Source organism: Paraburkholderia sp. EG304, assembly GCF_046543485.1.
GTDB lineage: Bacteria > Pseudomonadota > Gammaproteobacteria > Burkholderiales > Burkholderiaceae > Paraburkholderia > Paraburkholderia youngii.
The window spans coordinates 56,357-107,960 of the sequence record NZ_JBKGUA010000027.1 but is presented as its reverse complement, the minus strand read 5'-3'; the positions used below and the strand labels follow the sequence as shown (position 1 = coordinate 107,960).

At 63.1% G+C, this 51,604-nt stretch carries 51 protein-coding genes and 1 pseudogene; 28 read left to right on the top strand and 24 right to left on the bottom strand.

Going from position 1 to position 51,604, the window contains the following annotated elements; all coding sequences use genetic code 11:
* Positions 1-154: 154 nt before the first annotated feature.
* Positions 155-1,075: pseudogene (locus tag ACLFKU_RS27490) on the top strand (YbfB/YjiJ family MFS transporter); the annotation flags it as partial.
* A gap of 23 nt (positions 1,076-1,098) precedes the next feature.
* On the opposite strand, the gene ACLFKU_RS27485 reads toward ACLFKU_RS27490, so the two are convergent.
* From ACLFKU_RS27485 to ACLFKU_RS27470, 4 genes are read right to left on the bottom strand one after another with little or no spacing between them, the layout of a single operon-like run.
* The gene (locus tag ACLFKU_RS27485; RefSeq protein WP_368583012.1) at positions 1,099-1,473 is read right to left on the bottom strand and encodes a GtrA family protein; all 375 of its coding nucleotides are present in this window, start codon (positions 1,471-1,473) and stop codon (positions 1,099-1,101) included.
* Positions 1,470-2,219 (bottom strand): class I SAM-dependent methyltransferase, encoded by a 750-nt coding sequence (locus ACLFKU_RS27480; RefSeq protein ID WP_368583010.1) that lies wholly within the window; start codon positions 2,217-2,219, stop codon positions 1,470-1,472. The genes ACLFKU_RS27485 and ACLFKU_RS27480 overlap by 4 nt, the downstream gene beginning before the upstream one ends.
* 16 nt (positions 2,220-2,235) lie before the next feature.
* On the bottom strand, positions 2,236-3,297 hold the full coding sequence (locus ACLFKU_RS27475; RefSeq protein WP_410851168.1) for a glycosyltransferase family 2 protein: 1,062 nt from the start codon (positions 3,295-3,297) through the stop codon (positions 2,236-2,238).
* A gap of 13 nt (positions 3,298-3,310) precedes the next feature.
* Entirely contained in the window at positions 3,311-4,597 is a 1,287-nt protein-coding gene (locus ACLFKU_RS27470) for a glycosyltransferase family 87 protein (RefSeq protein WP_410851167.1), read from the bottom strand.
* A gap of 671 nt (positions 4,598-5,268) precedes the next feature.
* On the opposite strand from ACLFKU_RS27470, the gene ACLFKU_RS27465 reads away from it, so the two are divergent.
* From ACLFKU_RS27465 to ACLFKU_RS27415, 11 genes are all read left to right on the top strand, one after another.
* Entirely contained in the window at positions 5,269-5,481 is a 213-nt protein-coding gene (locus ACLFKU_RS27465; protein ID WP_410851166.1) for a hypothetical protein, read from the top strand.
* Between the two features lie 100 nt (positions 5,482-5,581).
* Entirely contained in the window at positions 5,582-5,752 is a 171-nt protein-coding gene (locus ACLFKU_RS27460; RefSeq protein ID WP_013092552.1) for a Flp family type IVb pilin, read from the top strand.
* 67 nt (positions 5,753-5,819) lie between these two features.
* Positions 5,820-5,990, top strand: coding sequence for a Flp family type IVb pilin (locus ACLFKU_RS27455; protein ID WP_368583004.1), 171 nt, complete (start codon positions 5,820-5,822; stop codon positions 5,988-5,990).
* Between the two features lie 30 nt (positions 5,991-6,020).
* Entirely contained in the window at positions 6,021-6,563 is a 543-nt protein-coding gene (locus tag ACLFKU_RS27450; protein ID WP_410851165.1) for a prepilin peptidase, read from the top strand.
* 36 nt (positions 6,564-6,599) lie between these two features.
* Positions 6,600-7,430 (top strand): Flp pilus assembly protein CpaB, encoded by an 831-nt coding sequence (cpaB, locus tag ACLFKU_RS27445; RefSeq protein WP_410851164.1) that lies wholly within the window; start codon positions 6,600-6,602, stop codon positions 7,428-7,430.
* Positions 7,431-7,530: 100 nt separating this feature from the next.
* Positions 7,531-9,438, top strand: a complete 1,908-nt coding sequence (locus ACLFKU_RS27440) for a type II and III secretion system protein family protein (protein ID WP_410851163.1) — start codon at positions 7,531-7,533, stop codon at positions 9,436-9,438.
* Between the two features lie 21 nt (positions 9,439-9,459).
* The gene (locus ACLFKU_RS27435) at positions 9,460-9,774 is read left to right on the top strand and encodes a hypothetical protein (protein WP_368582998.1); all 315 of its coding nucleotides are present in this window, start codon (positions 9,460-9,462) and stop codon (positions 9,772-9,774) included.
* 21 nt (positions 9,775-9,795) lie between these two features.
* Positions 9,796-11,007 carry a CpaE family protein gene (locus tag ACLFKU_RS27430; protein ID WP_410851162.1) on the top strand — a complete coding sequence of 404 codons (1,212 nt, stop codon included), beginning with the start codon at positions 9,796-9,798 and terminating at the stop codon, positions 11,005-11,007.
* A 36-nt stretch (positions 11,008-11,043) separates the two neighbouring features.
* On the top strand, positions 11,044-12,405 hold the full coding sequence (locus ACLFKU_RS27425) for a CpaF family protein (RefSeq protein WP_368582996.1): 1,362 nt from the start codon (positions 11,044-11,046) through the stop codon (positions 12,403-12,405).
* 52 nt (positions 12,406-12,457) lie between these two features.
* Positions 12,458-13,435, top strand: coding sequence for a type II secretion system F family protein (locus tag ACLFKU_RS27420; RefSeq protein WP_368582994.1), 978 nt, complete (start codon positions 12,458-12,460; stop codon positions 13,433-13,435).
* 28 nt (positions 13,436-13,463) lie between these two features.
* A complete protein-coding gene (locus ACLFKU_RS27415) occupies positions 13,464-14,432 on the top strand; it encodes a type II secretion system F family protein (protein WP_368582993.1) in 969 nt (322 codons plus the stop codon).
* A 10-nt stretch (positions 14,433-14,442) separates the two neighbouring features.
* Here ACLFKU_RS27415 and ACLFKU_RS27410 read toward each other — a convergent pair whose 3' ends face one another.
* From ACLFKU_RS27410 to ACLFKU_RS27385, 6 genes are all read right to left on the bottom strand, one after another.
* Positions 14,443-15,084 carry a trimeric intracellular cation channel family protein gene (locus ACLFKU_RS27410; RefSeq protein ID WP_368582991.1) on the bottom strand — a complete coding sequence of 214 codons (642 nt, stop codon included), beginning with the start codon at positions 15,082-15,084 and terminating at the stop codon, positions 14,443-14,445.
* The gene (locus ACLFKU_RS27405) at positions 15,081-15,278 is read right to left on the bottom strand and encodes a hypothetical protein (protein ID WP_410851161.1); all 198 of its coding nucleotides are present in this window, start codon (positions 15,276-15,278) and stop codon (positions 15,081-15,083) included. Before ACLFKU_RS27405 ends, ACLFKU_RS27410 begins: the two co-directional genes overlap by 4 nt.
* A 58-nt stretch (positions 15,279-15,336) precedes the next feature.
* Positions 15,337-15,792, bottom strand: a complete 456-nt coding sequence (locus ACLFKU_RS27400; protein ID WP_410851160.1) for a MarR family winged helix-turn-helix transcriptional regulator — start codon at positions 15,790-15,792, stop codon at positions 15,337-15,339.
* A 97-nt stretch (positions 15,793-15,889) separates the two neighbouring features.
* A complete protein-coding gene (locus tag ACLFKU_RS27395) occupies positions 15,890-16,417 on the bottom strand; it encodes a GNAT family N-acetyltransferase (protein ID WP_410851159.1) in 528 nt (175 codons plus the stop codon).
* Positions 16,414-17,001 carry a helix-turn-helix domain-containing protein gene (locus ACLFKU_RS27390; protein ID WP_410851158.1) on the bottom strand — a complete coding sequence of 196 codons (588 nt, stop codon included), beginning with the start codon at positions 16,999-17,001 and terminating at the stop codon, positions 16,414-16,416. The genes ACLFKU_RS27395 and ACLFKU_RS27390 overlap by 4 nt, the downstream gene beginning before the upstream one ends.
* 82 nt (positions 17,002-17,083) lie before the next feature.
* Entirely contained in the window at positions 17,084-18,262 is a 1,179-nt protein-coding gene (locus ACLFKU_RS27385) for a M23 family metallopeptidase (RefSeq protein WP_410851157.1), read from the bottom strand.
* Between the two features lie 616 nt (positions 18,263-18,878).
* Between ACLFKU_RS27385 and ACLFKU_RS27380 the strand changes: the two genes are divergently transcribed.
* Positions 18,879-21,095, top strand: a complete 2,217-nt coding sequence (locus ACLFKU_RS27380; protein WP_368582981.1) for a beta-glucosidase family protein — start codon at positions 18,879-18,881, stop codon at positions 21,093-21,095.
* A gap of 60 nt (positions 21,096-21,155) precedes the next feature.
* On the opposite strand, the gene ACLFKU_RS27375 is transcribed toward ACLFKU_RS27380, so the two are convergent.
* The 4 genes from ACLFKU_RS27375 to ACLFKU_RS27360 form a co-directional block, all read right to left on the bottom strand.
* A complete protein-coding gene (locus ACLFKU_RS27375) occupies positions 21,156-22,478 on the bottom strand; it encodes an amidohydrolase family protein (RefSeq protein WP_410851156.1) in 1,323 nt (440 codons plus the stop codon).
* Between the two features lie 367 nt (positions 22,479-22,845).
* Positions 22,846-23,235, bottom strand: coding sequence for a hypothetical protein (locus tag ACLFKU_RS27370; protein ID WP_368582978.1), 390 nt, complete (start codon positions 23,233-23,235; stop codon positions 22,846-22,848).
* 291 nt (positions 23,236-23,526) lie between these two features.
* A complete protein-coding gene (locus ACLFKU_RS27365; protein WP_368582977.1) occupies positions 23,527-24,066 on the bottom strand; it encodes a thioredoxin family protein in 540 nt (179 codons plus the stop codon).
* Position 24,067: 1 nt separating this feature from the next.
* Positions 24,068-24,784 (bottom strand): cytochrome c biogenesis CcdA family protein, encoded by a 717-nt coding sequence (locus ACLFKU_RS27360; protein WP_368582976.1) that lies wholly within the window; start codon positions 24,782-24,784, stop codon positions 24,068-24,070.
* Between the two features lie 365 nt (positions 24,785-25,149).
* Here ACLFKU_RS27360 and ACLFKU_RS27355 point away from each other — a divergent pair, with 365 nt between their 5' ends.
* The 4 genes from ACLFKU_RS27355 to ACLFKU_RS27340 all read left to right on the top strand — a co-directional run bounded on the left by ACLFKU_RS27355 (position 25,150) and on the right by ACLFKU_RS27340 (position 28,185).
* On the top strand, positions 25,150-26,193 hold the full coding sequence (locus ACLFKU_RS27355) for an alpha/beta fold hydrolase (RefSeq protein ID WP_368582973.1): 1,044 nt from the start codon (positions 25,150-25,152) through the stop codon (positions 26,191-26,193).
* Between the two features lie 380 nt (positions 26,194-26,573).
* Positions 26,574-26,921, top strand: a complete 348-nt coding sequence (locus ACLFKU_RS27350; protein ID WP_410851155.1) for a DUF4148 domain-containing protein — start codon at positions 26,574-26,576, stop codon at positions 26,919-26,921.
* A gap of 40 nt (positions 26,922-26,961) precedes the next feature.
* Positions 26,962-27,309, top strand: a complete 348-nt coding sequence (locus tag ACLFKU_RS27345) for a DUF4148 domain-containing protein (RefSeq protein WP_368582970.1) — start codon at positions 26,962-26,964, stop codon at positions 27,307-27,309.
* Between the two features lie 87 nt (positions 27,310-27,396).
* Positions 27,397-28,185 carry an alpha/beta fold hydrolase gene (locus tag ACLFKU_RS27340; protein WP_410851154.1) on the top strand — a complete coding sequence of 263 codons (789 nt, stop codon included), beginning with the start codon at positions 27,397-27,399 and terminating at the stop codon, positions 28,183-28,185.
* A 21-nt stretch (positions 28,186-28,206) separates the two neighbouring features.
* On the opposite strand, the gene ACLFKU_RS27335 is transcribed toward ACLFKU_RS27340, so the two are convergent.
* Positions 28,207-28,680: an Lrp/AsnC family transcriptional regulator gene (locus ACLFKU_RS27335; RefSeq protein ID WP_013092527.1), complete on the bottom strand. Its 474-nt coding sequence runs from the start codon at positions 28,678-28,680 to the stop codon at positions 28,207-28,209.
* A 336-nt stretch (positions 28,681-29,016) separates the two neighbouring features.
* Here ACLFKU_RS27335 and ACLFKU_RS27330 point away from each other — a divergent pair, with 336 nt between their 5' ends.
* Positions 29,017-29,646, top strand: a complete 630-nt coding sequence (locus tag ACLFKU_RS27330) for a LysE family translocator (protein WP_410851153.1) — start codon at positions 29,017-29,019, stop codon at positions 29,644-29,646.
* Positions 29,647-29,884: 238 nt separating this feature from the next.
* Here the strand turns inward: ACLFKU_RS27330 and ACLFKU_RS27325 are convergent, their stop codons facing one another.
* From ACLFKU_RS27325 to ACLFKU_RS27300, 6 genes are all read right to left on the bottom strand, one after another.
* A complete protein-coding gene (locus ACLFKU_RS27325) occupies positions 29,885-30,685 on the bottom strand; it encodes an SDR family oxidoreductase (RefSeq protein ID WP_410851152.1) in 801 nt (266 codons plus the stop codon).
* A gap of 105 nt (positions 30,686-30,790) precedes the next feature.
* Complete coding sequence (locus tag ACLFKU_RS27320) at positions 30,791-30,946, bottom strand: DUF3309 family protein (protein ID WP_013092523.1); 156 nt, start codon at positions 30,944-30,946, stop codon at positions 30,791-30,793.
* A 227-nt stretch (positions 30,947-31,173) separates the two neighbouring features.
* Complete coding sequence (locus tag ACLFKU_RS27315; protein WP_410851151.1) at positions 31,174-31,383, bottom strand: hypothetical protein; 210 nt, start codon at positions 31,381-31,383, stop codon at positions 31,174-31,176.
* Positions 31,384-31,727: 344 nt separating this feature from the next.
* A complete protein-coding gene (locus ACLFKU_RS27310; protein ID WP_368582965.1) occupies positions 31,728-31,946 on the bottom strand; it encodes a hypothetical protein in 219 nt (72 codons plus the stop codon).
* Between the two features lie 195 nt (positions 31,947-32,141).
* Positions 32,142-32,441, bottom strand: coding sequence for a hypothetical protein (locus ACLFKU_RS27305; protein WP_410851150.1), 300 nt, complete (start codon positions 32,439-32,441; stop codon positions 32,142-32,144).
* 88 nt (positions 32,442-32,529) lie between these two features.
* The gene (locus ACLFKU_RS27300; RefSeq protein ID WP_368582962.1) at positions 32,530-32,799 is read right to left on the bottom strand and encodes a hypothetical protein; all 270 of its coding nucleotides are present in this window, start codon (positions 32,797-32,799) and stop codon (positions 32,530-32,532) included.
* A gap of 433 nt (positions 32,800-33,232) precedes the next feature.
* Here ACLFKU_RS27300 and ACLFKU_RS27295 point away from each other — a divergent pair, with 433 nt between their 5' ends.
* A complete protein-coding gene (locus tag ACLFKU_RS27295) occupies positions 33,233-35,392 on the top strand; it encodes a protein kinase domain-containing protein (protein ID WP_410851149.1) in 2,160 nt (719 codons plus the stop codon).
* A 28-nt stretch (positions 35,393-35,420) separates the two neighbouring features.
* On the opposite strand, the gene ACLFKU_RS27290 is transcribed toward ACLFKU_RS27295, so the two are convergent.
* Positions 35,421-37,451 carry an SUMF1/EgtB/PvdO family nonheme iron enzyme gene (locus ACLFKU_RS27290; RefSeq protein WP_410851148.1) on the bottom strand — a complete coding sequence of 677 codons (2,031 nt, stop codon included), beginning with the start codon at positions 37,449-37,451 and terminating at the stop codon, positions 35,421-35,423.
* A gap of 422 nt (positions 37,452-37,873) precedes the next feature.
* On the opposite strand from ACLFKU_RS27290, the gene ACLFKU_RS27285 reads away from it, so the two are divergent.
* The 9 genes from ACLFKU_RS27285 (at position 37,874) to ACLFKU_RS27245 (ending at position 50,467) form a co-directional block, all read left to right on the top strand.
* The gene (locus ACLFKU_RS27285; RefSeq protein WP_368583210.1) at positions 37,874-38,266 is read left to right on the top strand and encodes a DUF4399 domain-containing protein; all 393 of its coding nucleotides are present in this window, start codon (positions 37,874-37,876) and stop codon (positions 38,264-38,266) included.
* A 46-nt stretch (positions 38,267-38,312) separates the two neighbouring features.
* Complete coding sequence (locus ACLFKU_RS27280; RefSeq protein WP_410851147.1) at positions 38,313-38,750, top strand: DUF4399 domain-containing protein; 438 nt, start codon at positions 38,313-38,315, stop codon at positions 38,748-38,750.
* A 250-nt stretch (positions 38,751-39,000) separates the two neighbouring features.
* On the top strand, positions 39,001-39,285 hold the full coding sequence (locus ACLFKU_RS27275; protein WP_176106806.1) for a hypothetical protein: 285 nt from the start codon (positions 39,001-39,003) through the stop codon (positions 39,283-39,285).
* Between the two features lie 315 nt (positions 39,286-39,600).
* Complete coding sequence (locus tag ACLFKU_RS27270) at positions 39,601-41,013, top strand: efflux transporter outer membrane subunit (RefSeq protein WP_410851169.1); 1,413 nt, start codon at positions 39,601-39,603, stop codon at positions 41,011-41,013.
* 240 nt (positions 41,014-41,253) lie between these two features.
* Complete coding sequence (locus ACLFKU_RS27265) at positions 41,254-43,866, top strand: FHA domain-containing protein (RefSeq protein ID WP_410851146.1); 2,613 nt, start codon at positions 41,254-41,256, stop codon at positions 43,864-43,866.
* Positions 43,844-45,217 (top strand): HlyD family efflux transporter periplasmic adaptor subunit, encoded by a 1,374-nt coding sequence (locus tag ACLFKU_RS27260; protein ID WP_368582955.1) that lies wholly within the window; start codon positions 43,844-43,846, stop codon positions 45,215-45,217. Before ACLFKU_RS27265 ends, ACLFKU_RS27260 begins: the two co-directional genes overlap by 23 nt.
* A 37-nt stretch (positions 45,218-45,254) precedes the next feature.
* The gene (locus tag ACLFKU_RS27255; RefSeq protein ID WP_368582954.1) at positions 45,255-46,007 is read left to right on the top strand and encodes a peptidylprolyl isomerase; all 753 of its coding nucleotides are present in this window, start codon (positions 45,255-45,257) and stop codon (positions 46,005-46,007) included.
* Positions 46,008-46,046: 39 nt separating this feature from the next.
* Positions 46,047-49,115, top strand: coding sequence for a peptidase domain-containing ABC transporter (locus ACLFKU_RS27250; protein ID WP_410851145.1), 3,069 nt, complete (start codon positions 46,047-46,049; stop codon positions 49,113-49,115).
* Positions 49,112-50,467, top strand: coding sequence for a sigma-54 interaction domain-containing protein (locus tag ACLFKU_RS27245; protein WP_368582951.1), 1,356 nt, complete (start codon positions 49,112-49,114; stop codon positions 50,465-50,467). Before ACLFKU_RS27250 ends, ACLFKU_RS27245 begins: the two co-directional genes overlap by 4 nt.
* A 56-nt stretch (positions 50,468-50,523) precedes the next feature.
* On the opposite strand, the gene ACLFKU_RS27240 is transcribed toward ACLFKU_RS27245, so the two are convergent.
* Positions 50,524-51,294: a PP2C family protein-serine/threonine phosphatase gene (locus ACLFKU_RS27240; protein ID WP_368582949.1), complete on the bottom strand. Its 771-nt coding sequence runs from the start codon at positions 51,292-51,294 to the stop codon at positions 50,524-50,526.
* A gap of 5 nt (positions 51,295-51,299) precedes the next feature.
* On the bottom strand, positions 51,300-51,587 hold the full coding sequence (locus ACLFKU_RS27235; RefSeq protein ID WP_013092508.1) for a hypothetical protein: 288 nt from the start codon (positions 51,585-51,587) through the stop codon (positions 51,300-51,302).
* Positions 51,588-51,604 lie beyond the last annotated feature (17 nt).

Below are 51,604 nucleotides of genomic sequence, written 5' to 3'. Positions count from 1 at the left end.
ACGGGATTGTCTTCTGCAATAAAGTCATCGAGACATTCCGGCAGCAGCGTTGCCTGATTGCGGTCTGCACCTTCGACAAATCGCCCCATCTTCCCCTCTCGCGCCAACAGGTTGATTTAGTCTAGGCTATCAAGCACGTTTTTACACGGCCTCGGCCGGCAGCGGCCTCACCGCCAGCACGGATGTGCTTCTGACACTGCGTGTGATCACCGGTGCGAGCAGCGCGGCGATTTTCATCGGCGGCGGCGTGCTGGCGGCGCGGCTCGCGTCGGCGCGCCCGCGCGACGCGGGGCTCGTGCTCGGTCTGTATTACGGGGGCACCGGCTGGGGGATCGTCGCGTCGTCGGTGCTGGTGCCCGTGACGATCCTTGACGCCGCCCACGGCTGGCAGTTCGCGTGGTTCGCGCTGGCGGCAGCCTGCGCGCTGTTCGCCGCGGTCGCGATCGGCGCGTCGCGCAGAATCGAGCGCGCGCATACGAGCGCGGCGGCTGCCGCGCATGCAGCCGGCGCCACTTCCGCGCCGGGTTGGCCGCACTACGCGGCCGCGCTCGCGGGCTATGGACTGTTCGGCGTCGGCTATATCGGCTACATGACTTTCATCGTCGCGCTGTTGCGCAACGCCGGCATGAGCGCGGCGGTCGTCACCGGCTTTTATCTGCTGCTCGGCGCGGCGACCGTGGTGTCGGCGCGAATCTGGTCGACACTGCTCGATCGCATGCGCGGCGGCCAGGCGCTCGCCGTGCTCAACGCGCTGCTAGCGATCGCGACGCTGCTGCCCGCGATCTTCACGCAGCCGTGGGTCGCGTTCGTTTCGGGCACGCTATTCGGCGCGACGTTCCTGTCGGCGGTCGCATCGACGACCGCGTTCGTGCGCCACAATCTGCCCGCGAGCCACTGGGCGAAGGGCATCAGCGCCTTCACGATCGTGTTCGCGTTCGGGCAGATCGTCGGACCGGTCGTGATCGGCTGGGTGTCGGATGGCGCCGGGCTCGCGCGCGGGCTCGTGTATTCGGCGCTGCTGCTGGCGGGCGGCGCGGTGCTCGCGGCGTGTCAGAAGGCGTTGCGCACGGCGTGAGCCGCGTTACGTGTGCTTCGTATTCAGCGATACGTCCAGCACCGATGCGCGATGAACGTGAGCGGCGGCACCACGCACACGACGAGCGCGATACCGAGCGCGGGCGGGCCGCCCGCGAGCTGCGTCAGGCGCGCTACGAGCGCGGTCAACGTCAGGCCGCCCAGCGATACGAGCACGAACCGCCCAGCGTTCACCAACGCGGGCAGCGCCGAAAAACTCCAGAACGTGTTCAACAGATACGAAGCCGCCGTCGCCCACGTGAACGCGATCGCGTTGGCCCACGGCGGCGACATGCCGGCGTCCGCTATCAGCGTCAGCGCAATGCACACATGCAGGCCGGTCGCGATGACGCCGCTCGCGCCAAAGCGCATCAGCTTGACTCGATCGACCGGCATCATCGTGACGCTCCGTCGCGCTTGCGCAGGACCGCGAACAGCGATACGCCATAAGGCAGCGGCGCATGCGCGAGCCAGTGGCGCTCGGCGCTGAAAATGCGGTACAGCGCCGCGTTGAGCGGCCACGGAGGAATCGCGTCGCCGCTCGAATGCTGGCGATGCAGCAGCCGATCAGCCCAACGCGCGAGCACCGCGACCGGATACAGCAGCGTGTTGAAATAGCTGATGCGTTCGACTTCGTAGCCGGCTGCGGCCGCACAGCGCATCAGCGAAGCGCGGCTATAGCGGCGGTAATGGTGCAGGAAAACATCGTGCGCGCTCCACAGATGTTGTCCGGCCGGCACCGTCACGACGATGCGGCCACCCGGCGTCAGCAGATCGCGCATGCCGGCGAGCGAGCCGGCGTCGTCGGCGATATGTTCGAGGCAGTCGAAGAAGCAGATCAGGTCGAAGCGTTCGCCGTTGAATGGCACGTCGTCGGGGCAGTGGCCCGCGCGGATGTCGAACTGCTTGCCGGTCTTGCGCGCGCTCAGCGCCCGAGCAGTCGGGTCCATCTCGAGGCCGCTGACGGTGCCGAAGCCGGCCAGCATGTCGAGGTTGCCGCCGGTGCCGGAGCCTACTTCGAGCACCCGTGCGCGGCGCGGTAACGCGAGCCGTTCGAGCAGCGTGCGCAGCACGTCGCGCCGCGCGCGAAACCACCAGTGTCCAGCTTCGGTCTCGGCCATTTCGAGGTAGGCATCGGGAGACATGATCAACTCCTCGGCTTCAGTGACCGACTACGCGAAACCGTGGCGCGGCACGCCTGCGTGTCGGTTCGACGCGCCCCACATGCGCTGCGCGCGCATCCTGGCGCACGCCCGGCAACATGCTGACCTTGCTCTTCGCCTGATAGCGACGCCGCACCAGATAAACGGGCCGTTCCTTCGACTCGTAGTAAATGCGGCCGACGTATTCACCGATCACGCCGATGCCGATCAGCTCGATGCCGCCCATGAACAGCATCACCGAGATCGTCGACGCGTAACCGGGCACCGGATTGCCCGACCACAGCGTGCGGCCGATGACGAACCCGCCGAAGACGAACGCGAGCGTCGCGATGGACAGTCCGATATAAGTCCAGCTGCGCAACGGCACCGTGCTGAAGCTCGTGATGCCTTCGAGCGCGAAGTTCCACAGCCGCCAGCCGGAGAACTTCGAGTGACCGGCGCTGCGCGGCTCGCGTTCGTATTCGACGATCACGGTGCGGTAGCCGACCCACGCGAACAGGCCCTTCATGAAGCGTCGGCGCTCCGGCAGACTGCGCAGTGCGTTGACCACCTGACGATCGATCAGCCGGAAGTCGCCGACATTCTCCGGCAGCTTCACTTCGGACAGTGCGTTGTGCACGCGATAGTAGAGCGCGGCTGCCGTGCGTTTGGCGAACGTATCGCACAGGCGGTTCGTGCGTTTGGCCGCGACTACTTCGGCGCCCGCGCGCCAATGCTCGACCATCACCGGGATCAGGCTCGGCGGGTCCTGCAGGTCCGCGTCGATCGGAATCACCGCATCGCCGAACGCTTCGTCGATGCCGGCGGTCAACGCCGCTTCCTTGCCGAAGTTGCGTGTCAGGTCGATCACCCGAATGCGACGGTCGCGGCTGCTCTGCGCGATCAGCCGATCGAGCGTCGCGTCGCTGCTGCCGTCGTTGATGCAGACGATCTCGAAGCGCGTGCCGTCGATCGATTCGAGCACCGGCACGACTGCCGCGAAGAAGCGTTCCACCGCGTCCTGCTCGTTATAGAACGGCACGACGAGTGAGATCAGTGGCGTGGTTGTATGAGTTGGCATGACGCTTCCCCGTTTATCGAATGATTCGAGCCGCGTGCGAATAGGCGAGGGCGGCGCGCTCGTCGCGTTCTTCGTCCGTTGCGCGCACGCGGCGCATGACGAGCAGCAGCACCAGCAGCAGAACGATCGGGCCGATCTGCGGCAACTCGGTCGTGCGGTTGAAGAGTTCATAGGCCGGCAGCAGCCACGCAAGCGCAATCACGCTCTGCTCGCCGCGCAGCCAGCCTCTGTCGAGCCCGAGCGCGGTCAGGCAGGCCGTCGCGATGCCGAGCCACGCCAGTTCGTAGTGCCACACGTACGGGTTAGTCAGCAACGTGGCGACGACGAGGCTCGCCGCGCGCAGCCGCGTGTCGCGCGTGTTGCGCCACACGTGCCATGTGGCTGCCGCGGCGATCAGCCCAACGCAGGCGTGGACCGCAAAGGCCGCGACGATCGGCGCGCCGCCCTCGCGCAGCACAGCGAACACGGTCGGCGACGCGAGCCAGTAGCCGCGGCATTGTTCGAGCAGCGTCTCGCGGGCAATGCCGGTGTTGATGAAGAAGAGCCGCACCGATTGCACGCCGCAGACCAGCACGCTGATCACGCCGAGCAGCGCCGCGCTGAACGCGGCGGCCGCCAGCGTGCGCCATGCGCGCGCGGCGATCAGCACAAGCGGAAACAGCACGGCCATCTGCGGCTTGATCGCGAGCAGGCCGAGGCACAACCCCGCGCGTAGCGGATGGCGACGCAGCCAATGCAGCGTGAGCGCCGCGATGCCCGCGGTCAGCAGCGAGTTCTGACCGAACAAGGCTGGCACGAACACGCACGGCGAGGCCGCGACGACGAACCATGCGAAGCGCGATCCCCTGAAGCTGTCGGCAAGGCCCGACACTCGCAGCGTGCCCGCGCTGAGCAGCGCAATGCCGCCGCCGACGAACACGAAGTACATGACGAGCCGCGGCAATAGCGCGAGCGGCGAGATCAGCACGAGGAAGGTCGGCGGGTAGAGCCAGGGCATCACGCTGTCTTGCTTGACGGTCGTGAATAGCGCGCGCTGCAGCTTGTCGAACAACGCATGGTCGTAGACCTGCATCGCCGAACCGTGCAGCAGTCCATACGAGGCCGACCAGAAAATCGAAAAGTCCTCACCTGGACGCGTGAGGCGCTGGTCGGTGAAGCCGTGGCTCGCATAGGCCCACAACCCGATGATCACCACATACAGCGCGCACATTCCGCTGCAGTAGAAGACGATGCGCTCGTGCGTGAGCCAGCCGTGAATCTCGCTGTCGCCGCTGCGCATGCGTAGCTGTGATGCGTACATGATCCCCGCCCCCGTGTGATCCGGATCAGGTCTGTCGACCCTCCGTTCGTTCTGTTTATTGATTCCGTTTTGTATGTGTCTGCGCGTGACATCGAATCAAAACCCGTGTCGTTGCGCTGAACCGGTCAGCTCATTGTTGGCGGAAATTTATGCGACTTTCAAGCTCGCGTTTTCCTGGCCGCGAGTCACGCCCTGCCGATTCACCCAAATAACGGGCCAAACGGTCAGCGTTGTGTGCGCCAACGCACCAAGCCGTCTCATCGATGAGACGCTTTGGACCGGCGCGCCATTCGGGAAGGCCGATTTCTCAGCGATATTCCGTTTTTACCGGCTCAGGGAAAGTCCTGGACAAAAAATGCCGAGCCTTGTCCAACGGGGCTTTACGCGTTCCGCGAAGTGTTCGGCGGCCTATGCGAAACGTCGCGGATTCGGACATTCCGGACGCGAATCGGGCGCGAGGCTCGAGGCCAGTCGGCTCGAACCCCTGTCGTTACGCTGTTTTCGCAAAGCTGGTCCCGTCCTTGCAATGGGGAGTGCGCGGAAGTCGACGACACGATGCTGCGGACCTGACAGACAGCACACCATGGCGCGAGAGAGAGCCAACGTCGACTGACCAGCGGGTGCTGACCTCGAGCCGGCGCCAAGAAAAAATCACGAAAGACGGGGGATGTATGCACAACAAGTTCACGCGACTGCGCGGCGGTAACAAGCTCATGAGCGGCGCACATCGTGCGGCCATGCTGCGTCAGCCGCACTCGGCCGCAATGCTGCGGCTTGCCCGGCAGCTGCCGCTTCACTTCCCCCGTTTCCTCCAGTTCGTGTCGCCCAGCGTTACGCCCATGCGGATCAAACACCGCGCGACGCTGACCGGGCGGCGAAACTAGCTCGCAGTTTTCCGCAGTTCCCAGCAGTGCCCGTAGTGCCACCGCCCACGCCAATCCTGGTAACGGGTTTCAATCGTTAGTCCTCCACAGGAGTCGAATCATGAAGAACATCATCGCTACCGCAGCCCGTTTCGTTCGTGACGAAGACGGCGTGACCGCCATCGAATATGGGCTGCTCGCCGGCCTGATCGCGCTGTTGATCATCGGCGGCGTGACCCTGCTCGGCCAGCATCTGCAGACGATTTTCAACAACCTCGCGGACTCGGTCTGAGTCATCTTGCCGACGGACGAACCTCACGATTCGTCCGTCACTTTCCAACTGAATACGGGGGGCTGTCATGAAGAAGCTGATTGCGCGCGCGCTGCGTTTCGCTCACGACGAAGACGGCGTGACCGCCATCGAATACGGTCTGCTCGCCGGCCTGATTGCACTGCTGATCATCGGCGGTGTGACCACGCTCGGCACCAACCTCAGCGCGATCTTCAACAATCTCGCCGACTCGATCTGACGCGGCTCGATCATCCATCACGAGGTCGTCATGACGCTGCCACTTCTGCCGCCACATCCTGTACCGCTGTGCGTGATCGTGCTGGCGATCGTGGCAGCGAGCACGGATCTCACCGCGAGGCGCATTCCCAATCGCCTGATCGTACTCGGGCTCGCCGTCGCGCTTGCCGTGCAGATGTCGATTCACGGGCCGCTCGCCGGCGCGCTCGACTGGCTGAGCGGCGCCGCGTGCGGCTTCGCTTTGCTGTTGCCGTTCTATCTGCTGCGCGGCATGGCCGCCGGCGATGTGAAGCTGCTGATGACGATCGGCGCATGGGTCGGACCCGCGCTGACCTGGCGGATCGCGCTCGCCACTTTTCTGATCGGCGGACTCTGGTCGCTGCTGATCGTGCTGTGCCGCGGCAGATTCGCGCGCTTGCTCGCGAATCTGCGGCAACTGATCGGCGGGTTCGTCGTCGCGCCGCTCAGACAACCGAGCCTGATCGATGCGCGCTCTGGATCGGTCGGGTCGATTCCCTACGGCGTTGCGATCGCGGCCGGCACCCTCGGAATGCTGTTCGCGGCCGCGCTGTAGCCGGACGTTTCCACTGAACGATGCGGGAGTGTTGCCATGAAAAACAGTCGGGCTTTAGTGATGCTGACGATCGCCGTGCTGGCGGGCCTCGCGGCCGTGAGTTTCGCGTCGCGCTGGTTGCTGCAGACCTCGTCGGCCGCGGTGACATCGGTCGCGGTGGCGTCGTCGGACATCAGTCTCGGCCAGCCGCTGAACCAGAACCTGATTCACATGGTCAGCTGGCCGACTTCGAGCGTGCCGCCCGGTGCGTTCGCCGACGGCAAGGCGCTCGAAGGGCGCGTGCTGCTGACGAGTCTCGCGCCCGGCGAGCCGGTGCTCGAATCGAAGCTCGCGCCGCAGGGCACCAAGGGCGGCCTGTCCGCGGTGATCGGCGAAGGCCATCGCGCGATCACGGTGCGGGTGAACGACGTGGTCGGCGTCGCGGGCTTCGCGCTGCCGGGCAACTACGTCGACGTGATCGTCAACACGCAGCAGGCGAACAAGACCGACGCGGCGCAAAGCATCTCGAAGATCGTGCTCGAAAAGATCCTCGTGCTCGCGGTCGCGCAGCAGGTGAGCCGCGACGACACCGCGCCGAAAGTGGTCAACGCGGTGACGCTCGAAGTGACGCCCGAGCAGGCCGAGAAGCTCGACCTCGCACGCAGCGTCGGCACGCTGTCGCTGGTGCTGCGCAACCAGGTCGACAAGCAGACCCCGAGCACCGGCGGCGCGACCAAGCTGACCTTGCTCGACGTGCCGGTGCCCGCTTCGGCGCCCGCCGCACCCGAAGTGCGTCCGGTGCGCACCCACTATGCGGCACGTCCGGCGCCCAGGCGCGATTGCGTCGGCGTGCTGTCGGGAGTGACGGGCAGCGTCGAATGTTTCTAGCGCGGTCGCGGCGCGCCGGTTTTTGACTGACGCCGCGATCTGAATCAGAAGGCAATCAAAAGACGTCTCGGTTCACCTATCGAGCGACGGGGGCAGCAACATGAAAACACAACAACGGTTCTCATCCGGTGGCGGCAAGCATTGCCACTCGCTCGGCGGCACGGTGCTAGCCGCCGCGTTATGCGCCGGGTTAACGGCTGCGCACGACAGCGCCGCTCAAACGATGGCCGCCGCGCAAATGCCGCCGGGCTGGGGCGCGCAGGCCGCGCCGCTGCCGGTCGGCCGGGGCGCCGTGCCGATGCTGGTGAGCAACCCGCCGATGCCGACCGGCGCGGCGAGCGGCCGGATGGTCGCCCCAGCGCAGCTGACCGGGCCGAACTGCACCGGCGAGATTCGCGACGAATCGAGCGTGTCGGTCGCGGTCGGCAAGTCGATCCTGGTTCCGCTCGTCGAGCCCGCGCGCAACCGCACGCTCGGCAATCCGGTCGTCGCGCAGGCGACGCTCGTGTCGCAGCGCACGCTGTACGTGGTCGGCATGAGCGTCGGCACCACGAACATGATCGTGCAGGGCCGCAGCGGCGCATGTCAGATCATCGACGTGAGCGTTGGCGTCGATGCCGACGGGCTGCAACGCACACTCGCGCAACTGCTGCCGAACGAGCGCGGCATCCGCGTGTCGAGCGCGGCCGGCAACCTCGTGCTCGCGGGCCGCGTATCGAGCGGGCAGGCCGCGCAGCAGGCGATGAGCATCGCCGGCGCTTACGCGGGTGCGCAACCGACACAGCAAGACCAGTCGAGCACCGCGAGCTTCGGTAACGGCGGTTCGATCTCGCAGCAGAGCTCGAGCGTTAGCAAGGGCTCGGAAGTCATCAACATGATGTCGGTCGATTCGCCGCAACAGGTGATGCTCGAAGTGAAGGTCGCCGAGGTGTCGAAGACGCTGCTCAATCAGTTGGGTGCAGCGGTCAACATCCAGGGCGGCTTCGGTTCGTGGACCGGCGCGCTGGTGAGCAGCCTGCTCGCCGGCGTCAGCAGCGGTATCGCGGTGAGCAAGGCGAACAACAGGCCGTTCAACATCGCCGTCGACGCACAGAAGAGCGACAGCCTCGGCAAGATTCTCGCGGAGCCGAACCTCGTCACGCTGAGCGGCCAGGAGGCGTCGTTTCTCGCGGGCGGCCGGGTCTTCATTCCGGTGCCGCAAAGCAACGGCACGGGCGGCTCGACGATCACGCTGCAGGAAGAAGAGTTCGGCGTCGGCCTCAAATTCACGCCGACCGTGCTCGCCGGCAGCCGCGTGAATCTGAAGGTCGCGCCGGAAGTGTCGGAACTGTCGCCGACCGGCGTCACCGTCCAGGCGACCGGCACGAGCAGCAGCGCGATCCTGCCGCTGATCACGACGCGGCGCGCGTCGACGACGGTGCAGATGAACGACGGCGAGAGCTTCGCGATCGGCGGGCTGATTCAGAACAACATCACCGGCGCGTTGAAGGCGCTGCCCGGTATCGGCGAAGTGCCGGTACTCGGCGCGCTGTTTCGCAGCACGTCGTTCCAGCAGGATCGCACGGAGCTGATCTTCATCGTCACCGTGCATCTGGTGAAGCCGCTGCCGCCGGGCGACTATCCGCTGCCGACCGATAGCTTCACCGGCGTGTCCGACGGCACCGTCTACGCGACCGGCAACATGGAAGGCCGCCGGCCCGCCGCACTGCCGAACGCGCCGCAGATGCCCGCGCAACCGCAACCGCAACCGCAACCGCAACCCGCGGCGCCCGCACCGGTTCCGACGCCGGCACCGACCGAAGGCTCGGCCGCCCCCGCCGCGCTGCTCCCGCGCGACACCCAGGCGGACCGGCCGGCACCGTCGGCGGCGAGGCCACCGGCCGACAAGACGGCAACTACGCCAACGTCGGCAACGCAAGTGCAAACCAGCGCCGAACCCGCGCTCGCCAAAGCCGACGCCACGAGCCCAGGCAACCCGACGCTCAAGACCACCCGGCTCAACCCGTAACGCGCCGCGAAGGAGACTCTCATGAAACTCGAACATCTTCTGATCACGCGCCGCGCGGCGTCGCTGCTGACGGTGTGCACCACGCTGGTCGGCTCGTTGAGCGGCTGCATGTCGAGCTCGCCGATCTGGGACGCGCACGTCGGCGACGCCGTGCGCACCGTAACGCAGATGCAGATCATCGATCCGCATGCGGGCGAGCACACGCCGTCGACACCGGGAGTCGACGGCAGGGCCGCGGTCGCCGCGCAGCAGCAGTACGACAAGTCGTTCCAGACGCCGGCCACGACGTTCAATCCGTTCGTGATCGGGATCGGCAGCAACGGCGGCAGTCAGTGATGGCGGACGCGGGGGAACATCATGATCAACATCCTGGCTCTCTCTGAAGACGGTGCACGGCTCGCTCAGATCGCGCATCTGAGCGGCGAAGCCGGCGACTACCGGATCACGCGCGCGATGGGCACGCCGTCGCTGCTCGGCGAACGCGGCAATACGCTCGATGCGTTCGACGTGCTGATCGTCGACGCCGCGTCGCTGAAGGACGCGGAGCTAGCGGTGGTGGAGCGGCTGCATCGCGAGCATGGGCGGCTCACCTGCATCCTGCTGATCCCCGACGCGTCGCCGCAGACGCTGATCGCCGCGATGCGCGCGGGCTTTCGCGACGTGCTGAACTGGCCGCTCGATTCGCGCCAGTTCGCCGACGCGTTGCAGCGCGCACAGGCGCAGAGCCTGCAAGGCGGCACGCGCGACACGCGGATTCTGTCGTTCGTGTCGTGCAAGGGCGGCGCGGGCACCAGCTTTATCGCCGCGAACGTCGCACATGCGATCGCGAGTCTGCCGCAGAAAAAACGCGTGCTGCTGATCGATCTGAACCAGCAGTTCGCGGATGCCGCGTTCCTCGTCTCCGACCAGACGCCGCCGTCGACGTTGCCGCAAATCTGCGCGCAGATCGAGCGCATGGATGCCGCGTTCTTCGACACGAGCGTCGTGCACGTGAGCGACAGCTTCCATATCCTCGCCGGCGCGGGCGATCCGGTGAAGGCGGCCGAGGTCAAGGAAGACCGTCTCGAGTGGCTGCTCGGTGTCGCCGCGCCGCATTACGACTTCGTGCTGTTCGATCTCGGCCAGACGCTGAATCGGCTGTCGATGCTCGCGCTGGATCGCAGCGACCAGATTCATCTGGTGCTGCAGGCGAACATGCCGCACGTGCGCGCCGGCCGCCGGCTGCAGGAGATTCTGTGCTCGCTCGGCTACGCGCAGGAGCAGATGCGGCTGATCCTGAACCGCTATACGCGGCACGGCGAGCGGCCGCGCGCCGCGCTCGAATCCGTGCTCGGCATGAGCGCGTATCAGGTGATTCCCGAGGATGCCGATACGGTGACCGATGCGATGAACCAGGGACTGCCGGTGTCGAAGACCGCGCGCGGCAGCGGGGTTGCGCGCAGCCTGCAGGCGCTCGCCGAAAACATCGCGGCGCGCGCGAACAAACCGGGGCGCTCGCGCGCGAAAGGTGAGTCGCTATTCGGGCGGCTGCTCGGCCGCCAGCCGCCGCCGAAACTCGAAACGCTTTAACGCTCCATCGCCACACGATCAGAACAGGGGAACGTCATGTCGCTTCGTGAGCAGATTTCCGCGCAACGCGTGCAGCCGCTGGGCGAACGCCAGGACCCGGCGGCCGCCGGCATGTTGCGCGGCGCATACCAGAAACTGAAACGCGAGATTCATCAGGCGGTGCTCGAACGCGTCGAGCTCGAACGGCTGTCGAGGTTGCCGCCCGAGCAGGTCCGCCAGGAGATCGCGACGCTGATCGGCCGCATTCTCGAAGACCAGAAGGCGCCCGCCAACGATCTCGAACGCCGGCAACTCGTCGGCGACGTGCACGACGAAATGTTCGGCTTCGGTCCGCTCGAAGTGCTGCTGCGCGACCCGACCGTGTCCGACATTCTGGTGAACACGCATCGTCATACCTACGTCGAGCGCCGTGGCCGGCTGGAGGCGACCGATGTGACCTTCTACGACGACGCGCATCTGATGAAGGTCATCGAGAAGATCGTCTCCGGCGTCGGCCGCCATATCGACGAATCGAGCCCGATGGTCGACGCACGCCTGCCGGACGGCTCGCGCGTGAATGCAATCATCCGGCCCTGCGCGATCGACGGTCCGTTGCTGTCGATTCGCCGTTTCGCCGCGAATCCGTTGCAGGTTGCCGACCTGATCGAATTGCAGAGCCTCACGCCGCCGATGGCTGAGGTGCTCGACGCACTGGCGCGCGCGAAGGTGAACATCCTCGTGTCGGGCGGCACGGGCAGCGGCAAGACCACGCTGCTGAACGTGCTGTCGGGATTCATTCCGGGCGACGAGCGCATCGTCACGATCGAGGACGCCGCCGAGCTGCAGCTGCGCCAGCAGCACGTGCTGCGGCTGGAGACGCGTTCGCCGAACATCGAGGGACGCGGCGAGATCACGCAGCGCACGCTGGTGCGCAACGCGCTGCGGATGCGCCCCGACCGCATCATTCTCGGCGAGGTGCGCGGCGCCGAAGCGCTCGACATGCTGAACGCGATGAACACCGGCCACGAAGGCTCGCTGTCGACTATCCACGCGAACACACCGCGCGATGCGCTGACGCGCCTCGAAAACATGATGACGCTCGGCGGCCTGTCGCTGCCGACACGCACGATGCGCCAGCAGATTTCGTCGGCGATTTCCGTGGTCGTGCAAGCCACGCGTCTGACCGACGGACGCCGCAAGATCGTCAGCATTTCGGAGCTGACCGGCATGGAGGGCGACATGATCAACATGCAGGAGATTTTCGTGTTCCGCCGCTCCGGCGTCGATACGAAGGGCAACGTGCGCGGCCATTTCTGTGCGACCGGCGTGCGGCCGAAATTCGCCGAGCGCTTGCAGGCATTCGGCGTGGCGCCGTCGGAGCAGATCTACGATCCGGCGCGGCGCTTCGAAACGACATGACGTGCACGGGCAACGCGCACAGACCCCTTGCCCGGTGTTTCAGGAGACTTGCATGAGCCCGATTTTCTACGCGTCGATCATTCTGCTGTTCGCGGCCGTGGTGCTCGCGACGGGTGGCGTCTACGAGTATTGGAACAGCCGGCACGGGCCGGTCGCGCGCCGCGTCGATTCGCGGATTCGCGCGGTATCGGCCGGCGGTCCGATGAGCCGGCAGCGTCTGTCGATTCTGAAGACGCGCACGATGGCCGAGTCCGCGGTGCTCGCGCGGCTGCTGCTGCGTATTCCGCGCGTGCATGCGCTCGATCTGTTTCTGCAGCAGTCGGGGCTGTCCTGGTCGGTCGGTCGTTTCTTCGGCACCTGCGCGGTGTTGCCGCCTTTCGTGCTGATCGTGGGTGCGAGCCTCAGGGTGCCGTGGATCTTCACGGCTGCCGCCGCCGCTCTATGTGCGTTGCTGCCGATCGTCTACGTACAGCGGCGCCGCCACCGGCGCATTCGTCAGCTCGAACGGCAACTGCCGGACGTTTGCGACATGCTGTCGCGAGCATTGCGCTCGGGCCATGCGTTCACCGGCGCGATCGATATGGTCGGCGCCGAGTTCGCCGAGCCGATGAGCGGCGAGTTCCGCATCGTGTTCGACGAGATCAACTACGGCGTGTCGATCAGCGAGGCGCTGACGAATCTCGCGACACGGGTGCCGATTCGCGATCTGCGTTACTTCGTGATCGCCGTCGTGATCCAGCGCGAGACGGGCGGCAATCTCGCCGAAGTGCTCGACGGCATCACCGCGCTGATCCGCGACCGCTTCAAGCTGTTCGACAAGGTTCGCGTGCTTTCCGCCGAAGGCAGGATGTCCGCGTGGGTGCTCGGCCTGCTGCCGTTCGGCGTCGGCGGCGCGATGATGGCGATCAATCCGGGGTTCCTGAACGTGCTGTGGCGGGACCCGGCGGGCGTCAGGATGATCGCGGTGGCGAGCATCGCCATGCTGTTCGGCATTCTGTGGATGCGGCACATCGTGAAGATCCGCGTTTGAGCGGGCTCGAGGTCATCGGAGAAGGACCATGCAAACACTGAACATCACGCAGATTCTGTTGCTCGCCGGCGTCTTCGCGATCGTTTTCGCGGCCGTGTTCGGCGCGATGCATCTGAGCACGCCGCGCGACATGAGCCGCCGCATCGAGCAGGCGGGCGGTGCGAATGCGGTGCCCGCGCCGGAGCAACTCGACGCCGCCGCGCAGACGCCGTGGTACGAAAAGCTCGTCGAGATCTCGCAGCCGATCTCGAAGCTGTCGGTGCCGAAGGACGGCTGGGAGCAATCCGCGCTGCGCGTGCAGTTGATGAACGCCGGCTGGCGCTCGGCCAACGCCGTGCCGGTCTATCTGGCCGCGAAGACCGCACTCGCGCTGACGTTGCCGCTGCTGGCGATGCTCGCGCTGTACGGCTCGTCGTTCGCGAGCTCGCTGCTCGAACGCGCGATGGTGCTCGTCGTGCTGGCCGCGTTCGGCTACTACCTGCCGAACGTCGTGCTGTCGCGCCGCACCGCAGCGCGCCAGCGCAGCCTCGTCGAGGACTTTCCCGATGCGCTCGATCTGCTGACCGTGTGTGTGGAAGCGGGGCTGGGCCTCGATGCGTCGCTGATGAAAGTCGGCGAGGAAATCCGCCTGCGCAGCGCAGTGGTCGCGAGCGAGCTCGAACTGATGCTGCTAGAAATGCGCTCGGGTTTCTCGAAGGAAAAGGCACTGCGCAATTTTTCGCTGCGCACCGGCGTGGAAGACATCGACTCGTTCAGCGCGATGCTGATCCAGGCCGAGCGCTTCGGCACCAGCATCGGCGCGTCGCTGCGCGTGCTGTCCGATACGCTGCGCACGCGCCGCCGGATGCGCGCCGAGGAGCGAGCCGCGAAGATTGCGCTGAAGCTGCTGTTTCCGTTGATGTTCTGTATATTTCCGGCGCTGCTCGTCGTGCTGATGGGGCCCGCGATGATTCATATCTATCGCGATCTGCTGCCGAGCATGGCGGGCGGCGCATGAGCAGAGCCTGTTATGAGTTGTCGCGCGTCTCGGCGCGTCTGCCCTGGAAGACCGGGAGCCGCCAGCCGTAGCGCAGCGACGCGAGCCGCACCATCACGCAAGCCAAGGTCGCGAACCACGGCGTCCACCAGTCCGTCCAGCCCGCATACGCAAAGCCGACCTGCACCGCCGCGCCGAACAGCGCGGCAGACGCATAGATCTCGCGCTCGAGAATCGCGGGCACGCGCGAGAGCACGACGTCGCGCATCACACCGCCGCCCACCGCGCTGACGACGCCGAGCAGAATCGCGAGCTCGGCATTGTGGCCATACGTGAGCGCTTTCTGCGCGCCCGACACCGCGAACAGACCGAGCCCGATCGCATCGAAGAACAGCACCGGCTGACGCAGCCGGCGCACCTGCGGATACGCGAGAATCGTCACCGCGGACGCGGCGAGCGCGGTGGCCAGATACCGCCAGTTCGACAGCCCCGCCGGCGGGATTGCGCCGATGCACACGTCACGCACGATGCCGCCGCCGCACGCGACCATGAAGGCGATCACGACAATGCCGAACAGGTCGAGCCGCCGTTGACGCGCGGCGACCGCGCCGCTGATCGCGAATACGAAGGTCCCGATCAGATCGAGAATGGTATAGACGGCGTGTGAATTCACTGATTGGTTTCGTGTTGGTCGAGCGAGACACCGGCCCCGCACAGCATGGCTTCGAGACCCGTACGCAAGGTCGGGTCGAGCGCCGGTGCGAATTTCGGCGAGTGATAGCTTGGGATTTCGTTGAGAGTTTTCACTGCGGACGCGTGGCGCCGTGCACCGATCGCGCTCGACATCGTTCCGATCAGCTTCGACATGGAGGGCTCCTTGTTGGCATGAACGCCAGGGAAGGCGCGGCGAAAGGCGGACCGTCGGTCAGGATCTCGCGGGCGGCGCGCTTGCGGACTCGCTTTCGAGCAGGCTATGCGAAAGCTTGCTGAGCAGACGTTCGAGCGTTTTACGTTCGTTCGCGCTGAGCGCCTTCGCGAGTTCGACTTCGAGCTCGGTGCCTACCGCTTCGGATGCCTGCGCAACTTCGAGGCCGTGATCGGTGGCGCGTAATGCGATGCTTCGACGGTCTGATGCATGCATGTTGCGAGTGATCAGGCCGCGTGTTTCAAGTTCGGCGAGGACTTTGGACAGCAGCGTTTTTTCGATCAGCGCGCGTTGCGAAACGGCCTTAGGCGTGATGTCGGGTTCCGCACAGACGAGGCGCAGCACGCGCAGGGCACGCACGTCGAGATCCCAGCGCTCGCGATAGACGATGTTCGCGCGGTTGATCAGCAGCGCGCTGGTCAGATCGAGCCTGAAAGTCAGGAAGTCCGAGTACAAGAATTTGCTCCGCCGTCGGCCGTCATGCGCAGTGCAGGCATTATAGGCAAGTAGTTGAAATTTTCAAATACTTGCGCGGAACGGACTGCATGCGCAGTCAAAGCTGTTTGCAATAGAACGTGGTGGCGCAGAACGCGCCGTCGGGCATCAGCGCGTAGTTCGGCACGCTGCCGACGCGTTGCCAGCCGGCGCGCTGATAGAGTCGCTCGGCATCGCCGCCGGTTACGGTGTCGAGCACGAGAACCGATTTTTTTTCGTCCCGCGCGACGCGATCGAGTTCGCTCATCAGAGCGTGCGCGACGCCGCGGCGGCGTGCTTTTCTGTGCACGAGCATCTTCGCGACGTCGGCGCGATGCGGCTGATTTTCGGGTTGCGCGGTGATCAATTGCACGGTGCCGACGATGCTGCCGTCCCGGTCTTCAGCGATCAACAATGCGCGTTCTCCGCGCGCGACGCCCTCCGCGACGTTGCGCCAGAACACGAGCGCGGTGTTGCGCGAGATCGGCAGCATGAAGCTGACCGACGCTCCTCCTTCCACGCAGTCGATCAGCACGTCGGCGAGCGCTTCGACGCAGGCGGCCGCTTCTTTTGGGCCGACGCGCCGTATGGTCACGTTATCGCTCATCCGTTTCTCCGATCGTTGATTGGCGTTGTGCTCAGCGCGACGAGATAGCGCGCGCGTTTGCGAGTGGGGTTACGGAACACGATCGGGCTGTCGAGCCGCATCGCAAGGCAGTCGCCTGTCTTGAGCCGCCAACTGGTGTCGCCGATCGTGATTTCCATCGACCCGTCGAGCATCCACACCTGTTGATGGATGTCCGCGTCGCGCGCGCCGGTTTCGTAACTGACCCGCTGACCCGCGGGGAAGTTGACCTCGACCAACTGGATCGCCGAGCGCGCGGTAGGCGACAGATGACGTCGCACATAGCCGGAGCTCGGGTCGGTCCATACCGGCTGCTCGGCCGCGCGACTGACTGGCGACGGCTCAGCCGCGGGTGCGCCTTCCTGCTCGAATAGCGACGCGAGCGGCACGTTCAACGCGGTTGCAAGTTTGTCGAGCACGGTCGCGGTGGGGCTGCTCTGCCCGCGCTCGATCAGCGAGATGTTCGAGCGGCTGACCTTGCTGCGTTCGGCCAGCGCGTCGAGAGACCAGTTCTGAGCGTCGCGTAGCGCTTTGACTCGCCGTGCGATCAGGGCGTTGATGTCCATGTCGTCCAGTTTAAGGGATCGGGCATCCAGTAAACTAGAGAATGGCTTTTTTGTTGTCAATATCGGGCGGTCGCCTCGTGCTTCAAGTCAACGAGCTTTTCTGCTTCTCAGGTGTGTTCGGCGTGCTTTCGGCATTCGACGCCATCCTGCCCGCCGGTGTATCGAGAGGCAATGCCGCCAGTTGTTCACGCAGGGCGCCTGTCATGCTGTCGAACGCGATCTGCTGACTGGTCGTGAGCGGCGCGGTGCGGGTTCGGCTTGTCAACACGAGCGGATCGATCGGTTGACCATACTCACGCACCTCGAAATGCAGATGCGGCCCCGTCGCCGCGCCAGTACTGCCTACCGCGCCGAGTGGTTGTCCTTCGGTCACCGGCTTGCCGACACGCAAATCGCGGGCGAACGCGGACAGGTGCGCGTAGTGCGTCGTAAAGCCTCGCGGATGACTGAGTACGACGATCTTGCCGTAACCGGCTTTGAAGCCAATGAAGCGCACCGTTCCTGAGGCGGCCGCGCCGACAGGTGTTCCCTTCGGTGCGGCAAAGTCCACACCTGTGTGCATCAGGTGTTGGCCCTTGACCGGATGGGTCCGGTAACCGAAGGGCGAACTGAGCCTAACGTCATCGACAGGCATGGAAAATGGCTTGGTGGCAAGCCTGCGTCCGTCGAATGAATAGTAGTGTCCATCGGTGCGTCCCGGCGCGATGAACCACACGGCCTGGTAGAACTCGCCGCCCGAGCGGAGTTCGACGGCCGTTACACGCTTGCGCCGTGCGTCTGTATCGTCGTTTCCGTAGAGAACATGATAAGTGTCGCCCTTGTGCGCACGCGCGGCGAGGTCGAGGCGAGGAGCAAAAAGATGCGCGATCTGCTGTTGTATCTCCACTGGCACGCTGGCTCGTGCCAGGGTGTCGCGCAACGTGCCTTCGATCCGTCCCGCGTAAGAACCGCTGTCGACGTCCGGCATGACAAGCGGGGCAGCGTCGGATAGCCGACTGTAACTGGTTCTGCTAAAGGATTCAGTGTCGGCCGGCGCAGTCACCGTTAAGGCCGAAGAAGGTTGGCTTGCGCTTGATGCGTTCACGCGACTGACGATCTTCGGTTCCCTAACCCTATCCGACGTACTCAGCATCGCAATCATGCCGCACAGCAATACAGCAGCCGCTGGGCATTTAAATCGGCAATACGCCGAATGACTCACTTTGGTGTAAATGGCCTTAGCGCAGGAACAGGCGTGACGTAAATGGCGCGAGCGCATCATTTCAAAACCTCGCAGTCGGAAAGGGGCTGCAGGGATGAATGACATCGCTTGAAACGCCGCGAAAACCCGATAAATCGACAGAGGGTTCTCTTTCGCGCTATACAACCCGGTAAGAAGAGCCTTTAGTCTATGCAGAGTGGTAAGTCGCCCATATCGGGAGAATCCGATTTTTGAGATTAGCTCGGTGTCAGCGCGCGCGATTGAGCTACGAGCGAGCGCGGTTGCTCAGCCTGGGTCTGGCGAACAGCGAAACGCCTCGCTGTACGCGTACGTTTTTCCGCTTTCATGAATTGACAATCAAACCTCGAATAACAATTTCCGCTTCTTTATTCGATTCGATTCGATTCAATAACTTTCAATTTGATTATGTAAGAAAAATCCTTACACCCCATTACGCATAAAATTACGCGTATTAGTAAAACTACCGATGCTGTAGTCAGACTACATTCTTACATTACTCACCACGGAGAGTCGCTACAGCCCATCCAGTTGCGCCGATTCTTCTTCCAACAGGCAAACGTTTGCAGTCATCGCTGCACGCCTGTTTTCGCGTCCGCTTCCCACCCACCCGACGCGCTCCGTTGCCCCAGAAAAGCACAATTTCGGAGAGACACCTATGCAGAAGAAACTATGGCCGGCCGTCGCGATAGCGGCGGCCGTGAGCGCCGCTGCGCACGCGGAAATTCCCACTCCTGGTCTCGACTTCGCGCCTACGTCGACGGTGCTGAACGCGTTCGCGTCGGCAGCGGCGCACCGGCGCGCGGAAACGCTCGTCAACAAGATGACGATCGACGAGAAGCTGCAGTTCATTCATTCGCAGTACGCCATGTCGGCTGTGCCGGGCGGCGGCGCGGGCTACATTCAGGGCGTGCCGCGCCTTGGCATTCCCGACCTGAACATGGTCGACTCCGCCACCGGTTCGGGCAGCACCAGCCAGCCATCGACGACCTTCCCCGCGACGCTCGCGGTGGCGGCGAGCTGGGACCGCGCGCTGTCGTGGAACTTCGGCAAGCAGATCGCGATCCAGTTGCGCGAGCAGGGCTTCGGCATGGGGCTCGGCGGTGGCACCAACCTCGCGCGTGAGCCGCGCGGTGGCCGGCTCTTCGAGTATCTCGGTGAAGATCCGGTGCTCGCCGGCGAGATGCTCGCCGAACGCACCGACGGCACACAAAGCCAGAAGGTCATCGCGACGATCAAGCACTACATGGGCAACGAGCAGGAACACAACCGCGGCGGCGGCAACAGCCAGATCGACGAGCGCACGATGCGCGAGCTCTATCTGCTGCCGTTCGAAATCGCCGCGCGCCGCGCGCAGCCGGGCAGCGTGATGTGCAGCTACAACGAGGTCAACGGCACCTATGCCTGCGAGAACTCGCACATTCTCAACGACGTGCTGAAGAACGACTGGCACTTCGAAGGTCAGGTGCAGTCGGACTGGGGCGCGGCGCATAGCACGGCACCCGCGATCAATGCCGGTCTCGACGAGGAAGAGGACGTCGGTTCGACCGTCTATCTGACGCCCGCGCTGGTCAAGCAGGCGATCGCGAACGGCTCGGTGTCGACCGCGCGCCTCGACGACATGGTCGAGCGCAAGCTGTACGTGATGATCCGCACGGGCGTGATGGACGATCCGCCGAAGGGTGGCGCGACCATCGACTTCTCGGCCGCGAGAGCCTTCACGCAGTCGGTCGAAGAGCAGTCGATGGTACTGCTGAAGAACGCCAGCAATCAGCTGCCGCTCTCCGCCGGTTCGCTGTCGCGCATCGCGGTGATCGGCGGCCACGCCGACGCGGCGGTGTTGACGGGCGGCGGTTCGGGCAACACACGCGATCCGGTGACGGGCGCGTTCGCCGGTTGCGGAGGCTTGACGTTCGGCACCACGACGGGCTGCAGCTGGTGGACCAACCCGTGGCTGAAGCTGAACACGCCGATCGTGTCGGCGATCAAGGCGCTCGCGCCGCAGGCCACGGTGACCTTCGCCGGCAACAGCGATCAGCAGTCGCCGTTTGCCGCCTACACGCAGCAGCAGATCACCCAGGCAGCAACGCTGGCCGCGAACTCCGACGTCGCCATCGTAGTGGTCGCGCAGCCGGCCGGCGAGGATATCGGCGATCTGCCGAGCCTGGGCCTCGCGAATCCGACCAACCAGGATGCACTCGTCGAAGCGGTTGCGGCGGCCAATCCGCATACGATCGTCGTCGTCGAAAGCGGCAACCCGGTGCTGATGCCGTGGAAGGACAGCGTGTCGGCGATCGTCGAAGCATGGTATCCGGGCGAAGGCGGCGGCAACGCGATTGCGAACGTGCTGTTCGGCAAGGTCAATCCTTCCGGCAAGCTCCCCGTCACGTTCCCGGTGCGCGACCAGGACACGCCGACGTGGGGCACGAATGGCGCATTTGCGGCGAACCCGGTGTACTCCGAGAAGCTCGATATGGGCTATCGCTGGTACGACTCGCAGAACATCACGCCGATGTTCGAGTTTGGCTACGGCCTGTCGTACACGCACTTCGCATACTCGGGTCTATCGGTTCAGCATCTGCCGGGCGGTCTGATCGACGTGTCGTTCAACGTGCGTAACGATGGTCGCGTCGCCGGTGCGGAAGTGCCGCAGGTCTACCTCGGTGTGCCGTATCAGGGTGAGCCGCCGCGTCGTCTCGTCGGCTGGGACAAGGTTGGTCTGAACCCGGGCGAATCGCGTCGCGTGCACGTGGTCGTGACGCAGCGCATGCAGAGCGTGTGGGACACCACGAGCAACCGTTGGCGCTATGTGCCGGGCAGCACGGTGTACGTCGGCGCATCGTCGCGCGACATCCGTCTGCAGGGGCGTGGCTAAATAGTGTGACGTCGTAGCGAACGCGGGCGCGCGAAGTGGCGCGCCCGCTTGTATCACCGATTACGCTTTCAGCGTGTTCTTGTAGAACTTTCCATCCTTCATCACGATCCGCAGGTTCTGCTCCGGGTTAGCCATCAGGTCGAGATTCTCGAGCGGATTGCCATCGACGAGAAGCAGATCGGCGTATGCACCTTCTTCGAGTACGCCGAGCTTGCGCGGATACGGATTGCGGTGCCCGGACAGCGCGAGTAGTTGTCCATTGGTGCCCGTTGCCATGGTCAATGCCTCGGCTCCGCTGTACCAACGCTTCATATGCGTGAGCATCCTGCCTTGCCCCGCGGCCACGGTCTGCGAAAAGATCAGGTCCGTACCGAATGCGACCTTGATGCCATGCTTGCGCGCGAGTTTGAAAGCGCGATCGGTGCCCGCGATCACTTCGAGAAACTTCTCGCGACTCTGTGGGGCGAGCGGGCCCACGTCGTCTTCGTTGACGAACGGCTGCGTGCTCAACCATGTGCCGTTCTTCGCCATCAATGCCGCGGTCTTGTCGTCCATCAGATGAGCGTGCTCGATGCACTGCACGCCTGCCGCAACGGAGCGCTGAACCGCTTCGGGCATGTACGCATGCGAGAGCACATAGGTGCCCCAGTCGGCCGCTGTTTCGACGGCCGCGCGCAACTGCTTTTCGGTGAAGGTGAGCATGTCGAGCGGGCTGCGCGGCGTCGATACGCCACCGGAGCCGACCAGCTTGATCTGCGTCGCGCCCTGGATGAACTGCTCGCGCACGCGCAAGCGGACTTCGTCTTCCGTGTCGGCGATCGCGAAGCCACCGTCCCGTTCCAATTGGGTGATCTGGCTGCTGGTGCGCGGCATTTCGCTCAGTGCGCGAAAATCGCCGTGACCGCCGGTCGTCGTGATCATCGCGCCAGACGGATAGATGCGCGGTCCGGAAATCATGCCGCTATCGATTGCCTGCTTCAGCGCGAATGACGGGCCGCCCGCGTCGCGGATCGTCGTAAAGCCGCGCAGCAGCGTGCGTTCGGCTTCAGCGCTTGCGGCAATATGGACGAGCGAAATGTCGGATTGAAGGATGACCTGAACCGGCACCGCCGCGAGCAGTGCATGCCAGTGCATGTCGATCATGCCGGGCATCATCACCTTGCCACCGCAATCGACCAGCGTCTTGCCGTCGATCGAAGCCGGTTGACCTCGACCCAACTGGCTAATGCTGTCACCCTCGACAACCATATAGAGGCCGTCACGCAACGTCGACGATTTGCCATCGAACAAACGGAAGTTCGTGAACAGCACCGGCTTCGCGGGCGGTGCTGGCGGCACGGTGGTTTGGGCATTGCTGAGTCCGGGCAGTACCAGACTCAACATCGATGCGGCGAGACCAGTGACAAAACCGCGGCGCGACAGGTCGGCACTAATACGGCGGTTTGCATATTGCACTTGTGACTTGTCGCAAAGACATGAAGAAGATGGACTGACTATTTTATTGCCAAGATACTTTCCTGAAGGCATAGCTCACCCCATGACGTGGACCACTGTGCATCGAAAGCCGCCGTCTGACTACAGTTCACAACTGGCGACGTGAGAGTCAAGCCAGCACAGAGTATCTGCTGCGAACGTGGATGGCAAATGCGTGAGCGGAGTGCGGAAATGGTCGGTCGAACTAAGGTAGTGCGACGAGCGGGCGTAGCGAGGGCCAGCCCGCCGAATCGGTGAACGCCGAATCTTCGAGTATTCAGTGGCGGCGCTGAAATTCCCAATTGTCCGAACCGGACCGGCAGAATCGCGGAGTGAGATGCATGGTTTGTCCTCTTGCACTGAGGTCGATTGCCGCGACCCGGCATGTTCGCGCTTCTTCCTTGACCGTGTGTGAGGGTGTGATCGTCGCGTGGACACGAGGCCTGTTGCGCGTGGCCTCGTTCGTCCAGTCGAGTGTTTCGCCATCCTGCTTGGTATCGAGCGCCTGATTCACTGCGGACTGGATCGACGCGATGTCTGCTTGCCGCATCAGACTGATCGGCGTATCGCTCAGGAATCCAAGGTTGATGGCCGCGTGAGCGCCCATTGTTTCCAACACGAGCAAGCTACCAATAACCGCTTTGTACAGCCGCGACGGTACTGACATGGGTTGGTTCTCCTGAGAAGAGGTCATGCGGAGATCGAAGGCCAGAAGGACAATAACGGCAATGACAGCCGATAGTACCATTGGAAAAGTCTTGACGAATTCGTTCGTCCAGCCGGGGCGCGAAAGGTCCGTTTTACACCTTGAAAGCGTCGCCAGCAGCGAATCCGGAGCAGGGTTTGGCGGACAAAGAGAAGCCCGCCTGACCCGACGATTCGGTTCAGGCGGGCTTGTGCGATCAAAGCTCGATGTAGGTGATCGTCGCGACCAGCGTCATCGCGACGGAGCGCTTCGTCAGTTCTTCTGCGCGAGCAGCGCCTGAATCCTGGCTTCGGTCTGCGCATAGTCGCCTTCTCCAAAGTGCGAGTAGACGATATGACCTTGCTTGTCGATCAGATAGAACGCGGGCCAGTACTGGTTGTTATACGCATTCCAGGTCGCGTACTGATTGTCCTGCGCAACCGGATAGGTGATGCCGAGCCGCTTGAGCGCGGTCTTCACATTGCCGGTGTCGCGTTCGAACGGATATTCGGGCGTATGCACGCCGATCACCGTGAGCCCCTGATCCTTGTACTTCTGGTTCCAGCTTTTCACGTAAGGCAGCGTGTTGGCGCAATTGATGCAGCTATAGGTCCAGAAGTCGACGAGTACTACTTTGCCGCGCAACTGCTGCAATTTGAGCGGCTCGCTATTGAGCCATTGCGTGATGCCCGTGAGCTCGGGTGCGGGCGGCCCGCTTTCCTGCGGCGCGGCGATCGCGGCCGTACTCGCCGCGATCAACGCGCAGGCGGCAAACGCGGTGGACAGTGCGAAGTTTTTCAATCGGGTAGTCATGTCAAAGTCCTTTGAGTGAGGGGAAAAGGCCGGCGAGCCGCGCGTACAGCAGCACGTCGTACTGCAAATAGATGGCGAGTGCGGTCAGCATCACCAGTACGCCGAACACCTGTTGCAGACGTTCTGCGTGACGTGAGACGACACGTACGTGACGCGTCACGTAATGTCCGCCGTAGATGATCGCGAGCATCGGAATCGCCGCGCCGATCGCATACAGCGTGAGCAGCAGCGCCGACCAACCGAAGTCCTGAGCCTTCACGACGAGCACGAGAATCGACGCGAGCACGGGGCCGGCGCAGGGCGTCCATACCGCGCCGAGCGACATGCCGAGCACGAAGCCACCCGCGTTGCCGCTGCCCGGCTGCGTGCCCGGCGCAATGGCCGCGCCGATCCGGTCGAGCGGCCCTTGCAGTTGCGCGACGAGCCAGTCGTAGGGGCGCGGCCAGATACGCAGAAGTCCGGACAGTGCGAGCAACGCGATGCCGGTATTGCGCAGTACCTGTTGCGCGACGTGCACGGTGCTCGACACCGCGCCCAATAGCAGCGCGAAAGACGCGAAGGTCAGAATGAAGCCGGCAACGATGAACAATGGCCGCGTACGGCTCGGTTGTTCGACGGAAGTGCCGAGCAGAATCGGCATCACCGGCAGCACGCAGGGAGAGGCAATCGTCAGCAACCCGGCGAGCAGGGCGAGCGGAGTTTCGAGAGTACTGTGCATGATGGGCGTTCCGTTGGCTGGGATGACCGTATTGGAACGCTCACGCGTATCTGGTTTATGTCGGCGATCAGGCGCGCTTGCAATGTTGTATGTCCGCGCACGGCGCAGATACATTGCGACACAAATCGGCTGCGAGACGATGCGCGCCGCGGTGGTTGCCGAACGGTCCCGGCGTGAGGAAGGCGCTGTTGGTGATGCCGCGCGTGTGTGTAGTCGACTACGGCCTGCGTTGCCTGCAAAGCAACGACCCGTGAACTTAGTTGCTCTTCCTGATGACAGCCTGCGCTGTCACCATTCATCTCAAGCAGTGTTCGATTCGTTTATTCCAAATTCCGTATCCAAGCCTGGCTTGAAGGAGAACAACCATGTCGGATCAGATCAATAGCCGTCGCCGCCGCTTTCTCGGAACGGCGGTTGCGGGTATCAGCCTGCTCGAATTGGGACTGAGCGGGCTCGCGCATGCGCAATCGGCCGACACGGCCGGCAATGCGAGAGCAGGCGCGCGCGTGGCGTCGTTCGAGAACATTCGCTCGATCAATGCAGGCACGCTGAGCATCAGCTACGCGGAAGCGGGCCCGCAGAACGGACCAGTGGTCATTCTGCTGCACGGCTGGCCTTACGACATTTACAGCTTCGCCGAAGTAACGCCGTTGCTGACGGCGGCCGGTTATCGCGTGATCGTGCCTTACCTGCGCGGCTACGGCGGCACCCGTTTCCTGTCGGCGGATACGCCGCGCAACGGCCAGCAGGCAGTGGTCGCGGTCGACATCATCAACCTGATGGACGCGCTGAAAATCGACAAGGCCGTGCTCGGCGGCTTCGACTGGGGCGCACGCACGGTGAACATCGTCGCCGCGCTGTGGCCGCAACGCGTGAAGGCGATGGTGTCGGTGAGTGGTTATCTGATCGGCAGCCAGGAGGCTAACCGCGCGCCGTTGCCGCCGAAGGCCGAACTCGCGTGGTGGTATCAGTTCTATTTCGCCACCGAGCGTGGCCGTGCCGGTTATGAAGCGAACCGTCACGACTTCAACAAGCTGATCTGGCATACCGCCTCGCCGAAATGGAATTTCGACGACGCCACCTTCGAGCGCTCCGCAGAATCGTTCAATAACCCGGACCATGTTGCCGTGGTGATTCACAACTACCGCTGGCGTCTGGGACTCGCGCAGGGCGAGCCGCAATACGACGAACTCGAAAAGCGCCTCGCCACCGGACCGACGATCGCGGTGCCGACCATCACGCTCGAAGGCGACGCGAACGGCGCCGCGCATCCGGAGCCCGCTGCATACGCGAAGAAGTTCACCGGCAAGTATCAGCACCGCAACATCAGCGGCGGCATCGGCCACAACCTGCCGCAGGAAGCGCCGAAAGCTTTCGCGGATGCGATTCTCGACGTCACGCGCCTTTGATCGAGCCGGCGTTAGCCGGCTTCTCTCTTCTGAACGGAACCCCGGCAGCCGAACGCACGGCTGCCGGGTTTTTTTCATGGGCGGGCCATTTGCAGCACACGCGCAACTCGCACGACGCATGCGACGCCGGCCCTGCGCCGCATGTTCGGAAGCGGGGTTTTGTATCGCAATGTATCAACGGCGTACGCAGACAAACACGCTTGCAGAAATGGGGGGTGACGAAAACATTGCAGATACGTTGGGGCGTTCTAATGTCTTCACGCAAGGTTGATTCACAACGTTGCGTGTGAATCAGGCGGGGCGTCACAGTGTATCTGCGCTGATGGTTTTGTGTCCCGCTCAATCCTTATCCCTGATGGTTTGATACCCGGAGAAGACTCATGAAACTCGTTCAATCGCTGATCGTCGCTGCACTCGTCGCCGCTCCTGTTGTTTCGTTCGCGCAATCGCAACCGCAACAGGCGCTCACTCGTGCGGAAGTTCGCGCGCAGGTGGTCCAGTTGCAGAAGGCCGGCTATAGCCCGGCTAGTGACAACGCGCAATACCCGCAGAACATCGAGGCAGCTGAAGCGCGTGTCAGTGCGGGCAACGACGCTACCGCTTACGGCGGTGTCGAGAATGGAAGCTCGGCGTCCAGCTCGCATGTGCCGATGAAGCATGCGGCCGCGCACAGCGCCAACGACGGCTCGAACGTCGTCGGCCTCGGCCCCATCTACGCGCACTCCTGATTCGTTGATCCCTGAATGTTCTGATACCCGGAGAAGACTCATGAAACTCGTTCAATCGCTGCTCGTCGCCGCACTCGTTGCTGTTCCCGTTGTTTCGTTTGCGCAATCGCAACCGCAACACGCGCTCACTCGTGCTGAAGTTCGCGCGGAGCTGGTTCAATTGCAAAAGGCCGGCTACAACCCGGCCAGCGACAACACGCAATACCCGCGGAACATCGAGGCGGCCGAGGCGCGCATCAGCGCGAGCCATGACGCAGCCGCCTACGGCGGTGTCGCGAACGGCAGTTCGGCTTCGGGCTCGCACCTGCCGATGAAGCATGCGGCGGCGGATCGCGTGTATGACGGCTCCAACGTCGTCGGCCTCGGTTCCATCTACGCGCATTCGTGATCGATGCAAATGAGCAAGGCGTCCGCGCGCACCGATTCACGTCGACGCGCGGACGCCTTGTTTAACCCACCTGACGAGATATAAACGATGACCACGCTGCTGAAGAAAATTCTCGGTTCCGTTCTGTTGCTGGGCGGACTGTTCGCATTGCAGGCCACGGAGTTCGCTCAGGCTGCGCCGTCCGACGACCTGAAGGGCAAGAACGTCGTACTCGTCCATGGCGCTTTCGCCGACGGGTCCAGTTGGGACAAGGTGATCCCGTTGCTCGAAGCGCGCGGCCTGCATGTCGTGGCCGTGCAGAATCCGCTGAGTTCGCTCGCCGACGACGTGGCGGCCACCCGGCGCGTGATCGCGCAGCAGAACGGACCTGTGATTCTGGTCGGCCATTCATGGGGCGGCGTGGTGGTCAGCGAAGCCGGCAACGACGACAAGGTGAAGAGCCTCGTATACGTCGCGGCATTTGCGCCGGACAACAGCCAGTCCATCGCCGACATCACGAAAGACAAACCCGCGCCGGTCTGGGCTGATGAGTTGCGCAAGGACTCGGCCGGTTATCTGACGCTATCGACCCACGCGGTGCTCGACGACTTCGCGCAGGATCTGCCGCTGCCGCAGAAACGCCTGATCGCGGCGACCCAGCAGCCGTGGGCCGCTGGCTGTATCGACGACAAGGTGACGAACGCCGCCTGGCATGACAAGCCGTCGTACTTCGTGGTGTCGGGCCGCGACCGCATGATCGATCCGGCCTTGCAACTGGAGATGGCGAAGCACATCGACGCGAAGATCACGCGCGTCGAAACGAGCCATGTCGCGATGCTGAGTCAGCCGCAAGCGGTGGCCGATGCGATCATCGCCGCGTCCCGGGCCGCGCGTTAAAACGCGCAGTCTGATCGCCAATCAGATTGCGATCGACGGAATGCTCTTCATGCAGCGCAGCGCGAACATCGAGCGGCTATGGCGAATGCCTGCGATCTTGTAGAGCTTTTCTCGCAGGAAGCGTTCGTAGCCGGCGGTGCCGTCTACCGCGACCTTGACCAGGTAGTCGTAATCGCCGGACACCAGGTACGCTTCGAGTACTTCGCTGAGCGTGGCGAGCTCGGCGCCGAAGCGCGCGAGCGCGTCTTCGTCGTGGCGGTCGAGCGTGACTTCGAGCAGCACGACGTCCGCGAAACCGAGCTTCTGCTGATCGAGCAACGCGACATAGCCGCGGATATACCCTTCGTTTTCGAGCTGCCGCGTGCGATTCCAGCACGCGGTGGTCGACATGCCGACCAGTTCGGCAAGATCCGCATTACTGAGCCGGGCGTTCTTCTGAAGCTCGCGCATGATCTTGCGATCGAGCGCGTCGAGCGGGCGGTTTCGGGTGTTCATCAACGATATGGGAAGAATATTTTGCGGAACAATATTGTAAGTGAAGATCGTTCCGAATAGGCGGCATAAGCAGATGCGTTTAAGAAGCCTATCCAGCGGGGCTCCCGGTATATTTTCAGCGTGCATTCATGCCCGGGACAACCGCCCGGACCGCGGGCCTCGCGCCGGCGATCCTCCGTGGCCAAAAGCCGCTTTTTCGGTGTCTCGCCGCCTTCACGGTAAGGCGGCACGCGGGCGAATTCCGGCGTTACCCACGCAGGCAGACGCGCTCGCCGGGCATGGACGCATGTCGCCGCATGTGTCTATCGCAACTCTCTTTTGCCCGCTGATTCGCCGATGCCGATCCAGTTGTATGTTTCGTTTCTTCTCGCGTCCGCCGTACTCGTTTATTCGCCCGGCCCGGTCAATGTTCTTACGATGAGTCAGGCGCTCAGCGCCGGATGGCGCGCGGCATTACCCTGTGTATGGGGTGGCACCTGTGCGGTATTGCTGCAACTCGCTTTTACCGCGTTGTGTCTGAACTCGCTATTGCTGATCGATGAGCGCGCGCTAATCGTGCTGCGTTGGGCCGGCGCGATATATCTGGTTTATCTGGGCTTCAAACAATGGCGAAGCGGCACATTCGCGGCTTCTCCGCTTCCGGCAAAAAGCGCCGGACAACGCGGTTTGTTTTGGCGTGGCTTCGCGACGTCGGGCCTGAATCCGAAAACGCTATTGTTCTTTCCGTCTTTCTTTCCGCAGTTCATCAGTACTTCGTCGAATGAAGTCGATTGGTCGGCCAATCATCAATACCTGTTGCTGGCCAGTACTTTTGCGCTGATGTTCGCGTTGGGCGTCGCGTCGACGGCAATCTTCTCGCACCGTCTGCGCACGGTTCTGCAGCGGCCGACGCGGTTGCGTGTCGTGAACCGCCTGATGGGTAGCTTGCTGGTCGGGATGGGCGCGCTGATGGCGGCGGTACGCTGACTACGAAACTAGCCGCATACCGCCGCCGCGGGAACAACGTCATCCTTATCGTCTGTACCGCGCGAGATCAATGGAAAATGAGGTACAGGATGATCAGTACGATCAACGGAACGCCAAGCAGCCAGCCAATCAGGTAAGGCATGATGTCATCTCCTTTCGTATTGAAGTTCGAATACACAGGAGTTTTAGCAGGCAGCGTGCCTGAGTCGGAAAGGCACATGTGGTCACGTACGAAGCTTTAGCCGTTATTCGAAAAGCCCGGGTACAGCGTCATCCCGCCATCGACGAACAGCGTCGTGCCGACGACATAATCGCTTTCATCGGACGCAAGCCACACCGCCGCCTTGCCGATATCTTCCACGCCACCGACGCGTCCGTAGGGAATCAACTGCAATAGTTTGTCGAGTGCTGCTTGCGAATCCCATGCGTCCTGATTGATCCGCGTACGGATCGCGCCCGGCGCAATCGAATTGACGCGAATGCGCTCGGGTGCCACTTCCTGCGCCAGCGATTTCATGAACATCTGAATGCCGCCTTTCGACGCGGCGTAATTGACGTGCCCCGCCCACGGAATGACCTCGTGAACGGAACTCATGCAAATGATCTTGCCGAGCGCTTTCGATACAGTCGTCGGGCCGCGTTGGCGAAATTCTTTTACCGCGGCCTGGCAGGTTAGAAACTGGCCGGTTAAATTCGTCGACAGCACGAGTTGCCAATCGTCGAGCGTCATGTCGGCGAGTGGACTGTCCTTCTGCAGTCCGGCATTCGCGACCACGATATCAATGCCGCCAAAGCGCGCGCGACCCGCCTCGAAGAGGTTCGCTACCTGAGAGGGATTCGATACGTCTGCCTGGATCGCGATTGCGGATCCACCGGATTTTTCTATTTCGTCGGCGAGCTTTTCATCAGGTTCCGCATGCGAATGATAATTGAGCACGACCGCCGCGCCGGCATCCGCGAGTGCTTTGGCGACGCCGTAGCCGATTCCCGAACTCGCACCGGTAATCAGTGCGACCTGATTGGCCAGTAGCTTTTCCATTTGAGTGCTCCGGCAACGACGAGAAGCGAAGCCGCCATCTACCGGCGCGCGACATCGCGCGGATAGACGGCGGCCCGCCGGGTGTTCCAGTCCAGGACGCGCGGCCTATATCACGCCGGCAACCAGCAGAACGATCACCACGATCAGTACGATGCCGAGTCCGCCGGTCGGACCATAGCCCCACGCCCGACTGTGCGGCCACGCTGGAAAAGCGCCGATCAGCAGCAGAATCAGCACGATGAGAAGAATGGTTCCTAGCATGTTATGACCTCCGCCTGGTTGAAGGGGACCTGCTGCACCTAGGTCAGCCGCAAGGCCGCAGGGTAATCCCTAGCGAGCAAACCGCGTGCCCACGGCCGATCCGTTAAGAGGATCACGGTGACAGCGCAGGCCGCGTGCGGAGATTCGCGAGTCGATTGAAACGGCACCCATTGCGCTCAAAACATGAGGAGGGTGCCGTTTTTCCAATTGCGGACACGTCGCGCGTCCTATAGAAGGTAGGGTCCGTTGATGCGGCCTTCGAAGATCGCGGTGTTGATGGCCCAATCGTCGACGGTACCCGTGCCGCCACCGTCCACCTTGACGACTACCGATCGGCCGCCGCGCAGCGTCTTCATCTGTTCGGCGCTCAGCGTTTTGTCGTTGGATGGCTCGCCCGCGCCGGGCGGCAGGTCTTTGATGATCACAGTGGCTTTCATGGCATTTCTCCTTGACGTGAAAGGCGAGCACAGTGCGGCGCCCGCCTCGATTTCTGCAAGGCCTATGCCAAGGTGTGGGAAGTGAGCCGCAAAAGGGAGCGGGGGCCGCGATGCGAAGCCTGGCAAGGATCCGCGCGATAGCCGCATTGAATCAAGCCGGACACGACCGCGATTGCGAGTCGAAGTGTTTGCGCGCGTCGCACGGGTCGCATACTAATGGTTGGGGCGCAGCGCAACGTGCCGCGTGGCGAACCCTCCCATGCCATACTCAATCGCAAGCCCAAATGGAAACGGCACGCGCTATTTCCGCGTGCCGTGCTGGTGAAACGCCCCCGCGAGCAATCCTAGCGGCGTCGCCCTTTGCGCGGCGAAGCGGCTTCCGCGATACGCAGATGCGCGTCAGGAAAGCCCGGCGGGTATGCGACGACGCGCGTCGCGGCCGGCACCAGCGGCGCGGCGAGACTCGAACGCGCGCCGACGCGAGCGCCGCCGACGATGGCGGCCATCGCCTCGCGGTCCAGCTCGACGCTTTCGGTCAGATCCTTGATGCTCAGCTTGGCCATGACGGCTCCAGAAAAACGCGCCGGCGGCCAGACCCGTTCGGGTTCCGGCCGCCGGGCTCGGAATGTGCTCAGTGTGCTATTCGTTGTACTCAGGTCTCAACGCACTATCAGTATAGGAAATCCGTTCGCGGCATGCATTGCCGTGCTGCTGTCGCGGCAGTGAAGGAACCCCCGGTCCCTCGCTGCTTCGCGGGCTTACACGGCGGAGAGATTGGCGCCCGCCAGGATCGGGTCGACTTTCAGCTTCGGCAGCACGACGCCCGAGCCGATATAGCCGATGTCATTGAGCGCTGCGACATTGACGATCTGCTGTTGAGCCAGATTCTGGGTGACGTTGACATTGACGTTGACGTTGGCGATGCCGGCAAGGCTGCCGAGCCCACCAGGGCCCGAGGGCATGGGCACGTTGCTGCCGGTGCCGCCTGCGATCCCGGACATGGTCCGGCGATCGAGTTCGCGCGCGCCGGGCAGATCGCGAATCATGAGGGATGACATGGCGTTTCTCCTAAAACGTATGGAAAGCGGACATGCATGGCTGGCGGCGAAGCGGCCCGCGACAGCGGGCGCCTCGCCGCGCCATGCATTAGTGGCCGTTGGAGTTGCTCGACACGACATACGGGCTGAGCGTCGAGTCGATGCCTTCGGAGAACGCAACGTTGTTGCCATTGGCGTTCTGGAAGTTCAGTTCGTTACCGATGAATTGCGAGGTGGTGCTGTTCTTGATGCTCGTCGGCGCATAGACCGGGGCGAAGCTGTAGTACTGGCTGGGGCCATAGCCACCGCGTACGGCTTTCATGGCCTTGCTGTCGAGTTGTTCGGTAACGGACAGGTCTTTGATCATCAGCGTTTTCATGGTGAGTCTCCTGAAGGAAGTTTTCGCAGTGTCGCGAGTGGTTTCGAGCAATTCGTTTGCTCGGACATCACTAACGCACAGGCTGTGCCAGTCTTAATGAACTATCCTGAAGAAATCGACGAAGCCCTGTCGTATAAGGCTTTTGCGCGCGGTTCGGCCGCCGTGCCGGTCCGTTCGAACCGCGTTGACGCGCTAGAGGCGGTGGCGGCGGTCCGACATCGCGGCGGACCCTGTTGGCCCGCGCACGACATTGCGCGCGACACCATGCGGCGCGGCGCGCGGCCCATGCCTGGTTTGCCTGGTTTGCGAAAGCGCGGACCGGGAGCTAGTATCGAAACGGCACATGTAACTGGATACGACAGCTTCTCTATCGACCCGCGTGGCGTCGGTCGCATGCGACACGGTCCAGCGGCAACGGCGGTGCTTCGCAAAAATGGCTAGCCTTGCGCGTGTGATTCTCGACTTCCAGAGCGGCGAGCTGTCGCGCGACGAGTTCGTCGCGCAGCTCGACAGCGCGCTGGCGACCGAGCAACTCGGTCCGACGCGGCTGCTGGAGACGCTATACGCTGCGCATCACAAGTCCCCGTTGCCCGACGATCTCTATCTGGAAGTGCGGCGGCGCATCGAGCTGCTGCGCGTGTCGAACGTCGCGGCAGGTGGCGACGAAACCGGCATACAGACCACGGTCGATCTACCGTCGCTGCGTTCGGCGAGCGCGGGTAGCGCTGGCAACGCGGGCAGCGCGAGTACCGCCGGAAGCAGCGCGCACGAGACCATCAAAGGCATCGGCGATACGCTGAACAACCGCTTCGTGCTCGAAGAGTGCCTCGGCGTGGGCGGCATGGGCACCGTCTACAAGGCGCTCGATCTGCGCAAGCTCGAAGCGTCGGACCGCAAGCCCTATCTCGCGATCAAGGTGCTGAACGTCCAGTTTCGCGGCAATCCGAATTCGCTGGTCGCATTGCAGCGCGAGGCACGCAAGGCGCAGGTGCTCGCCCATCGCAACATCATCACCGTGTACGACTTCGACCGCGACGGACCGATCGTCTATCTGACGATGGAGTACCTGAGCGGCAAACCGCTGAGCCAGCTGCTGCGCACGCCTGGATATCAGGGCATGCCGGTGCGGGCCGCGCTGCCGATCGTGCGCGGCATGTGCGCGGCGCTCGCGTACGCGCACGAGCGCGGCTTCGTCCATTGCGATTTCAAACCCGCGAACGTGTTTCTGACCACCAATGCCGAAGTAAAAGTGATCGACTTCGGCATCGCGCGCGTATTCCAGCGGCCGGAAGAGGAGAGCGACGCGACGGTGTTCGATCCCGGCAGTCTCGGCGCGTTGACGCCGGCCTATGCGAGTCCTGAGATGATCGAGCATCCCGAGCCGGACCCGCGCGACGATATCTACGCGCTTGGCTGCATCACTTACGAGCTGTTGACCGGACATCATCCGTTCGATCGCCTGTCGGCCACGCAGGCGCGCAATGCCGACTTCAAGCCGCAGCGTCCGCCGAATCTCGATGCGCGCCAATGGCGCGCGTTGCGTGCCGCGTTGTCGTTCGATCGCAATACGCGGATGCCGAGCGTCGTGCGCTTTATCGCAGAGTTCGACAATGAAGCGCGCGCGGAGAAGTCCGGGTCGCTCGCGTGGGCCGGGCTCGCTACTCTGGCCGTCGTTTGCGCGGTTACCGTGGGCGTTTTCGCGGTTCGCTCGGGGTCACACCGGCAGCAGGCCGCGCCATCCGAGGCGGCGGGACCGCTGGGCGATCAGGTCGATCGGGCGGCTGCGGCGTCCGCTGCCGCGCCTGCGACGAATGCCGCACAAACGGCGCCGTCGGCTGGCGCGAATGAAGGAAGTCCTACAACGGGTGGCGCGGCCGCAACCGCGCCTCCGTCGCCCGCGACCAGGCCCGCGTTGACGCTTGCTGCGATCGCGCCCACACTTGCCCGCGTACCGTGTTCGGCTTTATCGGGCGCGGTGCAGGACCACGCACTGACGGTGCGCGGTTTCCTGTCGCAGCGGTACGGCGCCGCGCGTCTGCAGGAGACCTTGTCGCGGCTGCCTGGCGTCGATACGGTTTCGCTCGACGTGCGGCCGCTCGCCGACGACAAATGCGACGTCGTCAAAACGCTTGCGCCGTTTCTGGTGCGCAACTGGCAGGCGGGACGGGCAGCGTCGCTGCACATGCGACCGCCAAGCGGTTTGCTGACCGAGAACGACTCGCTGGTGGTCGACCTCAAAGCGCCCCCGTTCGATTCCTTCGCGACCGTCGACTACTACCAGCTAGACGGCCACGTCGTGCACATGGTGCCCAGCCGTCTGTGGCCGGACAACCAGATGCAGGCCAATGGCGGTCCATACACGATCGGCAGCACTGCGGGCGATTGGACGGTATCGAAGCCGTTCGGCTCGGAGATGGTGGTGCTGGTGGTGACGCCGGTGCCGCTGTTCGACAAGCTGCGCCCGGAAAGCGAAGCGCGCGCCGATTATCTGCGCGCGCTCGAGACGCGGTTGAAGCAGATCGGCGGCCAATACGGTCAGGATCGTCTGTTGGCGGACTTCGCGCCGATCACGACCAAACCCGCCAAGCCATGATCCGTCAGAGAGCCAATCGAAACGGCCCTCAGCGCAGATCTTTGACGACGCGAAAACCGTTCTGCGATTGACGCACGCCCGCGCTGTATTTGAAGCGCGTCGCGCTGAGCATGTAGTCGCCGCCTTCGCGCCATGAGCCGCCGCGAATCGTGCGCATCTCGCAGCCGGGCGTGTCCCACGCATGGCCGTCGACGGGTGCGCCCTGATAGGAGTTGTGCCAGCAGTCGGCGGTCCACTCCCAGACGCCGCCGTTCATGTCGTACAGACCCAGAGGATTCGCGGCGAACGTGCCGACGCTTTCCGGTCCTTCCTTGTGCCAAGGGTCGCCGCAGTCCTTGCAATTGGCGTTGCCCTTGCGCATCTGATCGCCCCACCAGTACGCGGTCGTGGTGCCGGCGCGGTCCGCATATTCCCATTCGGCTTCGGTCGGCAGACGGTACGGTTTGCCGGTCGTTTTGGTGAGCCATTTGACGTACTGCTGCGCGTCGTCCCAACTCAGATCGCGCGCGGGTGCGGTCTTGATGCTATTGCTCTCCGGGGTCAGCTTCTGGCATGCGCCGGCGGCGACGCACGCATTCCATTGCTCGACCGTCACCGGGAATTTGCCGATCGCGAAGGGTGCGCCGATGCTCACGTGATGGACGGGCTTTTCCGACGGATCGTCGGTATTGCTGCCCATTGCGAACGAGCCGGCGGGTACCGCGACCATGATCGGACAGGCGGCGCAGTCGCGGATTTCACCGGCGGTCGGCGGATGGGCGACGGTCTTTTCGGCGAATGGCGCCGCGGCGGCCGTGGCGGGCGGCGTCGGCGCCGGGGCGGCAGCGGGGCGCGGTGGTGGCGGCGCGGCCGCGCTCGCTTGCGCCGTGGGACGCGCGGCCTGAGCAGGTGGCGCGGGTGGCGCGACGTGACCGCTCTGCGCCGCGGGCGCTGCGGGCGGCGCAGCACTCACCGCCGGCGTCGATGCCGCCGCGCGCAATCGATCGATACGCGCATGCGCGAGCGTGGCGAAGCGGCCATTCGGATAGGCCTTCAGATAAGCCTCGTAATCGGCTGGGTAGTTGCTGTCCTTGATCGACTCCCAGAACGTGATTTCGTATTGTTCGCCGCTTTCCTTCGGCATGATGCCGCGACTGCGCGGCGTAATGGCGCGATCGTCCGACGTAATCGACGACGCGATAGTACGTTCGCCACTCGCGGGAATGGAAGTACGGGCCACGGAGAGCCACGGCTGCTGCGCTCCGCGTGTGGCGGCGCGAACTTCGGCGGCGACGTGCCGGAACAGCGCGGCGAGCGATCGGGACGATGCGTCGGCATCATCGAGCGCTTGCAGCAGCGCACCGGTGTAGACGCCATGCCGCGGACCGTCCGCCGCGAATCCACCCGGCGCGGTTGCGTACGCAATCACGGTGTTGGCAGCGATCTTCGGTTGGTCGATTGCAATCCCGGCGGGCATAAACGGATTGTCGAGGCAGGTATCGAGAATCACCAGATTGAGCTGGCCGGCGGGAGCGGATTGCATCGCCTGCAAGACGGTATTCAGTTCGACGCCGTTATTCAAGAGCGACACCGGTGCGCGGTTATCGGCTCGAGCATCGAGTCCCGCCGGCAAAAGCAGCGTTTGTCCGGGTAACTGCATGCCGTGTCCGGCGAAATAGAACAGCCCGATATCGCCAGTTTTCAAACGTCGGTGAAATTCGTCGATCGCCGCGCGCATTTGCGGCGGCGTCGCATTCGTGCGGGTGATCACTTCGAAGCCACGCGCACGGAGCGCAGCGCCGATCGATTCGGCGTCGCGCGGCGCGTTAGCGCGAATCGGGTTAGTGGCGTCGCCGTATTCGCCATTTCCGATCACAAGCGCGATACGCCGCGAATGGGTGCCGTCGCGTGACGAAACAAAGGGTGAAAGGAGCAAAGCGGTATCCGCCGGCCGCCCCGGTTCACTCGTTACCGAAGCCGCACTCGGCTCGATGAATTCGCGTTGCGTCGCGGCACCGGCGCTATCCCACTGCGCCTGGATTGCCCCAACCACGCACACCAGCAGGAATCGTCGCCACATCGTTTTATCCTGTTTGTACCGGACAGAATTCAGGCATTCGCGCACCACGATCGCGCTGTCCGCGCTCATTATTAACGATAGCACGCGCTTCGCGTCATAACTGTCCGGGAGTCCTGAACGCGTCATACGGTTAACGAGCATTGCGTATCTTTTTAGCAAGTTAAGTTCTAAGCTGATTCACAAAGTCACCTCACACGGCCGTTTTAACTAGGTGGCTGTCTACCGGTTGCAATCCGCGACAAGCCGCTCGAACACCCGGATGGCCATCGATAGCCGGGCCCAGCCATGACTCCTGTTCGGGAGAGTGCGCTATGCGAAGAACCCGTGTTTCCTCTCTTTTCGGCAGACGTGATCTCGCGCAAGCGCATTGCGGCGGATTGCGCGCGGCGGTGTGTGCGACGCTCGTCGCGGTGTGCGTCGGCATGGGAACGGGTGGCGTCGCGCGCGCCGAGCAGACGGCGTCACCGCCGGGGGCCGAGGAGTACATCATCTGGCCGTCGGATGGCGCGGTGATTCACGGCGGCAAGCTGTGGGTGCGCATGGGGCTGCGAAATATGGGCGTGTGTCCGAAGGGCATCGCGTTTCCGAATACCGGCCACCATCATCTGCTGATCGACACGGATTTGCCCGCGCTCGACCAGGAGATTCCATCGGATCGCCAGCACCTGCATTTCGGCGCGGGCGAAACCGACGCGCGCATCGAGTTGCCGCCCGGCAAGCACACGCTGCAGCTGATTCTCGGCGACCATAATCACGTGCCGCACAACCCGCCGGTGTATTCGAAGAAGATCACCATCACCGTGCTAAAAGACTAACGCGATCCGTTGGTTCGAACTGGTCAAGCCGGAACGGAGAGTCCTGATGAACAAGATCATTGTGGCCGCGGCATTCGTCGCGGCGGCGCTGACGGCATCGACAGCGCCGCAGGGTGGGTGGGCAGCGACGCCGTCGCCGCCGAGCGCATACGCGTATATCGGTTATCCGAACGATGGCCAGGTGGTGCCCGCCAATAAGCCGTTTCGCGTGTGGTTCGGCCTGCGCTTCATGGGCGTCGCGCCGAAAGGCGTGAAGTACCCGAACACCGGTCACCACCATCTTCTGATCGATAGCGAGCTGCCGCCGCTGGATCAGGAGATACCCTCGGATCGCCATCATCTGCATTTCGGCGCGGGCGAAACGGAAACGATGATTTCATTGCCGCCTGGCAGGCATACGTTGCAGCTGTTGATGGGCGACGACATGCATATACCGCACAGCCCACCCGTGTATTCGAAGAAGATCACGGTGATCGCGCGCTGACTGTCATCATGCAGCCAACAATCCCGCGTGCGCTGTTGGCTGCGATCCACCATTCGCGAGTCCCGCTGCGCCGGTCGGTAGCGGCGCCACAGCGCCTGCGTTCCTCCAGGCCTTTACTGCGGGCCCTGACGACGCGAATGTCGAAAGCGAAGCACTCCTGGCATAGCCCATGCATCAGTAGCGCCCGAGCAGACAAGTTGCTCGCACCCGACGCACCACGATGCGCTTTCCCTTTTCCAGGAGTTTTGCCATGAACACGCTGATGATCAAGGACCTGTCCAATACCGAACAACTCGACAGCAAGGCGATGAGCGCCGTGCGCGGCGGCAACAGCTACTACTGCCCGATGCCGTCGTACCTCAGCTATGCGCCCGTCTATGCGCCGACCAGCATCAAGAACATCTGCACGACGCAGTCGATCAACACGGAAATGAACATCCAGAGCGCGAACGGCAACAACTCGGCGCTGGTCAGCGGTACGACGACCTACATCGAACCGACCGTGTACTCGAGCAACGTCAACAACGTGAAGTGAGCGGCGCTCGCACGCGCGGCCCGAGCGGCCGCGTGTGTGCGCCCCAATAGCCGCGTCGCTCAAAAAGACCACGCATTCGATCGTCCTTTCCACGCATCCTTCGCGTATCCGCCGCTCCCTGCATCGAGATTTCCGCCGCTTCATCGCTGAAGCCGCGCGGAAGCGGCTCGGCCTGAAAAAACCGGCCATCTCGCGCGAAACAGGCGGGTGCAACTGGAGACAACCGTGTCAGCATCGCCGGATTCGTCGTTCGGTTTGTCGTGTGATTCGCCGGACCTTCAGCGGGTTTGTGCCGCCAGCACGGCGCCGCGCCAAATGGGCCGTGTGCTGCGCGGCCTCGGCGCCGCAACGATGTGCGCATTGGCGTTGAGTGCCTGCGTCGACGTCAGGATGCCGGCTTATCAACGGCCGGACACGCCGGCCAAGACATCGTGGTCGGATCGCCAGGGCGCGCCGGTATCGGCCGCGGAGACGATCGAGCGCGACTGGTGGAAGGGCTTCCAGGACCCGTATCTGGATACGCTGATCGACAAGGCTATCGACGGCAACTTCGATATCCGGGTGCTGGCCGCGCGTATCGAAGTCGCGCACACGCAGATCAGCGAGACGGGCGCGGCCGCCTTGCCGACCGCGGACCTCGGTGCCGGCGCGGACTACTCGAAGACGACCGGCCAGCCTTTGTCGAGGACCTACAACCTCGCGCTGCAGGTGAACTGGGACATCGACATCTGGGGCAAGGTCGAAAAAGGCGTGCAGGCACAAAAGGCCGAATTCCACGCGACCGAAGCGGATTGGCGCGCGGGGTATCTCGAACTCGTCGCGAACGTGGCCAGTACCTATTTCCAGATCCTGCAATTCGACGACCAGATCGCCCAGCAGCAAAAGACCATCGCTACGAATAAGCAAATCCTGACGATCTACGAAGGGCAGGCGCGCAATGGGATCGTGCCGCAAACGCAGGTGTTGCGCCAGCAGGCGGAGATCAACCGCCTCACCAACGATCTGTACGATCTGCGCCGCTCGCGGGCTGTTTCCGACAACGCACTGTGCACGTTGCTCGGCGTGCCGGCCGGCGAATTCCATGTGCCGCAGGGCCATTTGCAGGAGCGCGTGAAATTGCCGGGCGTGCCCGATGGTTTGCCCGCGCAATTGCTGTCGCGCCGCCCCGACGTGGTGGCGGCCGAATTCAGGGTGCTCGAAGCCTATGACCTCGTCGGTCAGTCGAAGCTCGCGCAATTGCCGAGCATCGGCCTGACCGCTCAGGGGGGCACGGCAAGCTATGCGCTCAACCAGCTGCTGAAGTCGTTCACGTTCGGGCTGATGCCAAGCATCAACTTTCCGCTGTTCGATCCGGGTGTGCGCGCTCATGTGAAGGTGAGCGAGGCGCAATCGAAAGTCGCCGAACAGCAATATCGGGTGGCCGTGATGGGAGCGTTCGAGGAAGTGGAGAACGCGCTCGTCAATCTGAGTGCGCATAAGGCGCAGCATGAGGAATTGCAGCAGCAGGTGGCGCGCTTGCAGATCGTCGCGGATCAGATCCAGTCGCAACTGCGCCTTGGCGTCGTGTCGCAACTCGAGGTGTTCGAAGACGAGCGGACCCTGCTGCAGGCGCAACAGGCGTTGCTGGAAAACCACCAATTGATTCTGTCCGATACGGTGACGCTTTATAAGGCGCTCGGCGGTGGATGGCCCAGTGTCGACGTGCAGGCGCAGGCCAAAGAAAAGTAACGAAGCATTGAGCTAATCCATCAGTTGGCGTACCACGCGGGTATTTCGTCGGCTGACGACTCATCCGCCGTCTTCTCATCCGGCGATATCCAAATTGACACTGTCGATGCGTGACTTAAAATCCTTTAGGGGTCAGCGTTTGCGTGGCTCTTCGCGACAATTTCGTTGGGCCGTCGTTCTTTGTCCAGTTCGCCCCGCGTTCCTGCCGCGGCAGGTAAACGCTTGAGCGATCCAGAGAAAATGGCCACCGGCGAAGCTCCGATTGCTGAAATGCGCACGACAACGGACGCCGCCTTCGACGTGGTGCTGTCGCCGGTTGCGTGCGCACAGCGCCCAGCGCTCGACGCCATTCGCATCGTCGACAACCTGTTCGCGGTCGGCCGCAGCGAAGCGCCGTTCAGCGACTATCCCGCGCAATGGACCGCCGGTCTGTCGCGTCGGCATGCGCGTGTTTTTATCGAGCATGGTGCGGTTTATGTCGCCGATCTCGGCAGCAAGAACGGCACGACGGTCAACGGCATCGCGGTGCGGCAAACTCCCGCGCGCGTGCGCGGCGGCGATGAACTCTGCTTTGCCGGTGAACTGTGCTATCGCGTCGGCATCGAGCCGCGCCCGCGCGTCGTCACGGGCGGAAGCGCTTCTTCCCTCGCCCATCTATTGCTGGTGCCACAGCGCGACGATCTGGGTCTGCAACCGGTCGACGTGCTGGCTTTTCCGTTCCTGGTCAGCAAAACGGACGAGATCTTCTCGCGCTACAAAGACCGTTATCCGCACCAGGTCAATTACATTTCGCGGCGCCATGCGCACCTGTTTCTGAAGGGCGGCCAGCTCTACGTCGAGGATCTCGGCAGCACCAACGGCACGTTCGTGAATGGCCAGCGGATCGGCGAATCGGCGCTTGCGCTGGTGGATGGGGATGTCGTTGCATTTGGCGGCGATCACTTCGTCTACAGGGTGTCGCTACAGAACTCCGCCGACGCCGAACCCACCGTGACCCAGTTCTCTCTTCGTCCCGCTGCCGACAGTGCCGCCGATGCCGACAAGACGACCTTCGTCGGCGCGGCGCATTCGTTTCTCGACATCTTTTGCGTCGATCCGGCACTGCAACGCGAAGACGAAGTGAACGAGGCGGCGCAACCCGGCTCCGCCCGCGCGAAGCGTGATGGAGCCGGGGCGGCAAGCGGCGCGCAAGCCGCAAAGGGCGCGCAGGCGGCACACCCGGCGGACACGAAAGACGGCGCAAATGAAAGAAGCGGCAAAGCCAAAGCCGCGGCACGTAGTAAGCCGCGTCGCTGGAAGATGGTCGCCGGCGAACTCCACAAGGCGTTGGCGGACGGCGAGCGCACCAATGTTCGGCGCGCGGCGGCATGGGGCGGCGCGGGTGTTGCGCTCGTGGTTGCGCTTGGCGTGGGCCTCTATCTGCACGGTTCATCGGAACGCGAGTTGAAGAGCCTGCTCGCGAACGGTGATTACTCGAACGCCCTGACGATGGCACGCGGCTATCTGGCCACGCACCCGACGGACACCAGGATCAGCGCGCTCGCCAGCGAGGCATTGCTGAAAGCGAACTTGCCGGGCTGGATCGAAGCCGTGCAACGAGCGCAGTTCGACCAGGCCGACGCGCTGCTGAAGAACATGAGGGCGTTGAGCGCGACGGACTCCGATGCCGCGTCGCTGGTCGGCGAATTGCAGTGGGTCGGCGATCTCGAACGCTTCGTTGCGGCGCGCGGCGGCGTCGACGCGCCGATCCGCATGTATACGGACGAAGCGACGATCAACGGCCTGCTGCACCGCTGGGACGACGACGCGGCGAGTCATCAGCGCGCGCTCGACCGGATTGCGAGCTACGTGCCGGCCTTCGCGGAGCCCTACGCGCACACGCTGAGCCATCTGCGCAAGCTCGAAAGCGACGATTCGGTGTACGTCGCCGCGATAGATCGGCTCAATGGCGTGATCCAAACCGAACTCTCGCGCGACAAACCCGACGCGCTGCCGCCGGTATTCGACGATTACGCGCAGCGCTACCCACGGCTCGCGGGGCTCGATAGAGTGCGCGACGATTTGCGCCAATACACCGCGCTGCTGAATGCCGCGTTGAGCCGCCAATTGACGTCATTGCTCGCGATGATGAAAACGGCGCGCTTCAGCACACCGCCTTTCCAGGCGCAATACCAGCAGCTTGCGGCGACGCGTTTGCCGTCGGCGGACATCGTTCAACGTCAGGACGCGGTCGATGCCGCGTGGCAACGCGGCGACGCGCAGCAGGCGCTCAGCGATTTGCAGTCGATGCCGGCGAGCCCATGGTCCGACGTGCTCGCGGCCGAAGCCGCGCACAAGAAGGCGCTATCCGATCAATACAACGATCTGCAGAAAACGCGTGGCGGCAAAGATTACGACCAGCGTCTGCTGTCGTTCTACGCGAGCCTCGATCCGCGAACCGACGCATGGTTCGTGCAGGCGATCCAGAGAGACGTCGCCGCGTTGCATGACAATGCGCTCGCGCGTGCGCAGGATCTGTTGCTGCGCGCGCAAAGCCTGTGGAAAGAGTACCGCGCGAACGGCCCGATCGGCGGCACGCAGCGGCTCGAAGCCGGCATTTCGCCGGGCTTTCGGAGCGAGGCGCGTCTGCTCAGCGACGCGCAGACGGCGGCACGGCAGGGCATGCGCATCTACACGCAGCTGAAGGCCGATCATGCCGCCGACTTCGATCGTCTGCTCGCGGATATCGACGCGGAAGCGAGTTTGCAGCGCCGCTCGTTGACCGAGTTGCGCATGGTGCTGGACCCTGGGCTCCTGAAAGCGAAGCTCGCGTTGATTGGAGGCGATCAGAGTGAAACGCGATCCTCACCCTAAGCCGTTGTCGGAGGCGCTGGAAGATCATAGCGTCGAAGGCATCGCGATCCTGACGTCCGAGCCGGTGCGGATTGCGCGCGCGCTGATCTGGGCGATGGTCGCGCTCGTCGTGTCGGGCTTGCTGTGGTCGTTCGTCGGCCGCGCGGATGTGATCGTCAGCGCACCTGGCACGTTGTCGCCGGAATCGGAGGTGCGGCGCATCTATACGCCGATCGACGGCGAACTCGCGGACCTGTACATCGCCGAGGGTCAGCCGGTGTCGAAAGGCGACGTGCTCGCGCGGCTCAATGCGCGCGGCGCGATCGAAGCTGCGAGCAACGCGTTACAGGCGCAACTGAAACTCGAAGACGCCGAACGCGAATGGAAGCAGTTTCCGGAGAAGAAGGCGTTGATGGAACGCAAGGCTGCGTCGTTGAAGGCGCAACTCGAAGTCGAGGAGCGCCTGCACGAGAACCGCGTTTCAGAAGGCACGACGAAGCTTGCCGAAGGGCAGAAGGCCGAACTCGACGAAGCGCGCAGCTCGCTCGACAACGCACGCCGCGCGCGCGAAGCGGCGAACCAGGAACTGGATCGCTATTCGCGGCTGTTCGCGCAGCCGGGCGGCGGCGGCATTGCCGAATTGCAGGTCGAGCAGAAACGCACGGCCGCGCTCGAAGCGGATAACGCCTTCCGTGTCGCGCAGTCGAAGCTGGCCGAACTGGACTTTCGTCTGAGCCATGAATACGCGCAGGCGAACGCGCAACTCGCGACGAGCGGCCAGCAAAGCACCGATCTGCAACTGCAATACGATCAGGCGGTGCGCGACGTCACCGATGCGGAAGACAAACTGCGCGTGCAATTACAAAGCGCGCGCCTCGAAGCCGATGCCGCTGCGCGCGTGCGCTTCGAGAACATCGATAAAGACAATTTTCTGCTGATTCTGGCGCCGGTTTCCGGCGTGATTACCGACGTCACGTCGACGCAGCGCGGCGACAAGATTCAGGCGAATGCGCCGCTCGGCGGCATTGCGCCAAAAGACGCGCGGCCCGTGCTGAAGATCGAAATCTCCGAACACGACCGCGCCTTTCTGCACGTGGGCCTGCCGGTCAAATTGAAGTTCAATGCGTTTCCTTACCAGCGCTACGGATTGATCAGCGGCACGCTCGCGTATATCTCGCCGGCCACGAAGCCGTCCGCGCAGGACAAGCAACCGGTCTACGAGGGCCGCGTCACGCTCGACAAGGATTACTACCAGGTGGCCGGCACGCGTTATCCACTGCGTTACGGCATGACCGCCAGTGCGGAAATCGTCGTGCGCGAACGGCGCCTGATCGACCTCGGTCTCGATCCGTTCAGAGAGGTGGCGGGTTGAGCGCGCGAATCAAACATCCAAGGAAGGAGCAGAACAAATGACCGCGATAGTGCGTATCGATGATGAAGTCGTGGATGTGGACGAGTTCATTCGTCTTCTGAAACTGACCGGCCAGTTCGAGAGCCTGATCGAGCAGATCGTGCGCGACAAGCTTACCGTCCATGCGGCGAAAAAGCAGGGCATCACTGTCAGCGCCGATGAAATCCAGCAGCGCGCGGATCAGTTTCGCCGCGTGCGCGGGCTGCATCGCGCGGCTGACATGAATCATTATCTCGACGCGCTGCACGTGAGCCTCGACGAATTCGAGGTGTTCATTACCGACGGGCTCTATCAGGAGAAGATGCTCGACGACATCGGTAACGACGCGGCAATCCGTGATTACTTCGCGTTGAATTCACCGAAGTTCGACGCGATCGAGGTCAGCCATATCGTGCTCGATAGCGAAGGCAAGGCGAAGGAAATGATCTCGTACCTGCACGATGACCCCGACGCCTTCGCCGAGATGGCGCGCGAGCATTCGATCGCCGACACGCGCGAGTCCGGCGGCGTGATCGGCAAGGTACTGCGCGGTTCGCTGAAGCCCGATATCGAGGCGAAGATCTTCAATGCGGCGGTCGGCGATCTGCTCGGTCCGTTTCCGTCGGCGGACCGTTCGTGTTTCGAGATCTTCGCGGTGACGGCCAAATATCCGGCCACGCTCGATGCCGACGTGGCCACTGAAATCCGCCGTTTGCTGCGCGAGAGCTGGCTGATTGCCCGCGCCCAGGAACACGTGATCGAAGCGCGCTAGTACCCGACTAGCGCCCGATGAAGCGAGGCTCACCGATACATGGACGCCCCCCAGACCGCGCCATCCGCGCCCTCCACCGCCGAATTTCTCGCTTCGGTGGAGATCCTGTCGCCATTCTCACGCGACGAATTGGAGCGGCTTGCCGAATACGCGCAGGCAAAGTTCTATTCGTTTGGCGAGACGGTGTGCTCGGCTGGCGAAGTGGCCGATGGTCTCTATGTGATCCGCTCGGGCACGGTGCGTATCTTTACCGAGGAGCACGGCAAGGAAACCAGCATGGGCGTACGCAAGTCGGGCGAGATCTTTGCCGACATTGCGATGTTGCGCTCGTACGTTCACGAAGCGTCGGTACGGTCGTCGGGCAAGACCGAAGTGCTGTTCATTCCGCGCAGCGCGATCGAACCGGTGATGGCGGCCAACGCCGCGGCATTGGCGTTCGTCGCCAGCTATGTCGCGATCAATTCGGCTGGGGGCTTCGTCGCGCAGCTGTTCGATCTGCGCGGCAAGCTGAACAAGGCGGAACTCGAAGAGTATGTGCGCAGCGTCGGCGCGAAACGGGTGGCGGCCGGCAAGGAGATTCTGAAACAGGACGGCCGCGAGGACCGGCGGCTTTATGTGGTGCGGCAAGGCCAGGTGCGCATCGTGCGGCACGAGGAGGGTCACGACTACACGCTCGCGACGCTCGGCGAAGGCGAGATCTTCGGCGAGAAGGCGTGCCTGATGCGCCAGGAACAGATGGCATCGGTGGTTGCGACCACCGACACGCGGCTGCTGGTGATCCCCGAGCGCACCGTTCATTTCATTCTCGAACGCAATCCGAAACTGCGCGAAGTACTCGACGAGCGCATCCGCTACGGCGACCGCGAATTGCAGCGCCAAAAGCGGCTCGAACAGCGGCGCAAGCTGCCGTTGATGCTGGACCTGCAGAGCAAGCCGGAACTCGGCGAGAAGATCATCCGGCGTTTCGCGCTCGTCGAGCAGGCCGAGGAAATGGATTGCGGCGCCGCGTGTCTCGCGATGATCTGCCGCCATTACGGCATTCCGATGACGCTCGGCAAACTGCGCGAACTCGCGAACGTGACGACGCAGGGTGCGACGCTCGACAGCCTCGCGCGCGCGGGCGAGTCGCTCGGCTTCACGACGCGCGGCGTCCAATGCACGTTCGATTCGCTGCGCGGCTTCGATTTGCCGTTCATCGTGCATTGGGAGGGTTACCACTATGTGATCGTGTACGGACTGTCGAAAGAGTATGTCTGGGTGGCGGACCCCGCACTCGGTTTCAGAAAGCTGAGCGTCGAAGACTTCGAACGCGGCTGGAGCGGCACCTGTTTGTTGTTTACCGGCGGATCGCAGCTGCTGCAGATGTCGGCCGAGCGCTCGCCTTGGATTCGTTTTGTCGGATACCTGAAGCCGTACCGCAAGATACTCGGCTATCTGTTTCTGGCGACCTTCGTGATCCAGGTGCTCGGCGTGATTCCCCCGCTGATCATTCAGAACATTCTCGACGGTGTGATCGTGCATCAGAACGTCAGTCTGCTGCATATGCTGATCGGCGGGCTCATCATTTCCAACATCTTCACGCAGCTGATGTCGACGATACGCGCGTATCTGGCGAACTTCATGGTCCGCAACATGGACTTCGCGATGATGTCGCAGTTCTTCAAGCATACGTTGTCGCTGCCGTTCTCGTTCTTCGCGAAGCGCAAGACCGGCGATATCTTCGCGCGCTTTCAGGAGAACCAGACGATTCGCGCGTTCCTGACCGAATCCACCGTGACGACCGCGCTCAATCTGCTGATGATCTTCATCTACTTCACGATCATGTTCGTGTACAACGTGAAGATGACGCTGGTGTTGATCGCATTCGTGATTCCGATCATGGGACTCACGGTGATCGCGACGCCGAAGATCAAGAGCTATGCGCGCGAGGTGTTCACAGCGTCGACCGAGGCGAAGTCGTTTTTGATGGAGGCGCTCTCCGGCGTCGAGACCGTCAAGGGCATGGGCATCGAGCGGCCGGTGCGCTTGCGCTGGGAGAAGAAGTACGCAAAGGCGCTCGAATTGCAGTATCGCGCGCACGCATTCAATATTCTGGTCAGCTTCGGCAGTCAATTGCTGAATGCGGCCACGACGATTGCGATTCTTTGGGTCGGCGCGAATCTGGTACTCGCACGCGAATTGACGATCGGCCAGCTGATCGCGTTCAATGCCTTCATGGGCAGCGTATTGAGTCCGCTGATGGGTCTGGTCGGCTTGTGGAGCATGCTCAACGATGCGGGTGTCGCGATGGAACGGCTCGGCGATGTGCTCGATATCGAGCCCGAACAGAAGCCGCAGGATTTGCCTTCCCGCGTAATGCTGCCGGAGCTGCAAGGCGAAATCAGCCTGCAAGGCGTCTATTTCCGCTATGGCGAAGAGGATTCCGCTTATGTGCTCGAGAACATCAGCTTCGATATCAAGCCCGGTGAACTGGTCGCGATCGTCGGGCGCAGCGGCTCGGGCAAGACCACGCTCGCGAAGCTGCTGGTCGGGTTCTATCAGCCGAGCGAAGGGAAAATGACGATCGACGGTTACGACTCCGGCGTGATCGACAAGGCTTACTTCCGCGCGCAAATCGGCTACGTGATGCAGAGCAATCTGCTGTTCTCGGGCACGATAGCCGAGAACATCGCGAGCGGCGACGACGCGCCGGACCGCCGGCGTATCGAGGAGGTCGCGAAAATGGCCGACGCGCATGGCTTCATCAGCAAGATGCCGCTCGGCTATGAACAGGTCGTCGGCGAGCGCGGCATCGGCTTGTCGGGTGGTCAGATCCAGCGGCTGTGCATTGCGCGCGCGCTTTATCACGATCCGCGTCTGCTCGTGTTCGACGAGGCGACATCGGCGCTCGACTCGCAATCGGAAAGCAATATTCTCGGTAATATGCACGACATCCTGAAGGGTCGCACGGCGGTGATCATCGCGCATCGGCTCAGCACGATCATGCGCGCGGACAAGATTCTGGTGCTGTATGAAGGCGCGATCGTCGAACAGGGCCGTCACGAGGAGCTGATCCAGCGCGGCGGCATGTACTATCAGCTCGTGCAGAAACAGTTGAGTGCATCATGATGAAGATACTCGACCAGATTGAAGAGGCGAGTCCCGCAATATCGTACGCGGGACTGATCGAGCGGATCGAGATCCTGCGCTCCACGTTGCGCTGGTCGTCGCGGCTCGAACGCGCCGATATCGACAAGCTGCTCAGGCAGGCCACGTCGTTGCGCGACGAAGTGATGCAGCTTTCGCACAAGGAGCGCTTCGTGCAGGCGGCTACCGCTGGCGAGCCGCAGGCGAGCGCGGAGCAATCGCGCGGTGCGCGACGCAAGGCGCTACTGGAACGCAGCTTTATTTTCGAGGGCACGTTCGGCGACAATCCGCGGCTGCTCGAATCGCTTGAAATTGCGGAAAAAGCCGCGCCGACCGATTTGCCGGTGCTGATCGATGGAGAGAGCGGCACCGGCAAGGAACTGATGGCGAAGGTGATTCACGCGAATGGCGCGCGTGCGGACAAGCCGTTCATTTCGGTGAACTGCGGCGCGATTCCGGACAATCTGCTGGAGTCGGAACTGTTCGGGCATCGCAAGGGCGCATTTACCGGCGCGTCGAACGACCGCAAGGGCAAATTCGAAAGCGCGCATACGGGCACGATCTTTCTCGACGAAATCGGCGAGTTGCCGCTCGCGGGCCAGGTCAAGCTGCTGCGCGTGCTCGAAGCGCACGAGATTCAACGCGTTGGTTCCGACGAAACGATTGCGGTCGATACGCGCATCGTCGCGGCGACCAACCGCAATCTGCGCAAGCTCAGCGAAGAAGGCCGGTTTCGCGAGGATCTGTTCTACCGGCTCAGCGTGATTCATGTCACGCTGCCGCCGCTGCGCGAACGGCGCGACGAAATTCCGTTGCTGATTGCGTGGTTCGGCGACGAAGCGGCGGGCACGCTGAAACGCCGGCCGGTCAGATTGACGCCGCGTTTGCGCGACTTTCTATTGAGCTACTCGTATCCGGGCAATATCCGCGAATTGCGCAACGTGATGTACCGCATCTCATGCCTGGCTGCAGATATGGCCGACGTCGAGCATTTGCCGCTCGATATGCGACCGGCCGCGCCCGGTTCAGCTGCGGCGCAGGCGGAGGGCGGCCAGGCGAGCGGCGAGCAGCCGATCAGTGTCGCGAATCTGATGTCGTTGAGCGACGCGAAGCGGGCGGCCAGCGACGACGCCGAGAAAGCGTTTCTCGAACGCGGACTGCGTGAAGTCAGCGGGACCGTCGCCGAGCTGGCGCGGCGCATCGATATGAATCGCTCGCACTTGCAGATGCTGCTGAAAAAGCACGGCCTGCACTCGAAGGATTTCCGCAATCGCAATGCGCCGCCCACCAAAAACGGCACGAACGAGCGCGATGAGGAAGACGACGAAGGCTGAGTGAAGGATCACTGAAGAACCAATGGAGGCTCGCTGAAACGCGTGCCTGAAGACCTTCAAGGCGCCGGATTCAGCAAGGTCTTGTCCGCCGCATTCGGGTCTTGCGCTTCCACGACCACTGCCGTGATGTTGTCGCGTCCGCCGCGCGCGAGCGCGAGGTCGACCAGTTCGCAACATGCGTTTTCGCGCTCCGCCGAAGTCAGCACGCCGGCGATCTCGTCGTCGCTCAGTTCGTTGCTCAGACCGTCGCTGCACAACAGGAACACGTCGCCGTCGGCGACTTCGATCGCGTCGTCGTCGAGTTCGAGCAGGTCGGTTGCGCCGACCGCGCGCGTGATCATGTGTTGCGCCGGATGATTGCGTGCTTCTTCGTCGGTGATGACGCCGAGCGAGCGCAGCTCCTCGACCTGGCTGTGATCGCGCGTCAGTTGCCGCAACTGTCCGTCGCGGTACAGGTAGATGCGGCTGTCGCCGGCCCACACGTAGCCGCAGAAGCGATCGCAGGCAAGCAGCACGACCACGGTGCTGCCGATGCGCTGCACCTGGCGGCGCGCGGCTTCATCGCGCAATTGGCGGTTCGCGAATTGCAGACGCGCGCGCGCATCGGCGATCAGCATTCTGAGGCCGTGCGGCGCCGCCAGTTGAGTCAATGCGTCGATCACGGTGCGGCTGGCAACATCGCCGACCGCGTGACCGCCCATCCCATCGGCGACAGCCCAGCGTCCCGCCTCGGGATCGTCGAGGTAGGCATCTTCGTTGATTTCGCGGACCCGCCCCGTGTCGGAACGCGCGGACGACGTCCAGCGAAATTGGCTCTCGCAGGTCACAACGGCTACACCATCTCGTTTCGGTTGCGTGCGTCCGGAGACACGGTGAGGGTTGCGTTCGCGCCGGTGTTGCGTACGTCGACCGACTGGAACTGGTTGATCATCTGGTTAGCATAGAAGTTGTTGGAGACCTCGTACAGATTGACCACCGGCCCAATGCTAGGCGTTTGCGGCACGTACGGCTGAATCCAGCCATAGATCCATGGCGCGCCGCCGCCACCGCGGATCGCCGCCATCGCTTTGCGATCGAGCGCGAGGTTCAGCGAGAGGTCGTTCAATTTGATGCAGGACATGTCGTTCTCCGGTTGGC

Coding starts and splice junctions, on each gene's coding strand:
- ACLFKU_RS27460 (WP_013092552.1), top strand. CDS start 5,582: ATGAAGAACATCATCGCTACCGCAGCCCGTTTCGTTCGTGACGAAGAC.
- ACLFKU_RS27355 (WP_368582973.1), top strand. CDS start 25,150: ATGTCGGATCAGATCAATAGCCGTCGCCGCCGCTTTCTCGGAACGGCG.
- ACLFKU_RS27275 (WP_176106806.1), top strand. CDS start 39,001: ATGAACACGCTGATGATCAAGGACCTGTCCAATACCGAACAACTCGAC.
- ACLFKU_RS27455 (WP_368583004.1), top strand. CDS start 5,820: ATGAAGAAGCTGATTGCGCGCGCGCTGCGTTTCGCTCACGACGAAGAC.
- ACLFKU_RS27370 (WP_368582978.1), bottom strand. CDS start 23,235: ATGTCAGTACCGTCGCGGCTGTACAAAGCGGTTATTGGTAGCTTGCTC.
- ACLFKU_RS27440 (WP_410851163.1), top strand. CDS start 7,531: ATGAAAACACAACAACGGTTCTCATCCGGTGGCGGCAAGCATTGCCAC.
- ACLFKU_RS27360 (WP_368582976.1), bottom strand. CDS start 24,784: ATGCACAGTACTCTCGAAACTCCGCTCGCCCTGCTCGCCGGGTTGCTG.
- ACLFKU_RS27415 (WP_368582993.1), top strand. CDS start 13,464: ATGCAAACACTGAACATCACGCAGATTCTGTTGCTCGCCGGCGTCTTC.
- ACLFKU_RS27295 (WP_410851149.1), top strand. CDS start 33,233: ATGGCTAGCCTTGCGCGTGTGATTCTCGACTTCCAGAGCGGCGAGCTG.
- ACLFKU_RS27255 (WP_368582954.1), top strand. CDS start 45,255: ATGACCGCGATAGTGCGTATCGATGATGAAGTCGTGGATGTGGACGAG.
- ACLFKU_RS27265 (WP_410851146.1), top strand. CDS start 41,254: ATGGCCACCGGCGAAGCTCCGATTGCTGAAATGCGCACGACAACGGAC.
- ACLFKU_RS27325 (WP_410851152.1), bottom strand. CDS start 30,685: ATGGAAAAGCTACTGGCCAATCAGGTCGCACTGATTACCGGTGCGAGT.
- ACLFKU_RS27315 (WP_410851151.1), bottom strand. CDS start 31,383: ATGAAAGCCACTGTGATCATCAAAGACCTGCCGCCCGGCGCGGGCGAG.
- ACLFKU_RS27250 (WP_410851145.1), top strand. CDS start 46,047: ATGGACGCCCCCCAGACCGCGCCATCCGCGCCCTCCACCGCCGAATTT.
- ACLFKU_RS27385 (WP_410851157.1), bottom strand. CDS start 18,262: ATGATGCGCTCGCGCCATTTACGTCACGCCTGTTCCTGCGCTAAGGCC.
- ACLFKU_RS27485 (WP_368583012.1), bottom strand. CDS start 1,473: ATGATGCCGGTCGATCGAGTCAAGCTGATGCGCTTTGGCGCGAGCGGC.
- ACLFKU_RS27320 (WP_013092523.1), bottom strand. CDS start 30,946: ATGCTAGGAACCATTCTTCTCATCGTGCTGATTCTGCTGCTGATCGGC.
- ACLFKU_RS27330 (WP_410851153.1), top strand. CDS start 29,017: ATGCCGATCCAGTTGTATGTTTCGTTTCTTCTCGCGTCCGCCGTACTC.
- ACLFKU_RS27390 (WP_410851158.1), bottom strand. CDS start 17,001: ATGGACATCAACGCCCTGATCGCACGGCGAGTCAAAGCGCTACGCGAC.
- ACLFKU_RS27270 (WP_410851169.1), top strand. CDS start 39,601: ATGGGCCGTGTGCTGCGCGGCCTCGGCGCCGCAACGATGTGCGCATTG.
- ACLFKU_RS27310 (WP_368582965.1), bottom strand. CDS start 31,946: ATGGCCAAGCTGAGCATCAAGGATCTGACCGAAAGCGTCGAGCTGGAC.
- ACLFKU_RS27430 (WP_410851162.1), top strand. CDS start 9,796: ATGATCAACATCCTGGCTCTCTCTGAAGACGGTGCACGGCTCGCTCAG.
- ACLFKU_RS27450 (WP_410851165.1), top strand. CDS start 6,021: ATGACGCTGCCACTTCTGCCGCCACATCCTGTACCGCTGTGCGTGATC.
- ACLFKU_RS27480 (WP_368583010.1), bottom strand. CDS start 2,219: ATGTCTCCCGATGCCTACCTCGAAATGGCCGAGACCGAAGCTGGACAC.
- ACLFKU_RS27435 (WP_368582998.1), top strand. CDS start 9,460: ATGAAACTCGAACATCTTCTGATCACGCGCCGCGCGGCGTCGCTGCTG.
- ACLFKU_RS27285 (WP_368583210.1), top strand. CDS start 37,874: ATGGGAACGGGTGGCGTCGCGCGCGCCGAGCAGACGGCGTCACCGCCG.
- ACLFKU_RS27395 (WP_410851159.1), bottom strand. CDS start 16,417: ATGAGCGATAACGTGACCATACGGCGCGTCGGCCCAAAAGAAGCGGCC.
- ACLFKU_RS27420 (WP_368582994.1), top strand. CDS start 12,458: ATGAGCCCGATTTTCTACGCGTCGATCATTCTGCTGTTCGCGGCCGTG.
- ACLFKU_RS27305 (WP_410851150.1), bottom strand. CDS start 32,441: ATGTCATCCCTCATGATTCGCGATCTGCCCGGCGCGCGCGAACTCGAT.
- ACLFKU_RS27465 (WP_410851166.1), top strand. CDS start 5,269: ATGCACAACAAGTTCACGCGACTGCGCGGCGGTAACAAGCTCATGAGC.
- ACLFKU_RS27365 (WP_368582977.1), bottom strand. CDS start 24,066: ATGACTACCCGATTGAAAAACTTCGCACTGTCCACCGCGTTTGCCGCC.
- ACLFKU_RS27340 (WP_410851154.1), top strand. CDS start 27,397: ATGACCACGCTGCTGAAGAAAATTCTCGGTTCCGTTCTGTTGCTGGGC.
- ACLFKU_RS27300 (WP_368582962.1), bottom strand. CDS start 32,799: ATGAAAACGCTGATGATCAAAGACCTGTCCGTTACCGAACAACTCGAC.
- ACLFKU_RS27475 (WP_410851168.1), bottom strand. CDS start 3,297: ATGCCAACTCATACAACCACGCCACTGATCTCACTCGTCGTGCCGTTC.
- ACLFKU_RS27350 (WP_410851155.1), top strand. CDS start 26,574: ATGAAACTCGTTCAATCGCTGATCGTCGCTGCACTCGTCGCCGCTCCT.
- ACLFKU_RS27245 (WP_368582951.1), top strand. CDS start 49,112: ATGATGAAGATACTCGACCAGATTGAAGAGGCGAGTCCCGCAATATCG.
- ACLFKU_RS27380 (WP_368582981.1), top strand. CDS start 18,879: ATGCAGAAGAAACTATGGCCGGCCGTCGCGATAGCGGCGGCCGTGAGC.
- ACLFKU_RS27335 (WP_013092527.1), bottom strand. CDS start 28,680: ATGAACACCCGAAACCGCCCGCTCGACGCGCTCGATCGCAAGATCATG.
- ACLFKU_RS27405 (WP_410851161.1), bottom strand. CDS start 15,278: ATGTCGAAGCTGATCGGAACGATGTCGAGCGCGATCGGTGCACGGCGC.
- ACLFKU_RS27425 (WP_368582996.1), top strand. CDS start 11,044: ATGTCGCTTCGTGAGCAGATTTCCGCGCAACGCGTGCAGCCGCTGGGC.
- ACLFKU_RS27375 (WP_410851156.1), bottom strand. CDS start 22,478: ATGTTGAGTCTGGTACTGCCCGGACTCAGCAATGCCCAAACCACCGTG.
- ACLFKU_RS27280 (WP_410851147.1), top strand. CDS start 38,313: ATGAACAAGATCATTGTGGCCGCGGCATTCGTCGCGGCGGCGCTGACG.
- ACLFKU_RS27235 (WP_013092508.1), bottom strand. CDS start 51,587: ATGTCCTGCATCAAATTGAACGACCTCTCGCTGAACCTCGCGCTCGAT.
- ACLFKU_RS27345 (WP_368582970.1), top strand. CDS start 26,962: ATGAAACTCGTTCAATCGCTGCTCGTCGCCGCACTCGTTGCTGTTCCC.
- ACLFKU_RS27470 (WP_410851167.1), bottom strand. CDS start 4,597: ATGTACGCATCACAGCTACGCATGCGCAGCGGCGACAGCGAGATTCAC.
- ACLFKU_RS27290 (WP_410851148.1), bottom strand. CDS start 37,451: ATGTGGCGACGATTCCTGCTGGTGTGCGTGGTTGGGGCAATCCAGGCG.
- cpaB (WP_410851164.1), top strand. CDS start 6,600: ATGAAAAACAGTCGGGCTTTAGTGATGCTGACGATCGCCGTGCTGGCG.